Origin of the sequence: Neobacillus sp. GCM10023253 (genome assembly GCF_042653105.1) — a bacterium.
GTDB lineage: Bacteria > Bacillota > Bacilli > Bacillales > Cytobacillaceae > Neobacillus > Neobacillus citreus.
In genome coordinates this window covers 284,325-340,900 of the sequence record NZ_JBHSHV010000012.1, presented here as the reverse complement: position 1 = coordinate 340,900, position 56,576 = coordinate 284,325, and the positions used below count along the sequence as shown (strand labels likewise).

Annotated in this window: 62 protein-coding genes and 1 riboswitch; of the genes, 46 read left to right on the top strand and 16 right to left on the bottom strand. The window is 40.4% G+C overall.

The genetic code is table 11. The features are described 5' to 3' along the window. Together ACFPA1_RS15810 and ACFPA1_RS15805 are read left to right on the top strand one after the other, a co-directional pair. Positions 1–840, top strand: coding sequence for a metal ABC transporter permease (locus ACFPA1_RS15810; protein WP_213144835.1), 840 nt, complete (start codon positions 1–3; stop codon positions 838–840). Between the two features lie 16 nt (positions 841–856). Further along, entirely contained in the window at positions 857–1,267 is a 411-nt protein-coding gene (locus tag ACFPA1_RS15805) for a Fur family transcriptional regulator (protein WP_213145292.1), read from the top strand. 57 nt (positions 1,268–1,324) lie between these two features. Here the strand turns inward: ACFPA1_RS15805 and ACFPA1_RS15800 are convergent, their stop codons facing one another. Continuing rightward, positions 1,325–1,927 carry a 5' nucleotidase, NT5C type gene (locus ACFPA1_RS15800; RefSeq protein WP_378584070.1) on the bottom strand — a complete coding sequence of 201 codons (603 nt, stop codon included), beginning with the start codon at positions 1,925–1,927 and terminating at the stop codon, positions 1,325–1,327. 370 nt (positions 1,928–2,297) lie between these two features. Here ACFPA1_RS15800 and ACFPA1_RS15795 point away from each other — a divergent pair, with 370 nt between their 5' ends. Next, the gene (locus ACFPA1_RS15795) at positions 2,298–2,657 is read left to right on the top strand and encodes a DUF4190 domain-containing protein (RefSeq protein WP_213145293.1); all 360 of its coding nucleotides are present in this window, start codon (positions 2,298–2,300) and stop codon (positions 2,655–2,657) included. Positions 2,658–2,711: 54 nt separating this feature from the next. On the opposite strand, the gene ispG is transcribed toward ACFPA1_RS15795, so the two are convergent. The 4 genes from ispG to ACFPA1_RS15775 form a co-directional block, all read right to left on the bottom strand. Beyond that, complete coding sequence (ispG, locus tag ACFPA1_RS15790; protein ID WP_213145294.1) at positions 2,712–3,812, bottom strand: flavodoxin-dependent (E)-4-hydroxy-3-methylbut-2-enyl-diphosphate synthase; 1,101 nt, start codon at positions 3,810–3,812, stop codon at positions 2,712–2,714. 114 nt (positions 3,813–3,926) lie between these two features. Beyond that, positions 3,927–4,256 (bottom strand): hypothetical protein, encoded by a 330-nt coding sequence (locus ACFPA1_RS15785; RefSeq protein WP_213144837.1) that lies wholly within the window; start codon positions 4,254–4,256, stop codon positions 3,927–3,929. Positions 4,257–4,351: 95 nt separating this feature from the next. After that, complete coding sequence (locus tag ACFPA1_RS15780; RefSeq protein ID WP_213144838.1) at positions 4,352–5,125, bottom strand: DUF1189 domain-containing protein; 774 nt, start codon at positions 5,123–5,125, stop codon at positions 4,352–4,354. Between the two features lie 109 nt (positions 5,126–5,234). Further along, complete coding sequence (locus ACFPA1_RS15775; protein ID WP_213144839.1) at positions 5,235–5,930, bottom strand: Crp/Fnr family transcriptional regulator; 696 nt, start codon at positions 5,928–5,930, stop codon at positions 5,235–5,237. 370 nt (positions 5,931–6,300) lie between these two features. On the opposite strand from ACFPA1_RS15775, the gene ACFPA1_RS15770 reads away from it, so the two are divergent. The 21 genes from ACFPA1_RS15770 to ACFPA1_RS15670 all read left to right on the top strand — a co-directional run bounded on the left by ACFPA1_RS15770 (position 6,301) and on the right by ACFPA1_RS15670 (position 25,947). Further along, positions 6,301–6,909 (top strand): superoxide dismutase, encoded by a 609-nt coding sequence (locus tag ACFPA1_RS15770; protein WP_378584068.1) that lies wholly within the window; start codon positions 6,301–6,303, stop codon positions 6,907–6,909. A gap of 113 nt (positions 6,910–7,022) precedes the next feature. Continuing rightward, on the top strand, positions 7,023–8,240 hold the full coding sequence (locus ACFPA1_RS15765; RefSeq protein WP_213144841.1) for an MFS transporter: 1,218 nt from the start codon (positions 7,023–7,025) through the stop codon (positions 8,238–8,240). 173 nt (positions 8,241–8,413) lie between these two features. Next, positions 8,414–10,501 (top strand): peptidoglycan D,D-transpeptidase FtsI family protein, encoded by a 2,088-nt coding sequence (locus ACFPA1_RS15760; protein WP_213145295.1) that lies wholly within the window; start codon positions 8,414–8,416, stop codon positions 10,499–10,501. Positions 10,502–10,690: 189 nt separating this feature from the next. Continuing rightward, entirely contained in the window at positions 10,691–11,599 is a 909-nt protein-coding gene (locus ACFPA1_RS15755; RefSeq protein ID WP_213120166.1) for a phosphate ABC transporter substrate-binding protein, read from the top strand. A 94-nt stretch (positions 11,600–11,693) separates the two neighbouring features. Then, positions 11,694–12,617: a phosphate ABC transporter permease subunit PstC gene (pstC, locus tag ACFPA1_RS15750; protein WP_213144842.1), complete on the top strand. Its 924-nt coding sequence runs from the start codon at positions 11,694–11,696 to the stop codon at positions 12,615–12,617. Then, on the top strand, positions 12,614–13,501 hold the full coding sequence (gene pstA, locus ACFPA1_RS15745) for a phosphate ABC transporter permease PstA (RefSeq protein WP_213144843.1): 888 nt from the start codon (positions 12,614–12,616) through the stop codon (positions 13,499–13,501). The genes pstC and pstA overlap by 4 nt, the downstream gene beginning before the upstream one ends. Before the next feature lie 14 nt (positions 13,502–13,515). Then, entirely contained in the window at positions 13,516–14,337 is an 822-nt protein-coding gene (gene pstB / locus ACFPA1_RS15740; protein ID WP_241113854.1) for a phosphate ABC transporter ATP-binding protein PstB, read from the top strand. A gap of 12 nt (positions 14,338–14,349) precedes the next feature. Then, positions 14,350–15,123, top strand: a complete 774-nt coding sequence (pstB, locus tag ACFPA1_RS15735) for a phosphate ABC transporter ATP-binding protein PstB (protein ID WP_213144845.1) — start codon at positions 14,350–14,352, stop codon at positions 15,121–15,123. 13 nt (positions 15,124–15,136) lie between these two features. Next, entirely contained in the window at positions 15,137–15,796 is a 660-nt protein-coding gene (phoU, locus tag ACFPA1_RS15730; protein WP_213120170.1) for a phosphate signaling complex protein PhoU, read from the top strand. A gap of 327 nt (positions 15,797–16,123) precedes the next feature. Beyond that, a complete protein-coding gene (locus ACFPA1_RS15725; protein ID WP_213144846.1) occupies positions 16,124–16,810 on the top strand; it encodes a DUF4912 domain-containing protein in 687 nt (228 codons plus the stop codon). Next, positions 16,803–18,023: a glycosyltransferase family 4 protein gene (locus ACFPA1_RS15720; protein ID WP_378584063.1), complete on the top strand. Its 1,221-nt coding sequence runs from the start codon at positions 16,803–16,805 to the stop codon at positions 18,021–18,023. Before ACFPA1_RS15725 ends, ACFPA1_RS15720 begins: the two co-directional genes overlap by 8 nt. A gap of 36 nt (positions 18,024–18,059) precedes the next feature. Beyond that, positions 18,060–18,698: a hypothetical protein gene (locus tag ACFPA1_RS15715; RefSeq protein ID WP_213144847.1), complete on the top strand. Its 639-nt coding sequence runs from the start codon at positions 18,060–18,062 to the stop codon at positions 18,696–18,698. A 54-nt stretch (positions 18,699–18,752) separates the two neighbouring features. Then, a complete protein-coding gene (gene rpmG, locus ACFPA1_RS15710) occupies positions 18,753–18,902 on the top strand; it encodes a 50S ribosomal protein L33 (RefSeq protein ID WP_082692947.1) in 150 nt (49 codons plus the stop codon). Between the two features lie 56 nt (positions 18,903–18,958). Beyond that, on the top strand, positions 18,959–19,525 hold the full coding sequence (locus tag ACFPA1_RS15705) for a 5-formyltetrahydrofolate cyclo-ligase (RefSeq protein WP_378584061.1): 567 nt from the start codon (positions 18,959–18,961) through the stop codon (positions 19,523–19,525). Beyond that, complete coding sequence (locus ACFPA1_RS15700; RefSeq protein WP_378584059.1) at positions 19,522–20,307, top strand: DUF92 domain-containing protein; 786 nt, start codon at positions 19,522–19,524, stop codon at positions 20,305–20,307. Before ACFPA1_RS15705 ends, ACFPA1_RS15700 begins: the two co-directional genes overlap by 4 nt. Positions 20,308–20,334: 27 nt before the next feature. Then, a complete protein-coding gene (locus ACFPA1_RS15695; protein WP_213144850.1) occupies positions 20,335–21,291 on the top strand; it encodes an L-lactate dehydrogenase in 957 nt (318 codons plus the stop codon). A gap of 90 nt (positions 21,292–21,381) precedes the next feature. Then, positions 21,382–21,576: a hypothetical protein gene (locus ACFPA1_RS15690; protein WP_213144851.1), complete on the top strand. Its 195-nt coding sequence runs from the start codon at positions 21,382–21,384 to the stop codon at positions 21,574–21,576. 339 nt (positions 21,577–21,915) lie between these two features. Further along, positions 21,916–23,298, top strand: coding sequence for a rhomboid family protein (locus ACFPA1_RS15685; protein ID WP_241113856.1), 1,383 nt, complete (start codon positions 21,916–21,918; stop codon positions 23,296–23,298). Between the two features lie 67 nt (positions 23,299–23,365). Continuing rightward, entirely contained in the window at positions 23,366–23,563 is a 198-nt protein-coding gene (locus ACFPA1_RS15680) for a YqgQ family protein (RefSeq protein ID WP_213144852.1), read from the top strand. Between the two features lie 21 nt (positions 23,564–23,584). After that, entirely contained in the window at positions 23,585–24,553 is a 969-nt protein-coding gene (locus tag ACFPA1_RS15675) for an ROK family glucokinase (protein ID WP_213144853.1), read from the top strand. 257 nt (positions 24,554–24,810) lie between these two features. After that, positions 24,811–25,947: a hypothetical protein gene (locus ACFPA1_RS15670; protein WP_213144854.1), complete on the top strand. Its 1,137-nt coding sequence runs from the start codon at positions 24,811–24,813 to the stop codon at positions 25,945–25,947. 31 nt (positions 25,948–25,978) lie between these two features. Here ACFPA1_RS15670 and ACFPA1_RS15665 read toward each other — a convergent pair whose 3' ends face one another. Beyond that, positions 25,979–26,155, bottom strand: coding sequence for a DUF2759 domain-containing protein (locus tag ACFPA1_RS15665; RefSeq protein WP_213144855.1), 177 nt, complete (start codon positions 26,153–26,155; stop codon positions 25,979–25,981). 103 nt (positions 26,156–26,258) lie between these two features. Then, positions 26,259–26,735 (bottom strand): hypothetical protein, encoded by a 477-nt coding sequence (locus ACFPA1_RS15660; protein WP_213144856.1) that lies wholly within the window; start codon positions 26,733–26,735, stop codon positions 26,259–26,261. Positions 26,736–26,829: 94 nt separating this feature from the next. Between ACFPA1_RS15660 and ACFPA1_RS15655 the strand changes: the two genes are divergently transcribed. Together ACFPA1_RS15655 and ACFPA1_RS15650 are read left to right on the top strand one after the other, a co-directional pair. Next, positions 26,830–27,465, top strand: a complete 636-nt coding sequence (locus ACFPA1_RS15655) for an MBL fold metallo-hydrolase (RefSeq protein ID WP_213144857.1) — start codon at positions 26,830–26,832, stop codon at positions 27,463–27,465. A gap of 186 nt (positions 27,466–27,651) precedes the next feature. Beyond that, positions 27,652–28,749, top strand: a complete 1,098-nt coding sequence (locus ACFPA1_RS15650) for a class I SAM-dependent methyltransferase (RefSeq protein ID WP_378584056.1) — start codon at positions 27,652–27,654, stop codon at positions 28,747–28,749. A 33-nt stretch (positions 28,750–28,782) separates the two neighbouring features. On the opposite strand, the gene ACFPA1_RS15645 is transcribed toward ACFPA1_RS15650, so the two are convergent. Further along, positions 28,783–29,025: a DUF2626 domain-containing protein gene (locus ACFPA1_RS15645; protein ID WP_213120184.1), complete on the bottom strand. Its 243-nt coding sequence runs from the start codon at positions 29,023–29,025 to the stop codon at positions 28,783–28,785. A gap of 85 nt (positions 29,026–29,110) precedes the next feature. Further along, positions 29,111–29,809, bottom strand: coding sequence for a helix-turn-helix transcriptional regulator (locus tag ACFPA1_RS15640; RefSeq protein ID WP_213144859.1), 699 nt, complete (start codon positions 29,807–29,809; stop codon positions 29,111–29,113). Between the two features lie 258 nt (positions 29,810–30,067). Between ACFPA1_RS15640 and comGA the strand changes: the two genes are divergently transcribed. Genes comGA through ACFPA1_RS15600 form a run of 8 tightly spaced genes read left to right on the top strand, consistent with a single transcriptional unit; the run spans position 30,068 to position 34,323 of the window. After that, positions 30,068–31,120 (top strand): competence type IV pilus ATPase ComGA, encoded by a 1,053-nt coding sequence (gene comGA, locus ACFPA1_RS15635; protein WP_378584405.1) that lies wholly within the window; start codon positions 30,068–30,070, stop codon positions 31,118–31,120. Next, positions 31,104–32,138 (top strand): competence type IV pilus assembly protein ComGB, encoded by a 1,035-nt coding sequence (gene comGB, locus ACFPA1_RS15630; RefSeq protein ID WP_378584054.1) that lies wholly within the window; start codon positions 31,104–31,106, stop codon positions 32,136–32,138. The genes comGA and comGB overlap by 17 nt, the downstream gene beginning before the upstream one ends. 23 nt (positions 32,139–32,161) lie before the next feature. After that, positions 32,162–32,518 (top strand): competence type IV pilus major pilin ComGC, encoded by a 357-nt coding sequence (gene comGC, locus ACFPA1_RS15625; RefSeq protein WP_378584053.1) that lies wholly within the window; start codon positions 32,162–32,164, stop codon positions 32,516–32,518. Continuing rightward, positions 32,515–32,955 (top strand): competence type IV pilus minor pilin ComGD, encoded by a 441-nt coding sequence (comGD, locus tag ACFPA1_RS15620; RefSeq protein ID WP_378584052.1) that lies wholly within the window; start codon positions 32,515–32,517, stop codon positions 32,953–32,955. The genes comGC and comGD overlap by 4 nt, the downstream gene beginning before the upstream one ends. Further along, on the top strand, positions 32,939–33,271 hold the full coding sequence (gene comGE, locus ACFPA1_RS15615; RefSeq protein WP_378584050.1) for a competence type IV pilus minor pilin ComGE: 333 nt from the start codon (positions 32,939–32,941) through the stop codon (positions 33,269–33,271). The genes comGD and comGE overlap by 17 nt, the downstream gene beginning before the upstream one ends. Beyond that, positions 33,219–33,695 carry a competence type IV pilus minor pilin ComGF gene (comGF, locus tag ACFPA1_RS15610; protein WP_378584049.1) on the top strand — a complete coding sequence of 159 codons (477 nt, stop codon included), beginning with the start codon at positions 33,219–33,221 and terminating at the stop codon, positions 33,693–33,695. Before comGE ends, comGF begins: the two co-directional genes overlap by 53 nt. Further along, positions 33,692–34,072, top strand: a complete 381-nt coding sequence (gene comGG, locus ACFPA1_RS15605; protein ID WP_378584047.1) for a competence type IV pilus minor pilin ComGG — start codon at positions 33,692–33,694, stop codon at positions 34,070–34,072. The genes comGF and comGG overlap by 4 nt, the downstream gene beginning before the upstream one ends. 56 nt (positions 34,073–34,128) lie before the next feature. Further along, positions 34,129–34,323: a YqzE family protein gene (locus ACFPA1_RS15600; protein ID WP_213144863.1), complete on the top strand. Its 195-nt coding sequence runs from the start codon at positions 34,129–34,131 to the stop codon at positions 34,321–34,323. 269 nt (positions 34,324–34,592) lie between these two features. Here the strand turns inward: ACFPA1_RS15600 and ACFPA1_RS15595 are convergent, their stop codons facing one another. Both ACFPA1_RS15595 and ACFPA1_RS15590 read right to left on the bottom strand, forming a co-directional pair. Then, positions 34,593–35,384, bottom strand: a complete 792-nt coding sequence (locus tag ACFPA1_RS15595) for a YqhG family protein (protein WP_378584045.1) — start codon at positions 35,382–35,384, stop codon at positions 34,593–34,595. Beyond that, entirely contained in the window at positions 35,362–37,050 is a 1,689-nt protein-coding gene (locus tag ACFPA1_RS15590) for a DEAD/DEAH box helicase (RefSeq protein WP_213144865.1), read from the bottom strand. Before ACFPA1_RS15590 ends, ACFPA1_RS15595 begins: the two co-directional genes overlap by 23 nt. Before the next feature lie 159 nt (positions 37,051–37,209). Continuing rightward, a riboswitch (glycine riboswitch) is annotated at positions 37,210–37,299 on the top strand. Positions 37,300–37,530: 231 nt separating this feature from the next. On the opposite strand from ACFPA1_RS15590, the gene gcvT reads away from it, so the two are divergent. The 3 genes from gcvT to gcvPB are packed head-to-tail and all read left to right on the top strand — an operon-like array spanning position 37,531 to position 41,455. Next, positions 37,531–38,637 (top strand): glycine cleavage system aminomethyltransferase GcvT, encoded by a 1,107-nt coding sequence (gene gcvT, locus ACFPA1_RS15585; RefSeq protein WP_378584403.1) that lies wholly within the window; start codon positions 37,531–37,533, stop codon positions 38,635–38,637. Positions 38,638–38,655: 18 nt separating this feature from the next. Continuing rightward, positions 38,656–40,002, top strand: a complete 1,347-nt coding sequence (gene gcvPA / locus ACFPA1_RS15580) for an aminomethyl-transferring glycine dehydrogenase subunit GcvPA (protein ID WP_213144866.1) — start codon at positions 38,656–38,658, stop codon at positions 40,000–40,002. Beyond that, positions 39,995–41,455 carry an aminomethyl-transferring glycine dehydrogenase subunit GcvPB gene (gene gcvPB, locus ACFPA1_RS15575; RefSeq protein WP_213144867.1) on the top strand — a complete coding sequence of 487 codons (1,461 nt, stop codon included), beginning with the start codon at positions 39,995–39,997 and terminating at the stop codon, positions 41,453–41,455. The genes gcvPA and gcvPB overlap by 8 nt, the downstream gene beginning before the upstream one ends. Before the next feature lie 135 nt (positions 41,456–41,590). Here the strand turns inward: gcvPB and ACFPA1_RS15570 are convergent, their stop codons facing one another. Continuing rightward, the gene (locus ACFPA1_RS15570) at positions 41,591–41,974 is read right to left on the bottom strand and encodes a rhodanese-like domain-containing protein (RefSeq protein WP_213144868.1); all 384 of its coding nucleotides are present in this window, start codon (positions 41,972–41,974) and stop codon (positions 41,591–41,593) included. Between the two features lie 181 nt (positions 41,975–42,155). Between ACFPA1_RS15570 and ACFPA1_RS15565 the strand changes: the two genes are divergently transcribed. The 7 genes from ACFPA1_RS15565 (at position 42,156) to ACFPA1_RS15535 (ending at position 51,528) form a co-directional block, all read left to right on the top strand. Beyond that, complete coding sequence (locus tag ACFPA1_RS15565) at positions 42,156–42,992, top strand: lipoate--protein ligase family protein (protein WP_213144869.1); 837 nt, start codon at positions 42,156–42,158, stop codon at positions 42,990–42,992. A 329-nt stretch (positions 42,993–43,321) separates the two neighbouring features. Next, the gene (locus tag ACFPA1_RS15560) at positions 43,322–45,877 is read left to right on the top strand and encodes a vitamin B12-dependent ribonucleotide reductase (RefSeq protein ID WP_378584041.1); all 2,556 of its coding nucleotides are present in this window, start codon (positions 43,322–43,324) and stop codon (positions 45,875–45,877) included. Positions 45,878–45,965: 88 nt separating this feature from the next. After that, on the top strand, positions 45,966–46,196 hold the full coding sequence (locus ACFPA1_RS15555) for a C40 family peptidase (RefSeq protein ID WP_378584401.1): 231 nt from the start codon (positions 45,966–45,968) through the stop codon (positions 46,194–46,196). 505 nt (positions 46,197–46,701) lie between these two features. Next, entirely contained in the window at positions 46,702–46,908 is a 207-nt protein-coding gene (gene copZ / locus ACFPA1_RS15550; protein WP_213144871.1) for a copper chaperone CopZ, read from the top strand. A gap of 40 nt (positions 46,909–46,948) precedes the next feature. Continuing rightward, on the top strand, positions 46,949–49,363 hold the full coding sequence (locus ACFPA1_RS15545) for a heavy metal translocating P-type ATPase (RefSeq protein WP_378584039.1): 2,415 nt from the start codon (positions 46,949–46,951) through the stop codon (positions 49,361–49,363). A gap of 102 nt (positions 49,364–49,465) precedes the next feature. Then, positions 49,466–50,176 carry a response regulator transcription factor gene (locus ACFPA1_RS15540; RefSeq protein ID WP_378584037.1) on the top strand — a complete coding sequence of 237 codons (711 nt, stop codon included), beginning with the start codon at positions 49,466–49,468 and terminating at the stop codon, positions 50,174–50,176. Continuing rightward, entirely contained in the window at positions 50,152–51,528 is a 1,377-nt protein-coding gene (locus ACFPA1_RS15535; RefSeq protein ID WP_213144874.1) for a sensor histidine kinase, read from the top strand. Before ACFPA1_RS15540 ends, ACFPA1_RS15535 begins: the two co-directional genes overlap by 25 nt. 146 nt (positions 51,529–51,674) lie before the next feature. Here ACFPA1_RS15535 and efp read toward each other — a convergent pair whose 3' ends face one another. The 3 genes from efp to ACFPA1_RS15520 all read right to left on the bottom strand — a co-directional run bounded on the left by efp (position 51,675) and on the right by ACFPA1_RS15520 (position 53,891). Then, positions 51,675–52,232 (bottom strand): elongation factor P, encoded by a 558-nt coding sequence (gene efp, locus ACFPA1_RS15530; RefSeq protein WP_213144875.1) that lies wholly within the window; start codon positions 52,230–52,232, stop codon positions 51,675–51,677. A gap of 21 nt (positions 52,233–52,253) precedes the next feature. Then, positions 52,254–53,315: a M24 family metallopeptidase gene (locus ACFPA1_RS15525; RefSeq protein ID WP_378584035.1), complete on the bottom strand. Its 1,062-nt coding sequence runs from the start codon at positions 53,313–53,315 to the stop codon at positions 52,254–52,256. A gap of 78 nt (positions 53,316–53,393) precedes the next feature. Continuing rightward, positions 53,394–53,891 (bottom strand): YqhR family membrane protein, encoded by a 498-nt coding sequence (locus tag ACFPA1_RS15520; RefSeq protein WP_213144877.1) that lies wholly within the window; start codon positions 53,889–53,891, stop codon positions 53,394–53,396. A 238-nt stretch (positions 53,892–54,129) separates the two neighbouring features. Between ACFPA1_RS15520 and ACFPA1_RS15515 the strand changes: the two genes are divergently transcribed. Beyond that, positions 54,130–55,074 carry a DUF1385 domain-containing protein gene (locus ACFPA1_RS15515; protein ID WP_213144878.1) on the top strand — a complete coding sequence of 315 codons (945 nt, stop codon included), beginning with the start codon at positions 54,130–54,132 and terminating at the stop codon, positions 55,072–55,074. Between the two features lie 57 nt (positions 55,075–55,131). Next, on the top strand, positions 55,132–55,521 hold the full coding sequence (locus tag ACFPA1_RS15510) for an SA1362 family protein (RefSeq protein WP_338088288.1): 390 nt from the start codon (positions 55,132–55,134) through the stop codon (positions 55,519–55,521). A 32-nt stretch (positions 55,522–55,553) separates the two neighbouring features. Here ACFPA1_RS15510 and ACFPA1_RS15505 read toward each other — a convergent pair whose 3' ends face one another. Further along, positions 55,554–56,438: a patatin-like phospholipase family protein gene (locus ACFPA1_RS15505; protein ID WP_213144880.1), complete on the bottom strand. Its 885-nt coding sequence runs from the start codon at positions 56,436–56,438 to the stop codon at positions 55,554–55,556. Positions 56,439–56,576 lie beyond the last annotated feature (138 nt).

The following is a 56,576-nucleotide window of genomic DNA, read 5'->3' as shown; positions in this document are numbered from 1 at the left end:
ATGATTCAAGGGATTTTACATTATGAATTTTTACAAAACGCCTTCTTAACTGGAATGTTAATTGGCATTCTAGCTCCATTATTGGGAGTATTTATTGTGGTTAGAAGATTGTCTTTGATTGCCGATGCGCTTAGCCATGTAACTTTGGCAGGGATTGCGGCAAGTCTGTTGCTTGAGCGCTATGTTACCGCACTTACGGGCCTGAATCCATTGTATATGGGCATGGTTTTTTCGGTTGGCGGGGCCTTATTTATTGAAAAGCTAAGAGGAGTCTACAAGCACTATCAAGAGCTGGCGATTCCGATTATTCTTTCCGGAGGAATCGGGCTGGGGGTTATATTTATATCTCTTGCCAAAGGCTTTAATACAGATTTGTTCAGTTATTTATTTGGTAGTGTATCAGCCGTCAGCCGTACCGACCTTTGGGTGATTCTGGTAATCGGTATTGCAGTGGTACTGGCTGTGGTTCTCTTGTATAAAGAGCTGTTTTTATTGTCTTTTGATGAGGAATACGCCAAGGCTTCCGGTATTGCAGCAAAAAGCATCCATTTCATTTTCATTATTTTAGTGGCGCTGGTCATAGCAGCTTCAATGAGAATTGTTGGAATCCTGTTGGTTTCTTCGTTAATGACACTTCCTGTTGCAGCAAGTATCCGAATTGCCAAAGGGTTTAGGCAGGCTATTATTTTATCGGTTATCTTCGGTGAAGCTTCGGTGCTTGGCGGGCTGAGCCTTGCTTATTATTTGGACTTGGCTCCAGGTGGAACAATTGTCATGCTCTCTGTATTGATATTAATATTGGCGATATTTTATAAAAAAATCTTGGTGAATAAAGCATAAGCGAGGTGTGTAAATGATGAATGTACAAGAAGCACTTCAATTTTTAAAGGAAAATGGATTTAAGCAGACAGGAAAAAGGGAAGATATGCTTCAATTGTTTGCTGAAAGCGATAAATATTTAACAGCAAAAGATGTTTTAGATCTATTGAAGGATGATTACCCGGGCTTAAGTTTTGATACTATTTACCGTAACCTTTCCCTTTTTGTTAACATGGGGATACTAGAGATGACGGAGTTGTCAGGCGAAAAACATTTTCGTTTTTCCTGCTCGCACACCCATCATCACCATCATTTTATTTGCTTAAGCTGCGGCAAGTCGAAAGAAATTGAAACATGTCCGATGGAGGGCCTCAGTGCAAATTTAAAAGGCTACGACATCTCCGGGCATAAATTCGAAATATATGGCCGCTGTCCGGATTGTGTATAATAAAAAAGCTGACCCATGAGCGGAGTGACTGCTCATTTGGGACAGCTTTTTTTATTTTTATTTCATTGACCCAGCCATTTCTCGTATATTTTCCTGCTTCCTAAGCCAGTTCTCTACCCAAATGGCTGCTTCTGCCCAGTCATTGACCCGGATGACACCTTGTGGAATGGGCTCTTGATTATAGGGAGTATCAAATAAAATGACCGGAATTCCGCATTCTTCATGAAGGGCAACGGCGTTGTCGTGTTTATCCTCAAAAAAGAGATCCACTTTCAGATTTTTAGCCGTTTCTACCTTGTCATGAGAGCCAATCAGTTCGATGTGATGAAAGGTTAATCCATGCGCTGAAAACCAATTTTCGGTCACCTCGAGCAGATGCGGTCCTCGGGCACTGATAAAAAACAATTCATGTTCATTTTTCCATTTATTTAATATCGGCTTTACGCCTTTAGCAAGTGGAGAACCTTCATATATAATCGGCTCATTTTCTGAAAACCAATGGGCAAATACTTTTTCATCCACTTTCACAAAAGGAGTTAAATCGTATTGGGTGATGTCCTCATAAGCAATGTTCATCCCAAATGCCTTGTTTATAAAAGGCAATAACGATGTAGGGCAGGTAACTGTTCCATCAATATCAATTCCAAATCTTTTTTTCATTTTTAAATTCACCTTCTGTTGTTTCCTCAGTTCTATTTTTATTTTACCAAAGACCGTGAACTGTTTGGCATGAAATATTTTGCGGAATTGAAATAACTAACTAGTTAAGACAATCATTGTCATAGTAAAAAGGCTTTAATGACAAACAATAATAAATGCTCCTACATTGAAAGTGAGGGATTAAAGGATGGCAGATGAACGCGACACGAAGGTGCAAGAAGCTCTTCGTGGCCCAATTATCGGTGAAGATATACCAAATTCTCCATCGGATTATCGTGAGGCCACAACTTCCGAAATCGCAACACCTGTAACAACCCAAGCTTCCAAATATAATGAGGAAACTGCAGATGAATTTGGAGCGTCTGTCCCAATGAGGGTATCTTTAAAGAAAGATGATCCGCCAATTGGGGCATCCGTGCCAATCCGTTCTTCCTATAATGAAGAAACTGCTGCCGAAATCGCGGCCCCCGTACCTATTATAAGAGGCAGGGAAAAAGACGATATTGGTGATAATGGTCGAGGACGTGCGGTCGGCGGTGCCGGACTAGGGACTGTCGCACTGGTCCTTTCCATTTTATCCTTGTTCGTAATGCCAATCCTGTTTGGTGCAGCAGGAATTATTCTGGGATTTGTTGCTAGGCGCCGCGGCTCCGAAGGGCTTGGAGCGTGGGCTATTGGGATTGGAGCGGTATCGATTATCATCGGAATCTTTATTCTTCCGTTCTTTTAACATAGGAGCAAAGAAAAGAGGCTGTCTTTCGGGACGGCCTCTTGTGATGTTTACCTATTTGTTTACCTTTTCTTCTGCTTCCTTCTTGCGGAAATATTCTTCGGCAAGCTGGTCAATTTCCTTTTTGAGTTCTTCGACCATTTGTGATTCTGGCACCTTCCGGACAATCTCGCCTTTTCTAAACAATAGACCTTCACCACGGGCACCGGCAATTCCGATGTCTGCTTCACGAGCTTCACCAGGTCCATTTACCGCGCAGCCTAGAACTGAAACCTTGATAGGTGCTTTAATATGGGAGATATATTCCTCTACCTCATTGGCGATGCTGATCAGGTCTATTTCAATGCGCCCGCAGGTAGGGCAGGAAATTAAGGTAGCAGCATTGGAGGAAAGGTGGAATACCTTCAAAAGCTCACGAGCTACTTTAACCTCTTCAACTGGGTCTGCACTTAATGAAACCCTTACCGTATTACCAATACCTTTGCTGATAATTGCACCTAATCCGGCTGCACTTTTAATGGTTCCGGAGAAAAGTGTTCCGGATTCGGTTATCCCAAGATGCAATGGATAATCGAAGGTGCGGGCAGCTTTTTCATATGCTTCAATAGCCAAATTGACATCAGAAGCCTTCATTGAAACGATAATATCGTGGAAGTCCAAGTCCTCTAGAATTTTGATATGATGGAGGGCGCTTTCGACCATTCCATCAGCGGTTGGGTAGCCGTATTTATCAAGAATTCGTTTTTCCAATGACCCCGCATTTACACCGATCCGGATTGGAATTCCTTTTTCTTTAGCGGCTTTTACTACCGCTTCAACCTTTTCTTTTCTGCCGATATTTCCAGGATTGATCCTGATTTTATCAGCGCCGCCTTCAATCGCCTTTAGTGCCAATTTATAATCGAAGTGGATATCAACAACAAGTGGAATGTTGATTCTTTTTTTGATTTCAGGAATGGCATTTGCAGCCCTTTCATCTGGGCATGCGACCCGGACAATTTGGCAACCTGCTTCCTCAAGACGTTTGATTTCGGCAACAGTAGCCTCTACATCATGGGTTTTAGTGGTTGTCATACTTTGAATGATAATTTCATTATTGCCGCCGATGGTTAAATTGCCAACCTTGATCGGCCGTGTTTTCGTACGATGTATAATTTCACTCACGTGGAATTCGCTCCTTTAGCTGGATTCGAATATAGAATTAAAAACAATTCACCTTTTATTGTATCAGCCTGCATCTAATTTTGACAAGAATAAGGATTATCCTCATTAGTTTGAGTAATCCGGAAAATGATATGTAGAACCGATTTGTATTTTTTCTGGTGACTTTCCTGGATTTAATGCCTGAAAGTCTTCTATTAACTCAGAAATAGATACAGGAAGAGATTTTCCTAATTGGTGCTCGACAATGGAAATAACAGTTTGACCTGGTTTTACCTTTTCTGTAAAAGAAGGGATGCTGGTACTAGGTTTAGCGGTTTGATTAACATTTGCCTCTACCTGAATGTTTGCTGTAGAAGGCAAAGTGCCGACAGTTAAGTCGAAGTAAATCACATATATGACTAAAATGGCAATTAAAACACCAAACAATTTTTTCATTGGACAAGCCTCCAAACAAAAGTTTCTACAAACCTATGCTTGTCCACCTTTAAATAGAACTCATAAATGAAAAAAGCATCCATTCAATGGATGCTTTAACTACTTTTTTTCGGTTTTGGGATTTCATTTATCGCCAAATATAAAACAATGATAACGACAAACCAATTGATCCAAAAGCTGTTTGGTACGGCTGTTTTCAGTGCGGCCATTATCGTAAAAAATAATGTCGGCAATGTTTCACTGTATGCGGCCATTCTCCATAAATGGCGATAGGTAAGCTTTCTTCCGGCAAGATTTTTTAACACAAGTCCGATTAAAGCAAGAACAGAAACTTCAATGAAACTAGCGGCACTTGAAAACAAATAGATGAATAAGGAGACAATCGGGATAATAATGCCCTTTAGTCCACTAATCGAGTTAATAAAGTCAACGAGATCGTTCTTTGAAAGTTTCAGCCCTTCCATCATGGAATAGGGGTATGTATCGCTTTGGCCACCGGCTGTCATAACAAACTCATCTTTTAACAGGGCGAACGTATTTCCTTGATCGGCTGCATCTTGACTAGAAACGACGCCGGTAGGGTCCAAAATAATCGTAAAATTATCCTTATTAATCGTTACAGGGACCTTAGTATCTGCCTCTAATTGTCCATTCTTTATCGTAAAATCAGGAGCCTCCTTTTCCAGAAAGGTTTCGGCAGAATCCAATCCGGTTGTTAACGCTGTGCTGAAATAAACAATCGACGGAAGGACGGAAATAAAAGTCAATAAGAAAACAAAAAGAATTGTTTTTCCGATACCTTGGAAACGAAATAAAGCTATGTCCTTCGGCGAGTAGATACTTTTAAATAATTGCTTGAAAATATTCATAATAACCACCTCATATAGATTCACCATTCTATTGTAGCTTTTGAAGCTATGATAGACAAGAACAAGGTAGTTAACACTTTAAATAGAACCGCCATAGAGGCAAATTCAATCAGTTTAAGCCGCAAATTTCCGCAGAACAGTTTTGGCAATCCACGGTTTGCTTGAGGTAGTTGAGATTTCTTATCGTAAATTTTTGATTGTCATAGGAGATAATGTTTTGCTCTCGTAATTCCTTGAGGGCACGCTGAATCACTTCCCTAGTGCCAAAAGTCAAATTGGCCAATTCTTGGTGAGTCAAGGGTAAATCAATCAGGATCCCATCGGGTGTCATGACTCCATACGAATTACATAGACGGATAAGGATTGAGTATAGGCCGCCTTTTTTACCGTTCATGATTAAATCCTGGCATTTCATCTGCACCTTCAAATAGCTTGTTGATAGCCATGTGGCAAGTGCTTGCATGGCTTCCGGATCCGTTAACACGAAATTTTCAAAGTCCTCCCGTTTGATGGCAATCGCTTCACAATCCGTCAAAGTTTTGGCATAGAACTGATAGCGGGGATTTGTTTTAAAAAGCTGGTATTCAATTATTAATTCTTGGTCATTCACGATTTTTAAAATAAAATCCTTTCCTCTAACGTGCATTCGTCCTAAGGCAATACCGCCATTTAGGAGTAGGTATATAAATTCGGCCGGATCTTTCTCATGGAACAGCACACTACCTGCTGTTATCTTTTGTACCGGCTCAGTCTTTTTGAAAAAATAATGTACTATTTCATAAATAGAAAGGCTGTTTTTCTGCATGTCCTGCCACTCCTTAAAACCATGTATATGATGATTAAAAGGAATAAAATCCATCTAGTCAATATGCTGTTTTACAAAATATGTAAATAAAAATAACTGCTATGACATAAATCGTTGACAGCATGCCGATTGCATGATTCATGACAATTTTTCGAAAAGTGAATAGTTGTGAAATGTTAATGTGAAAAAACTGCATAAAAAGCTGAAAAGTGGATATTTTATATATGGTGGTTTAAGCAAATTATTTGATACTTGCCACTCAACTTTGGTAATCTAAAGTCACAAAGCTTTGGAAATATTTTAAAATTCTTTGCGATGAATTTTAGTGTGCCAAGGCCTTTAAAAAATAGTACATAGGGAGGAATTTTTCATGGCATTTGAATTACCAAAATTACCTTACTCGGAAGATGCACTTGAGCCACATTTCGATAAGGAAACTATGAACATTCACCACACAAGACATCACAACACTTATGTGACTAACCTAAACAACGCTTTAGCAGGCAACGAAGAATTGCTTTCTAAGTCAGTTGAAGAAGTTATCTCAAACTTGGATGCTGTTCCAGAAGCAGCACGCACTGCTGTTCGTAACAACGGCGGCGGTCATGCGAACCACTCTTTATTCTGGCAAATTCTTTCTCCAAATGGCGGCGGTGCTCCAAGTGGAGAACTTGCTGATGCAATCAACAGCAAATTTGGCAGCTTCGAAGCTTTCAAAGAAGAATTCGCAAAAGCAGCAACTACTCGCTTTGGCTCTGGCTGGGCATGGCTATCCGTTAATAACGGCGAATTAGAAGTATCCAGCACACCAAACCAAGACTCTCCATTGATGGAAGGCAAAACTCCAATCCTTGGCCTAGATGTTTGGGAGCATGCTTACTACTTAAAATTCCAAAACAAGCGTCCAGACTACATCGCTTCATTCTGGAACGTAGTAAACTGGGACGAAGTTTCCAAGCGTTACAGCGCAGCGAAATAATTAATAATTGTAAAAAAGGCAGCTCTTTGCAGCTGTCTTTTTTCATGCCCAAATTTGAATAATAACCTGCCGCTTGTTAAAGACTACCTCTTAAGACAAAGGGGAGTTTTTTTATGGCAAAAAAATTTAAGTTTTTAGGGGATGTTGAATTAACAAAGGATTTAACCCTTTTACTGATGATTGGCGGCTTATATTCTTTAAGCGTTGCCTTATCCAACACATTCGTAAATATTTATTTATGGAAGCAAACTGGCCAATACTCTGATCTCGCCTTATATAACCTTTCCATCGTCGTTTTGCAGCCACTCACATTTATCTTGGCGGGCCGATGGGCAAAGAAAATTGACCGCGTGATTGTTCTCCGAATAGGAGTTTCTTTTTTAGCGTTCTTCTATTTGGCCGTGTTGCTATCCGGGACTAAGGCTGCCACTTATTTGCTGCTCTTAGGGGGACTGTTAGGAGTAGGGTACGGTTTTTATTGGCTAGCCTACAATGTGCTGACGTTTGAAATCACCGAACCGGAAACAAGAGATTTTTTCAATGGTTTTTTGGGAATATTATCTTCCTTAGGCGGGATGATTGGTCCGATCGCAGCAGGGGTGATTATTACCCGATTCGAAAAGTTTACCGGCTATACGATTGTTTTTGGCTTGTCGTTAGGATTATTTGCCCTTGCGGTGCTGTTAAGCTTTTCTTTGAAACCTAGACCAGCGAAGGGGAGATATTGCTTCAAACGAATATTGGAAGAAAGAAAACAAAATGAAAATTGGCGTCTTATCACGAACGCCCATTTTTTTCAGGGGCTCCGAGAAGGGACGTTTTTATTTGTCATTTCTGTCTTTGTGTATATTTCAACAGGCAGCGAAATGGCTTTGGGGACCTTTGGACTGCTAAATTCGGGAATTTCGTTTGTAGCCTATTTTCTTGCTTCTAGGCTGATTAAAAAAAGTTATCGGAAAAAGGCCATACTCATTGGCGGACTTATGCTGTATGCCGCAGTCATTCTGATAGCCTGGGAAGTAAACTACGCAAAGCTGTTAATTTATGCTGCTATGATCGCGATTGCCTATCCGCTTTTGCTCGTTCCGTATATGTCAACAACGTATGATGTGATTGGATCGGGTTGGAAGGCAGCGGAAATGCGGATTGAATATATTGTAGTGAGGGAAATTTTCTTAAATGTTGGCCGTATTGTTTCCGTCCTTGCTTTCCTCGCAGCAGTCACCTTATTTAATGAAGAAAAAAGCATCCCATATTTATTATTGATTTTGGGTGCTGGGCATACATTGATTTATCTATTTATAAAAAGGGTCCGACTGCCTGCTGTATAAAGCGAATGAGTGAAGATTTGCTCATCGCTTTTTTATTTTGAAAAAATGGTAAGTCTTCTCCATAGAAAAAAACTACACTTTCTTATACAATTAATTAGGTTATTGACTTAGGGAGGTGCGTTTTGACCTTGAAGAAGAAAAAGAAGAAGCCGGCGGTTCCTTTTCGCTTAAACATGCTTTTCTTTGTCGTCTTTTTGCTTTTTTCCATCCTTGTTTTACGGCTTGGAGAATTACAAATTGTATTCGGAGAAGATTTTAAAAGGGAAATTGAACGAACAGACAATATTACGGTCTCAAATCCCGTGCCTAGAGGGAAAATGTATGACCGAAACGGGAACGTTATTGTAGATAATTCACCGCTAAATGCGATTACGTATACTAAATATCAAAATACAACACCGCAGGAAATGCTGGAAACAGCTAAAAAATTAGCAAAATTAATTACTATGGACACCTCAAAGGTCCGTGAACGTGATAAAAAGGATTTTTGGATCCTAATTCATCCGGACAAGGCAAAAGAAAAAATCACCGATAAAGAATGGACCGAATTTAAAAATAAAAAGCTGGATGATAAAGACATTTATAAACTACAGCTTAAGAGAATTACGGAAGAAGATTTGAACAGTCTAACCCCGGAAGAGGTAGAAACGCTGGCTATTTATCGGGAATTCAACAGCGGTTACGCTTTAACGCCGCAAATTGTCAAAAATAAAGATGTAACCCCAGAGGAATTTGCTGCAGTCAGCGAAAACCTGGAAAATCTCCCAGGGATTGATACCACCACAGATTGGGCCAGAAACTATGTTTTTGGAGATACCCTAAAATCTATTTTAGGGGATGTATCATCTTCTGATTCGGGGCTGCCAAAGGAACAATTGGACAAGTATCTTGCCAAAGATTACAGCCGAAACGATCGGGTCGGAAAGAGTTATCTGGAATTAAAATACGAAGATGTCCTTCGCGGGGAGAAGGCTAAAGTAAAAAATACAACCGATAAGTCAGGGAAAATTTTATCTTCAGAGGTCATATCGGAAGGCAATCGAGGAAAAGATCTTGTCTTAACCATTGACATGGACCTTCAGGCACAAGTAGATAAAATTATTGAAGAAGAGATTTGGAACGCAAAAAAGAGTCCGAATACTGGACTTATGGATAGGGCCTTTGCCGTTATGATGAACCCAAAAACGGGTGAAATCCTGGCATTGTCAGGTAAACAGCTTGTAAAGAATAAGGAAACAGGCAAACTGGAAATGCGGGATTATGCCCAAGGGACGTTTACAAGCTCATACAACATGGGGTCAGCTGTTAAAGGTGCGACTATTTTAACAGGCTATCAAACTGGTGCCATAAGACCGGGATCTGTCCTTCGGGATGAACCTCTAGTCATTAAAGGAACACCTGTTAAAAAATCTTGGAAAACCTTCGGCGACATTAACGATTTACGGGCGCTGCAGGTCTCCTCGAACGTGTACATGTGGAAAACGGTGATTGCTATGGCTGGCGGCCGTTATATTCCGAATGGACCGCTTGTATTGGATACGGACAAAGGTTTTAGTACAATGCGGAAATCCTTTAATCAATTTGGCCTTGGAATTCGTACAGGTATTGATCTTCCCAATGAAATGAGCGGTTTTCCAGGCTCTGACAAACGGTCAGGTCTGCTTCTTGACTTTGCCATCGGCCAGTACGATACGTATACACCTATTCAACTTGCGCAATACATTTCGACCATCGCAAACGGGGGCTACCGTATTCAGCCGCATGTTGTGAAGGAAATTCGTGAACCAGAATTGGATAACAATGAATTGGGTCCGATTGTGGCGGAAATTCAGCCGAAGGTATTAAATCGTGTTGAAATGAAGGATGAATGGATTAAACGCGTCCAAGAGGGATTCCGAATGGTTATGCAGGTTGGCGACGGTACCGGTACCGGCTTCTGGAGAAGTAAGCCATATAATCCGGCAGGCAAAACCGGTACAGCGGAAGCTTTTTATGATGGCTCTGATAAATCGAAACGTGGAACCGAAGTTTGGAATTTAAGTCTTGTCAGCTTTGCGCCGTACGATAATCCTGAAGTGGCCATTGCCGTAGTGGTGCCATGGGCTTATGAAGGAAACAGCGGCCCAAGTATTAACCACCTAATTGGCACAAGGGCAATGGATGCCTATTTTAACTTAAAAAATGCCCGCCAAAACGGAACAGCAGCTGCAGGGGAGGATAACACAGCGGCAAACCCACCCGCTGACCAACCACAACATTAATAAAAGTGACACCTGTCTCCAGGATGAGGCAGGTGTTTTTTTTTGCCAGATTGCTAGATTATGATTTACAAAAACTAAACATTCATTTACATAACCTTTACAAAACATTAAAACTCTATTTACAGTCATCCTTTATTCTTATGTTTGTAAGGCAGAACAAACAGCCAAACTCTTAGGGGGAATTAGTAAATGAAAAGTTTTAAAAAAATTAGCCTAATGATGTTAATTGCGGCTTTCATGATTATAGCAGCAGCATGTGGAAGTGATTCTTCTTCAGATAAAGATAGTGGTGGAGGGAAAGACTCTGGAGAACTATCAGGCTCAATTTCTGTTTCAGGATCATCAGCTATGCAACCGTTAATTGCTGCAGCTGCTGAAGAATTTATGGCTGAAAACCCAAAAGTTGATATACAAGTAAATGCCGGCGGCTCTGGGACAGGCTTATCACAGGTTGCTGAAGGATCAGTTCAAATCGGTAACTCAGACGTTTTCGCTGAAGAAAAAGAAGGAATTCCTGCTGATAAACTTGTTGACCACAAAGTGGCAGTGGTGGGGATGACAGCTGCTGTTAACCCTAAAGTAGGAATTGATGATATTAAAAAAGAAGATCTAATCAAAGTATTTACAGGAAAAATTACAAACTGGAAAGAGCTTGGCGGTAAAGACCAAAAGATTGTTCTTGTAAACCGTCCTGATTCATCCGGAACTCGTGCAGTATTCAATCACTTTGCTCTTGATGGTGCGACACCTGCTGAAGGAATTACCGAGGATTCTTCTAACACGGTTAAAAAGATTATAAACGAAACTGAAGGTGCAATTGGATACCTTGCATTCTCCTACTTCACTGATGATTCTGTAACTCCGCTTTCGATTGATGGTGTGAAACCGACTGCAGAAAATGTACAATCCGGAAAATTCCCGGTTTGGGCATACCAGCACTCTTATACTAAAGGTGAAGCAGAAGGTTTAACAAAAGCGTTCTTAGATTATTTAATGTCAGATGATATCCAAAACACTCTTTTAAAGGAACAAGGATATCTACCTGTTACAAAAATGAAAGTAGAACGCGATGCTGAGGGAAATCAAAAAAATATCTAATAGAAACATCTAGAATGAACTGTTGAAAAATAAAAGAGGGTAAATGCAGAGCGTTTACCCTATTATGACGTATTCAAGAGGAGTTTGGTTTAATATGGAGAAACTTCTTCCCGCAAAAGATAGATTGCTAAAATCAAAGAGAAGCAGTCTTGATGGGGAATTTAGAGGGAAATTAATTGTCATTTTGTGTGCCGTTATCATGATATCGGCTACGATTGCGATTACGATCTTCCTTGGAACAAAAGGAATGCAATCATTTACGAAGAACGGGATCAGCATCATCGAGTTTTTAACAAGCACTAACTGGAATCCTACAGATAAAGCAAGCCCGATGTATGGAGTTCTTCCGTTTATTTTCGGATCCTTTGCTGTTACCTTTCTTGCTGCACTTATTGCCGCGCCATTAGGAATTGGCGGAGCGATTTTTATGACAGAAATTGCTCCTTCTTGGGGAAGAAAAATTCTTCAGCCGATTGTGGAACTATTAGTAGGTATTCCATCAGTTGTGTATGGATTTATTGGTTTAACTGTGTTAGTTCCGTTTATCAGAGAAAATGTCGGCGGGCTTGGATTTAGTTTACTATCCGGGATGATTGTCCTTGCCGTCATGATCTTACCGACGATTACAACGATTGCAACTGATGCAATGAGTTCACTTCCGAACCATCTCCGGGAAGGATCTTATGCCTTAGGTGCAACTAGATGGCAGACGATTCGAAAAGTGTTGGTGCCGGCTGCAATGCCTTCTTTGCTTACAGCCATCATTCTTGGTATGGCGAGAGCATTTGGTGAAGCATTGGCAGTTCAGATGGTCATCGGAAACGTGAGAAATTTGCCATCAAGCATTTTGGATGCATCAGCAACATTAACGACCATTATTACATTAAATATGGGGCATACCACTTATGGCAGCGTGGAGAATAACACGCTTTGGTCAATGGGTCTTATTTTATTGATTATGTCGTTTGCCTTCATTCTCCTCATTCGTTATCTGTCATCAAGGAGGAAGTTACGATGAATAGTAAAGCAGCCGATCGAATTGCAACAGGGGTTTTTGTAGCTATTGCCATCACGATCGTAACGATTCTAGCAGGATTGTTTTTCTATATTTTCGTCAATGGATTTAAACATATTTCGCTTGAATTTTTAACAACCCCTTCTAGTAATGTCCGGGCTGGCGGAGGTATTCGCGACCAATTATTTAATTCATTTTATATTTTGTTCATCACGATGCTGATTACCGTTCCGATTGGAATTGGCGGCGGCGTCTATATGGCTGAGTATGCGAAACCGGGTAAAGTAACCGACTTAATCCGGACCTGTATTGAAGTGTTATCGTCATTGCCTTCCATAGTTATTGGTATGTTTGGATTATTGATTTTTGTCAACACAACCGGCTGGGGTTACACCATTTTAGGCGGTGCATTGGCACTGACAATCTTTAACCTTCCGACAATGGTACGTACGACCGAGGATGCCATCCGGGCAGTACCTCGTGATTTAAAAGAGGCCAGCCTCGCCTTGGGAGTTACCCATTGGCATACGATTAAAACGATTATTTTGCCAGCGGCATTCCCGTCCGTCTTAACTGGAGCCATTCTGGCTGCAGGAAGGGTTTTTGGTGAAGCGGCAGCATTATTATTTACAGCAGGTCTGTCAACGCCAAGACTGGATTATACAAACTGGAATCCTTTTTCAGAACAATCACCGTTGAATATTTTCCGCCCTGCTGAGACATTGGCGGTTCATATATGGTCTGTAAATACACAAGGATTAATTCCTGATGTCAATGAAGTTGCTAGCGGTTCTTCTGCGGTCCTCGTTCTTTCAGTCTTGATCTTTAATCTATTGGCGCGCTGGATCGGAAGTTTGATTCACAAACGGGCAACAGCAACTAAATAAAGAGGTGGAGTCGAATGTTGACAGCGATAAAGGAGAGAACGAATGTGGAATTACCTTTTCAAACAACAAGTGTATTCCAGCCTGAAACTATTTTAGCTGTGAAGAATTTAGAAATTTTTTATGGAGAAAAACGAGCGGTTAATGGGATTTCTTTGGATATTGAGAAGAATTCTGTGACTGCCCTAATCGGTCCGTCAGGCTGCGGGAAATCAACGTTTCTAAGGAGTATCAACCGCATGAATGACTTGATTCCCGGGGCAAAAGCAATCGGTGAGATTATCTATGAAGATCTCAATATTTTATCTGAAGATATCAATGTAGTTGCCTTAAGAAAGGAAATTGGCATGGTATTTCAAAAGCCTAACCCCTTTCCAAAATCCATTTATGAAAATATTACCCATGGCTTGAAATTTGCTGGGATTAAGAAAAAAAGCAAACTTGATGAAATTGTCGAAGAGAGTTTACGAAAAGCGGCTCTATGGGATGAGGTGAAGGATAGACTTCATAAATCAGCCCTCTCGCTTTCTGGCGGGCAGCAACAGCGCCTTTGCATTGCCAGAACGATTGCCATGAAACCGACCGTCATCCTGCTTGATGAGCCATCTTCAGCACTTGACCCAATCTCGAATGCCAAGGTTGAAGACCTAATTGTTGATTTAAAGAAGGAATACTCAATTATTATTGTTACTCATAATATGCAACAGGCTTCCCGGATTTCGGATAAAACGGCTTTCTTCTTAAGTGGTGATTTAATTGAATACGACAGCACGGAAACAATCTTTACTAATCCATCGGTTAAAAAGACAGAAGAATACATTTCCGGCCGATTCGGATAAGGGGGAAAACTCATGTCCACTCAGACATTAACAAGAGATATTTTCGATGTAAAAGATCTTAATTTATGGTACGGTGAGCACCATGCCTTAAAAGGCATCAACTTTCCTATCCAGAAAAAAGAAGTCACAGCCATGATTGGTCCTTCGGGCTGCGGGAAATCAACTTTTCTAAAGACGCTTAACTTGATGAATAAAATGATACCGAATGTAAAAATAACCGGAGAAGTGAACTTTGACGGTGAAAATATTTTAAATCCTAAAACGGACTTAGTAGAATTGCGTAAACATGTTGGCATGGTATTTCAAAAGGGAAATCCGTTTCCACAGTCCATTTATGATAATGTGGCATATGGGCCGAGAATTCATGGAATTAAGAAAAAAACGCATCTTGATGAAATTGTCACCAAAGCGTTAATCGATGTAGCTTTATGGGACGAAGTGAAGGATCGTTTGCACGCCCCTGCACTTGGACTGTCCGGCGGACAGCAGCAGCGCCTGTGTATCGCAAGGGCTCTTGCAACTAAGCCTGATGTTTTACTAATGGACGAACCAACCTCGGCGCTAGACCCGATTTCAACCCTGAAAATCGAGGAGTTAATCCTTGAGTTAAAAGAAAAGTATACCATTGTCATCGTCACTCACAATATGCAGCAGGCTGCTCGTGTTTCAGACAAAACGGCCTTCTTTCTTATGGGGGAATTAATTGAGGTAGATTTGACACCAAACATTTTTTCAATGCCAAAAGATTCAAGAACGGAAGACTATATCACTGGACGATTTGGATAATGGGGTGAACAGGATGAATACAAGGTCTAATTTTGATAACAATTTAAAACATTTAAAAGAAATGCTGCTTAAAATGGCCGGGATATCGGAACAGGCAATTAAAGACGCCATGCTTGCTTTGCTAAATCAAGATCTTGAATTAGCAAACCGTGTCATTAACGGTGATAATGCCATTGATGACTTGGAACAGGAAATACATGAAAAAGCACTAATGTTGATTGCTACAGAATCACCGGTAGCCAGGGACTTAAGAAGAATTAATGTCGCATTGAAGGTCTCATCCGAGGTTGAGCGGATGGGGGATATGGCCGTCAATATTGCCAAGTCAGTCGTCCATATTGGGGAGGAAAAGTATATTAAAGAAATTGTTGATATCCCGCAGATGATGGAAGCTGCCTTGGAGATGGTGACTGATTCTATAACCGCATTTTATACAGAGGATATCACGATTGCTCAAAAATGTGCGGAAAAGGACGATGCAGTCGACAATATGTTTGGAAACCTAGTTCATGAGCTTATGACCTATATCCCGCAAAATCCAAACTCTATGAACCAAATTATCCAATTGTCCTTTATTTGCCGGTTCATTGAAAGAATTGCCGACCACTCAACGAATATTGCAGAAAATGTAATTTACCAGGAAACTGGAAAAAGACTGAATTTAAACAAATAATATGATGAAGGATGGGGCTTTAGGCCTCATCCTATTTTGTTTGCTAATAAGAAAGTATAAATTCAACTAGCCTCTGTCTTCGTCCTAACGGACTCGCCAATCGGCGAGTTTTCATTTATGTTGTCGATTTTTAATTGAAATTCGCATAATTTATAAGTTAATAAAAATTTCCCGTCGTCAAACACGCTTTGCATATGGCTTAGGCAAAATACGACAAATTGCGTTCATTGTCTGACTCTCTTTCTGGTGTTACGATTAAATAAACGATTGATAGGAATAAATTGTTATTTAATGCATATATTGTTTGATTGCAGAATGGAGGAAACCATGATTAATGAAATTATCGAATTAAGAAGGCAGGGACTTTCCTTCCGTAAGATTGCCGTAGTACTTAATACTACCGTTGGGAAAGTCCAATACAGCTGGAATAAATGGATGGAAAGCGAGAACCAAGATAATAGTGAAAGTCTCCATGTTCAAAAGAACCTGAACCAGGAAAAATCTTCGGTTACATCTACTCCACAAACCTTTGTTCCTCTTAAGGGTGAACTTAAAGCCAAGCTTGTTACACCCCAAAAAATGTTTCTCTATTGGGATTTTTCAGAAACACCAAAAAAAATCGTTCGTTTATATTTTAATCAACCTTTTGAGGAGTTAGTTACTGTATTAAGGGTTTACGATGTGAAAGATATCATTTTTAATGGAAAAAATGCACACCATTATTATGAAATTACTGTTCCTTATCAGAACGGGTATTGGTTTGTTAAAGGATTAACAGGAAATAGAAGCTTTATAGCGGAGCTAGGTGTGCTTTTGCCGGGAACAGGATTTTTCCCTCTTTACAGGTCCAATTGTATTCAAACACCAGCGGCTGAAATACCAAGTGGGAATGAATTGCATCAAGATTTACTGCAATTTAAACGGTATGAGGATAGCCCTCCGAAGTGGCGAAGCCATGTCAGTACGTATAGTTATTATGAAAAATCAACCAATTTGGAGAATAAAAATGCCTAACATGCTTGTCCCTGAGGCTGACTTGAAGCAAAGTCGATTATCTGGAAGAAAGGTAAAATTGCTGATGCTTTGCTGGGAGTATCCGCCGAATGTCGTTGGGGGCTTAGCAAGACATGTATACGGATTGTCGGTTCATTTGGCGAAAATGGGATACGAGGTTCATGTCATCACTGCCGGAGAAAGGAAGCTTCCTGACCATGAAATCGTGAACCAAGTAAACATACACCGTGTTTTCCCCATCAATGAACTGGACGAAAACTTTCTGTCATGGATTGGCGGACTTAATTTAGCAATGGCTTTTCGGGCGGAAAAATTGGCAGAAGAAATCTCTTTTGACTTGATCCATGCCCATGATTGGCTTGTGGGTGCCGCCGCCATTACTTTGAAAGAGTTACTGGACATTCCGCTTTTAACGACCATTCATGCAACGGAGCATGGCCGGAATAATGGAATTTTTACAGGTATCCAAAGATTTATCCATGAAAAAGAAGAGCAATTAATGAGGGAATCAAATCAGCTTATTGTCTGCAGCAGCTACATGAAGGAGCACCTTGCTGGCGTTTTTCAGGCTGATGATAAAAAAGTAATCGTCATACCAAACGGGGTTGAAGAGCCGAGTTCAAATATGGGTGCCGGAGAGGTAATTCCTTGCTTGCAAGAAAAAAAATATATTTTTTCAATTGGCAGAATCGTAAAGGAAAAAGGGTTTGAAACGATTATTGAAGCAGCGGCAATTGCCAAGGTAAAGGGTTTGGATTACTTTTTTGTTGTTGCCGGGAAGGGGCCAATGCTCGAGACTTACCGCCTGCAAGTTCTGGAAATGCAATTGGCCGGCCAGATTGCTTTTGTCGGCTATATTACAGATGAACAGAGAAATGCGTTAATTGACAAGTGTTCAATGGCTGTTATTCCTAGTTTGTACGAGCCCTTTGGAATTGTTGCTTTGGAAGCAATGGCGCTTGGAAAACCAACTATTCTGTCCAATACGGGTGGCATGAAAGGGATCATCAAGCATTTGCAAACGGGCCTGTTGATGAATCCGGGGGATGCGGAAAGCATGCTTGAACAGATCAGCTATCTCGAGGAAAATCCAGCCATTGCCGAGGAGATCGGCTCTAAAGGCAAGGAAATTGTAAAAAGCTTATATGGCTGGAGCCGAATTGCTTTGGAGACTGGCAAAGTGATGGGAGATATGGCTCTACAGAAAAAGTAAACGAAACTATGAAAAAATAATAAGGTGAAAGGTGCAGTGATGAAGGAATTAATCGAGTCCCAAAAAAGTAAACAGAACACGATCCGCCATGGTTTAATGGAGCAGCTGCAAATAGTTCTCGGCATCTGGGTAAAAGGAAAATGCTACTTTCTGCATAATAGTGCCGAAAAGGTCATCTATGAAGAAGGCTTAATTCTAAGAATTAAACCGGAGCAGGTCCATTCTAAAATTCGCTTCTTCAGCGTTTATATTAGCAATCATAGCAATGTCAAGAAGGATATTAAAGTCATTGTCATGCATCATTTTTCTAATGTCAACACAGACAGCCTCACGTTTATTTCACCAGCAGAAAGCAAAATTTTTCACGCCCATGACCATAAGGTATTTCTCGTCAATGGGAATTTTAATGGGGCGGGATTAAGTGAGTATACAACCATTCCGCTTTGGAGTGCGTATACCGACCAAATTTGGAGTTCATTGGAGAATGGAGCCTTAAGATACCAGCCGATGGCAAAAGGGCCGGCAGCGAGCATTTTTACCGTTAAAATGTCCCTTGGTTCTCGGGAAACCCAAAAAATGAATGCCTGGGCGATTTCCGGCTCGAGTAAAAAGGAATTAATCTTAATGGAGCAAGCACTTTTAAAAAACCCACTAGCATTTCCAAACGAAAAATGATATTATAGAAAAGTCGTATGAACGAACAGCTTAATTGTTTGGAGGGAAATAGACATGCGTGTAAATATTACGTTAGCTTGCACTGAGTGTGGAGACCGTAACTATATTTCAAACAAAAATAAACGCAACAACCCAGATCGTCTTGAGCTTAAGAAATATTGCCCAAGAGAAAAGCGTACAACTGTACACCGCGAAACAAAATAAGCAGCAGGGCTTCCTGTTGCTTTTTTTGTTGCCTAAAAACAAGGGGGCGTTCTAAAATGCACGATAAAAATTCCATTCGTCAACAAATGAAAGAATCGCTGTCAAAGCTCACAAAACCTATTTATGAGGATTACTCTTATAAAATTGCCAGCAGGCTTTATCAAATGGAAGATTGGGAGCAAGCGCAAGTGATTGGCATTACCATCTCCAGGGTACCTGAAGTCGATACATATCAAATTATTAGAAAAGCATGGGAATCAGGCAAGCAAGTTGTTGTTCCAAAATGTTACCCAAAGGAGAAAAGGTTATCTTTTCGAAGCTTAACTGAGTTTTCTCAATTAGAATCAGTTTTCTATGGGTTGCTTGAGCCAAATGTAGAACAAACTACTGAAGTCAGTCCAGATAAAATTGACCTTCTCATTGTACCCGGGCTTGCCTACACTCGTTCGGGGTTTCGCCTGGGCTTTGGCGGCGGATACTACGACCGGTTTTTATCAGGGTACTCTGGGAACACCCTATCCCTTGCTTTCCAAGAGCAGTTGATTCCAGAATTTCCTGTTGAACAATATGATATCCCAGTAGCAAAAATTGTTACATCAAATGAGGTTATCAAAACTGTATGATTGTACCAATCCTTATCATTGTTATCCTCCTTGCAGGAGGTTTAGCTGGTTATCGGGAGAAATCGCTGACAGCCTCAGGTGCTATTGCAGCTGTTTTTGTCGGTCTTGCCATTTATGCTGGATTTGGAATTAAGGGGCTTGTTATATTAGGCGTGTTTTTTGTTTCCTCAAGTTTCTGGTCAAAATATAAAAGTTATGCCAAAAAGGAATTGGAAGAGAAATTAGCAAAAGGGTCTACAAGGGATTGGCGTCAGGTAATCGCCAATGGCGGCATGGCTGCATTATTTAGTATCTGCTATTATTTTCATCCAGGAGAAAGCTGGGTAATTGGCTTTATTGTTTCATTGGCTAGTTCCAATTCAGATACCTGGGCTTCGGAGATTGGCAGTTTAAGCAGGAAAGAGCCGATTTTCATTCGGACATTTAAGCGAGTAGAAAAGGGCACCTCCGGGGCAGTCAGTCTCCTTGGCAGTATGGCAGCACTACTAGGGTCACTGATTGTCGCATTGGTTAGTTTTTGGTTATTTCAGTTAAGTCTCGTTAATGTAATGTTGGTATTTTTATTTGGCTATATTGGGAATGTCATTGATACATTATTTGGCGCATTTTATCAACAGGCGTATGTCTGCAAGCAATGCGGTATAGAAACAGAAAAACGAAACCATTGTGGTCTGCCGACTTCCCGCATTAAGGGCATTTCTCTGGTAGATAATGATATGGTTAATTTTCTATCCGGTTTGTTGGCAGCGGCCTTAGCAATATTTGTCGCTCAAATGCTTTAATAATATTTTGTTAATGGGGGATTTAGTTTGTTGAATCGTGTGAATAGGGTGGTCGTAATCGGAGCAGGGTTTGTGGGTTCAAGCTACGCCTTTGCCCTCTTAAATCAAGGTATTACTGAAGAACTCGTTTTAATTGATTTAAATAAAGAAAAAGCCGAAGGAGATGCGATGGATTTAAATCACGGTCTCCCTTTTGCGCCGTCCCATACAAAGATCTGGTACGGGGACTATTCCGAATGTGGTGAAGCGGACATCGTAGTTATTACAGCCGGTGCTAACCAAAAGCCAGGTGAAACCCGCCTTGATTTGGTTGAAAAAAACACGAGAATTTTTAAAGGTATCGTTGAAGAAATAATGGCCAGCGGATTTAATGGGATTTTTCTCGTTGCTACTAATCCGGTAGACATCCTTACTTATGCTGTTTGGAAATTTTCCGGATTTCCAAAAGAACGTGTAATTGGTTCAGGGACTATTCTAGATACGGCCCGGTTCCGTTTCTTGCTTGGTGATTATTTCGATATTGATACACGTAATGTTCATGCTTATATTATTGGTGAACACGGGGATACTGAACTTCCTGTATGGAGTAATGCTGATATTGCCGGTACAGCTATCTCTAAATGGGCAGAAAGCAAGGACGGGTTCCGGCAGGAAGAACTTGATCAGATTTTTATGAATGTACGTGATGCCGCCTATCATATCATCGAGAAAAAAGGTGCCACTTATTACGGTATTGCTATGGGACTGGTGCGATTAACAAAGGCAATCTTGCAAAATGAAAATTCTGTTCTGACGGTTTCAGCTTATCTCGATGGAGAATATGGACAAAAAGATCTGTATATTGGCGTTCCTGCCGTCGTGAACAGGGATGGTGTAAGAGATATTGTAGAGCTTGAATTAAGTGAAGAGGAACAACAGAAATTTACTCATTCTGTCGATGTACTAAAGAAGACAATGAATTCAGTATTTCCTGCTGGTAAATAATTTTTCTTATTCGAGTAAATTTTTATTTTTTCTGGAACGTTTGGATAATCTTTCAATCAGAATCACAAAATAATGGCAGGAGGGATAAAAATGTCTCGAATGCTGACTTCTATTATAATGATTGGTTCGCTTGGTTATTTTGCTTATAGGTTTAGATACCGTATTATCAACACACTCCTTTCTTCCGGTTGGTTGCGGAGAATTGCGGTTAGCTCAATGATGAGTCTGCCCGGAATAAAACGAAGAATGATGCAATCAGTATTTGGAGGACCATCTGAATGGTGAAAACCACAGATGGTTTTTTATTTTTGACAAAAAATCAACATCTCATGTTTTTAGAGCCTTATAAAACGGTAAAGCCTTTAGTTTCGTTTATAATGAAAGAAACGCGGCAAAAATGAATACAAATATTTATAAAATAATTGTTATGAAAGAAAGCAGGGGAGAGCCATTAATCGAGAGAAATATATTTTTTGGAGGCTTGTCTTTTCTTTTATTTCTGAACAAGACTATCGAATTATTCAATTATTTGAGAACCAAAAGGAAATATGGCTGGAAAAATTAGAAAACAAAAAAGCCCCAATCATTAGAGTTCATCTTGAAAATCTTGATTGGAGCAATGTTATGCAAAGAGATATCGAGTTTGCGGCTGCCAATGGAGAAAAAATCCGCAAGCAGTTAGGGCGCCCTCATCTGGATATCGCTAATATTTATATTAGTGAATTTCCACCTGTCGATGAGTATGAATTTAGGCTGAGGAATCCCTACCTTTTTCCTGAAGGGAGTAAAACATCCGTCAGTTCTTTTCTATTAACGAAGGGAGAATGGGAAACAGGCTTGAAGGGTCTTGCAGAACGGCTGCAAAAAGACATCCATTTTGATATCCAAAACGATTATTCGGAAAATGAAGTGGAAGAGCTGAAAAGAGTAACCTTAGGGACGGCAGTAAATAAAGTAAAAAGGGAAAAGGCTGTCCTCACTTATAGCAAGCCTTTCTTTACTTATGTGTTTATGGTGATTCAGCTGGCCGTTTTTATATGGATGGAATTAAATGGGGGAAGCACAAATACTTCGACATTAATCAAATATGGGGCAAAGGTTAATCAGCTAATATATGAAGGAGAATACTGGAGATTCATAACACCTGTTTTTCTTCATATCGGTTTTTTGCATTTGGCGATGAATACCTTGGCATTATATTTTTTGGGCACGGCTGTCGAACAAATCTTCGGCAGAATCCGTTTTTTCCTTATTTATTTATTTGCTGGTGTAGCTGGCGTCATCGCGAGTCTTTTGTTTAGTACGCATTTATCTGCTGGAGCAAGCGGGGCCATCTTTGGGTGTTTCGGAGCTTTGCTTTATTTTGGCATGATGAACCCAAAATTATTTTTTCGAACGATGGGGCTAAATGTAATTGTCGTTCTCGCTATCAATCTTGTATTTGGATTTTCAGCATCTGGCATCGATAATGCCGGCCATTTAGGCGGTTTGGCCGGAGGATTTCTGGCTGCCGGTGTGGTCAATCTCCCGAAGAAGCCAAAGCTTCCGCTTCAGCTCATCTTTTTAATCATGAGTGCAGGTATTGTTTGGGGCTCCTTAAACTATGGATTTAGTGCTGCAGGGCAAAAACAGGATGAAGATTCGCAAATCCTGCTGGCGCAGGAGTATATCAAACAAAACAACTACGATAAGGCATACAGTGTTTTGAAAAGTTTTGAGGATCGTTCAAAGTCCGAAACAGAAAAAACCTATTTTCTTTTATCCTACGTTGAAATAAAAAAGCAAATGCTTACAGACGCCAAACTCCATTTGCAGAAAGCTATTCGGCTTGATCCGAATTTTCATCAAGCTTACTTTAATTTGGCGTTAATAAATCTTGAGGAAAATGATCTAAATGCGGCAAAACTCAATGCTGAAAAAGCAGTCAAATTAAACCCGAACCAAAAAGAATATACAAATTTGGTTGATGAAATTAATCAACAGATAAAAACATCAGGCAGTGAATAGATTTGCCTTGAGGACAATTTTGGCATAGGTTATACTTTTTGTTGACTAGGAATGAGGGAGACCCACGATGAAAACGGTTTATGAAATTCAACAATTTCTAAAAAGGTTTGGAACCATTATTTATATTGGCGACAGGGTAGCAGATCTTGAGCTGATGGAGGCTGAACTGAAAGAGCTGTATCAGTCTCAGCTTATGGAGCCTAAAGAATATCAAACGGCCCTGTTAATCTTAAGACATGAAATCCAATTTTTAAAAGAAAAATGACAAAAGAAATAGGTGAGAATATTGTCAGAAAAATGGATAGCGGGAGTTGACCTAGGGGGGACAACGACGAAAATAGCTTTTATCACATTGGATGGGGAAATTATTGATAAATGGGAAATCCCAACCGATAATTCTGATGAGGGCCAGTATATTACGAGTAATATTGCGAAATCGATAGAAGAAAAACTGCTTGAGCTTAATCAGCCGAAAAATATATTGGCGGGGGTTGGAATGGGTGCTCCAGGCCCTGTCGATTATGAAACAGGTGTGATATTAAATACAGTTAACCTGGGCTGGAAGGATAATTTTCCGCTAAAGGATAGTCTGGAGAACGCAACATCACTTCCTGCTGCTGTTGAAAATGACGCAAACTGCGCTGCCTTGGGAGAAATGTGGAAGGGTGCCGGCAATGGTGCGAAGAATCTGGTTTGTGTCACGCTGGGGACTGGAGTAGGCGGCGGTGTGATTTCAAACGGAAACATTGTTCAGGGAGTAAACGGGGCCGCGGGAGAAATTGGTCATATCACTGCTATTCCGTTCGGAGGGGCACCTTGTAATTGCGGAAAAACGGGCTGCCTTGAGACTGTTGCTTCAGCAACAGGAATTGTGCGGCAGGCGCTTGCAGAAATTCACAAGGATGGAGTTAAAGGTCCGTTAGCGGATGTTTATGCAAAAAATGGGAAGATAACTGCAAAGGATGTTTTTGATACAGCAAGAACGGGTGATGAACTGGCGCTTACTATCCTTCAGGAGGTTGCCTTTCATCTAGGGCTTGCTTTGGCCAATATTGCTAATCTGCTAAATCCTGAGAAAATCGTTTTGGGCGGTGGTGTATCCAAAGCAGGTGAGATTCTGTTAGAGCCTGTAATCGAGAATTTTGGGCGGTTTGCTTTTACACCTGTCAGAAACTCCACCAAACTGGCAATCGCGAATTTAGGAAATGACGCTGGAGTGCTAGGAGCAGCCTGGCTTATTAGAAATAAATTGTAAATAATTAGGATGCTTTTAATTTTTGAAAAAAGCCGAAATTTCTGCGGCTTTTTTCGCTAATAAGAAAGTATAAAATTCTCTGAAATTTTATACTTTCTTAACGCATAAATTCAACTACGCCTCTGTCTTCGTCCTAACGGACTCGCCAATCGGCGAGTTTTCATTTACTGTTTTTGTAAGAAAGTTAATATTATTGAAACAAAATAGGCTGTTTTTTCGTACTAAATATAGAGAGGAAATTGGAGGGGAGGGGAAAAGTGATTCAAATAAAGGAAAGTGCTCCAAAAGGTTTAGCCATAACCATGTTTTTAATCGTTTTAGCCCTCCTGCTCGGTGCGTGTTCTGACAATAAGCAGATAAAGTCTAAAGGCTCTGCTGGAACGGAGAAGCCGAAAGCACCGAATACAGAGAAAAGTAATGAGCAGGTGCTTCCCATTTCCATTCCGGATGGTGAATTTTATAAAAGCATTGGCTGGCTGGCAGATCAGGAAATAGTTTATATCACCAATGTCGGGCAATCTTCTAATGTATATCGTTATCATCTCTTGACGGGGAAAAGCGAGTTAATCTACAAAAGTGAATTTCCGATTGTCACCGCGCAAATTAGTCCTTCCAAAAGTTTTATTTTAATTCATTCTTCGCCATCTTCCTACGAGGGTTTAGTAACAATAATCGATACGAAGGGAAATGAAAAACTTAAGCAGTCGTTTCCATCCTACGAGTTATCCTTTGAGTGGAATCCGTATGATAACTCAAAAGTGCTTGTATCAACTTTCAGTGAAGATTGGGATTTTAACGTTTTCCTATTGGATTTTAAGTCTGGTGAGACAAAGGAATTGTCACTCCCGCAGCCATTTAATAAATGGATGGGTGCAAATGAACTTGCTTTTCTAAATTGGGATCAAGAACATCCTTCTTTATTTGCTCCGCTGATTAAGAAAGGGTTAAATAATGGGATGGAAAAAACGTTATTTCCAACTGTTTTACAATTTTCAACATTTAAAGATCTTCTTGTCAAGATTGAGATAAATGACCAAAACCAATTAGCGCGTTATTCTTTCTTGGATAAAGATTTGCAGGAAATCTATTCTTTTTCAAACCCACTGCTGACGAAATATTCTGATTGGCTCGTCCCTTATTTTGATTATAACGAGAAGGAGAAGGAATTTATTACTTTAAATGCAGTAAAAGATGGGGAAGCTGATGTGTACACAGAAGGTTTTAATCTTGTTGCTTATGATTTGAAAAAAGACAGCAGCCAAAAAATTTTAACCGGCCTTAAAAATGCTCCAATAATGATTTCACCATCAGGAAAAACGATTCTATATGGAGAGCGGTTTGAAAAAATCATTGATTTGAATACCAAGAAAATTTTCGATTTGGTCAAGGAATAATCATAAAAAAGACTGCCAAGGGCAGTCTTTTTTAGTGGGTTCCTGTAGGGTAACCTGAGTTGATAAGAGTCATAACGGTGAACCAGCCGAAAACTAGAAAGGAAGCGATTCCCCAAAATGCACCTAATAAATTTTTTTTCTTTAGTGAACGAAATCCACCGAGTGCTGCTAAAATGGTTACTAACGCGAAAATGATGACCAATCCCATGAATAATCCCCCTTTTCCAATAAAATTAGGTAGTTACCTGCATGATTAGAAAATTATGTAACAATATTATATACATTCGCTTCTTATTTTATATTTTTTTCTTTCATTTGTCGATAGTAAATGAAAGAACAGTTTTATATGCCTTAGCAATATTCTGAATCAGTTCATTATTATGTGTCTCTGAAAAAAATAAAGCTGTCTCATTATGGATGGTTTCAAACACCAAATGCTCTTCTACCTGATATTTGGCCATCTGAATATCATTTGGGTTTCCTGCAGTAAATGAGAAATAAAGTAAATCTGCTTTAAACAAACAATAGCAATCGTCTAATAACTGAATGCCAAAATCCTCGAAATACGGTCCTGCTATTCCGTTATTAGTAAGGATGACTTGATGCAGTTCCTCAAACAATTCTGCAGCCGTTAAAATTTCTTTTGCATAATCCGCATCATCGGCACGTAGATAAATAAACATGTTATCTTTTTGGAAGGCTATGTTTGTCTCCTTTAATATTAACTCTTTAATCTCAGGCAGAAATTCTATTTCTCCCTTAGCTTCAACCGCAAAGGCCGATTTCATTCTCATTCCCCCTTGTATTTAATTCATTTCTTTCTCCAAGACATGAATATAGTGTAAAATAATTCTAATGCAAATCCAAATTGGAGGTAAAGTAATGAAGTGGCAGCAAATTCCCTTAGGGAGCATTCAAACAAATTGTTACATTGTTGAAAACAAAGATAAAACATGCTTAATTGTCGACCCTGGCGGTGATGGAAAAAAGCTGTTGAATCTTTTAAACACAAGAGGATTAAAACCGCTGGCCGTGCTATTGACACATGCGCATTTTGATCATATTGGGGCAGTTGAAGACGTCCGAAACGCTTATCAAATCCCGGTTTATATTCATAAACAAGAAGAAAAGTGGTTAGGGGATCCAGCTCTAAACGGATCACAGTTTTTCCCGTTAATTGAACCTATTAAAGCCAATGCAGCTGATCATCTAATCAAGGATGAAGGAGAAATGAACATCGGTGAATTTACATTCCACGTTTATCATACTCCTGGGCACTCACCAGGAAGTGTGTCTTATTATTTTGCAAAGGAAGGGTTTGTGATTTCTGGTGATGCCTTATTTCAAGGCAGTATTGGACGTACTGACCTACAAGGGGGTAATCATACCCAGCTTTTAAAAAGCATCCATGATAAGCTGTTAATATTACCAGAAGAAACGTATGTATTGTCAGGTCACGGAGCTGTTACCACCATCGCAGACGAAATGGACAGCAATCCTTTTTTAAATGGATTTTAATAAGAAAAGCGGTGCGAGCCTGGAGCAGGACATCGGAAATAAATAGAAAGACCCTTTTCCATTTAGGAAAGGGTCTTTCGGGGGATGTTCTATTCATATAATGGGAGGGGATATTGTTAAGCTACTAACTTTACAATATACCAAAGTTAACACCGTGTCAATAGTGTTAATTCAAAAGGAGAAAATATGATTTCGTACATAAAGAGCTTTATTCAACACTCACCTAACCAATTGATTACCTATGCAGATTATATAAGTGCTGCCCTTTACCATCCGGAATATGGGTACTACATGCGAGACCAGCAGAAAATCGGGCGGCAGGGTGATTTTATTACAACCAGCAATATTTCAGATATATATGGCAGGCTGGCGGCAAAATGGTTTGCTTATGTTTGCGAAAAAACGGGACTTCCTAATGCCTTTTGCGAAATTGGCGCAGGAAACGGACGCTTTGCCCATGCCTTTTTGCAGGAGTGGCAGGAATCCATAAAAAGACCTTTACAATATGTCATTGTCGAAACAAGCCCCTACCATCGGAGACTGCAACAAAATTTATTAGATCAATATCCTTCAGTTATTCAGGTAGAGGATATAACGGCTATAAAGGACTTCGAAGGAATGATTTTTTCAAATGAGCTTTTCGATGCCCTCCCTGTTCATGTCATTGAAAAAATAAATGGTGAATTGCTTGAGGTTATGATAGGCATTCAAAACGAAGGATTTGTTGAGCAAGGGGTTCCATTGACCAATCCAGCTATTTTGCAATTTTTGCAGGAAAGCGGGCTGGAATTAAAAGAGAAGCAACGGATTGAAGTGCCATTAGCGATGAAGAAGATGTTAGGTTCCATCGCGACTGCCATCAAAAAAGGGCTGATTGTAACGGCTGATTATGGCTATACCAACGAGGAATGGATGCATCCAGCAAGGTCGACCGGAAGTCTGAGAGGATTTTTTCAGCATCGAATGTTTGATAATATTTTAGAAAATCCTGGAGCGATGGATGTCACCACGCATATCCATTTCGACTACCTGATTGAAAGAGGGAGACAGTTAGCGTTAGAATTTGTCACCATGCTGCGTCAGGATGAGTTTCTGTTGAAGGCAGGAATCCTTCAGGAGCTTGAGAACCATTATGACCCTAATCCATTTTCTGAGGTCAGCAAAAGAAATCGGGCCATCCGCAGTTTAATTATGCCGGGTGGGATGAGTTCTTATTTTCATATTGTTATTCAGGAAAAAGGAATGGTAACGCGGGATATAAATTTATTTCAAAATCAAAAATAAAAACGCCGTATCGAAACGGCGTTTTTATTTTTCTTAGTGGCCTCCACCAAGCGGCATCATGAACGTAGTCCAATATGTAAAGCCAGCAAAGAAAATAGTTAGATATGCTCCGAACACATACATATACATACGTTCAGACAATTTAAGATAACTAAGTAGAACGAAGAATCCTGTTTGGGCTAGGAAAAGCAATGCTGTTTTGTTTAAATCGCCAAGATATAACATCACAGTAAAAATGCCCGTCCAGAAACCACATACTCTGAACATGCGGTCCATATGTATCCCCTCCTTTTACCCTTTCGATACCATCATTACAATATTATAAGTAAAAGAAGGAATAATGTAAATAATGGTTTCAGAATTAGTTTGTTACAAATGCTTGATAAGAGCAAGTTTCACAGCCAGCAATCATATTTTCCTTTTCAATCAGGTCAACTGAATCGAACAGAGCTTCAAACATTCCCTTTAAAAATTCATGATGCATATTGCAGACAGCTTCGGTATGTTCTTCCGCTATTTCTTTGAATGGGCAATTGAAAATCGAGAAATAAATTTTCGTTTCATCTCCATTTGCTTCAAATTCCGGATAGAAGCCTGCCAGCGTGGCTGCATTTTTTAATATGCTTAGCTTTTCATCAAAATTTAATTCATCGCCAAGAGCTTTTTTTGCTTTTTCCTGTTCAATCACTTCAACCCCAAAACGCTTCCCTGTTAAATAAAGTGCATCTCTTCCAGCCTCGCCAAGGGAAATCATCGTTTGAATGGCCACTTTTGATAAAAGCATATAATCGCGGAATGGGAAGTGGAGCTGGATTACATCCTCTGACAAACGATATAATCTGCTTGGCCGTCCGCCTTTCCCTGTTTTCTTTGTTTCCGAAACCAGCATGTTCACATCTTCGAGCTTAGAAAGATGCAATCTCGCCACATTCGGGTGGATGTTGAAATTATCCGCGATCTCCTGAACGGTTACTTCCTTGTGGCGTTTCGTAATGTATTGATAAATGTAATATCTAGTTGGATCTGACAACACGTTAGTAATTTTTAACGTTTGTTCCATCTCGTTTCACCTCGGACCCCCATGATTTATTCCATTATAATACAGCGATACTAAAGTGGGAATGAGGTTAACAAGGTAAACACTATATGTTTAGAAAATGTTCACAATTATTGACGATAAATTGTAACAATATTAGAAATATACTCCTTTTCTTTACAAAAAAACTTTTTTAAAATAAAGAAGGAAGGGTAAGAAGACTGTCGAAATATCAGAAAAGAAAATTTAAAGGCGGTGATTCCCATTGTTAGTTCAATTGAAATGTTAGCTGACAGAATTATTCGTGACGCTGCAAGAAACCAAGCAACTGACATTCACATAATTCCCAGGCAGAATGACACACTCGTTCAAATCCGGTTAACCAACAAACTCATTCCTCGATTATCCCTTCCAAAAGATGAATGCGACAAATTGATCTCCCATTTTAAATTTAAAGCGAATATGGATATCGGCGAAAGAAGACGTCCGCAAAGCGGTGCAATTTTTTGTGAGGTTAACGGACAATTAATGGGGCTTAGGCTATCTACCCTGCCATCCAATACACGCGAAAGCCTTGTCATCAGGCTATTACCCCAGCAGGAGCAAATCCCTTTTCATCAACTTTCCTTATTCCCGGCAATGACCAGAAAACTTCTAGCTTTATTAAAACATGCTCACGGTTTAATCATTTTTACCGGGCCGACTGGCTCAGGGAAAACAACTACCTTATATTCCCTTTTAAATGAAACCGCCCACCTATTCCATCGCAATGTTATAACACTCGAAGATCCGATTGAAAAAAATTACGATTCCGTTCTGCAGGTACAAGTGAATGAAAAAGCTGGTGTCACTTATGCGGCCGGCCTCAAAGCCATCTTAAGGCATGACCCGGACATCATAATGGTCGGGGAAATAAGGGACGCAGAAACAGCTAGGATTGCTGTACGCGCAGCCTTAACCGGGCATTTAGTGCTTTCAACAATGCACACTAGAGATGCGAAGGGAGCGGTGTTCCGCCTGCACGAATTTGGAGTGAATTGGCTGGAGGTTGAACAGACCTTAATTGCGGTGACTGCCCAAAGACTTGTTGAATTAACCTGTCCATTTTGCGAGGGTGAATGCACTCCATTTTGTTATTCGTATGGAAGGTGGAAGAGGGCGAGTGTGTTTGAGCTTTTGGCGGGGAAAAGTTTGAATAGCGCCATGAAAGCTGCAAAGGGTGAGAAGGTTGAAACCCGTTATCGGACAATCCGGGATGTCATTAAAAAGGGGATTGCCTTAGGATTTATTCAGGAATCTGAATACGACAGGCTGGTTTATGATGAAGAATTATAAATGGTCTGTAACTGAGCAAGCCAACTTCTTAAAACAAATTGGCGAGCTGTTGGCACGGGGATATCCAATTGCCGAAGCAATTGATTCCATAGCATTGTACTTGCCTCAGAAGAGAAAGGAGGAGTTATATCAATCATTAACAGTTTTAAAAAACGGGCTGCCGTTTCATGAGGTCCTTGAAAGGCTTGGCTTTCACAAGGATTTAACCGGTTTTGTTTACTTTGCTGAGCAGCATGGGAATTTTGCCGAAGCGCTGCTTGAGGGCAGCCGTCTCGCATTGTTAAAGGAGAAGGATCTGCATAAGCTTTTAAAATTGTTTCAATATCCAGTATTGCTGCTTTTTATTACCGGGATTCTCTTCGTTTTTCTAGAGAATACATTGCTGCCAAGGTTTACAGAACTTTTTTCATCGCTTGGTTTGGAGGAGAATTTTTTTTCAAAGGTCATCTATGCTTTCGATGAAATTTTCCCAATCGTCATTGGTGCTTTGCTTGCATTCTTATTGGCAACAGCAATTTATTATTATTTTATCTTCCGAAACTATCCCATTTTAAAGCAGCGAATGCTGCTCGTGCGTCTGCCCTTTATCGGCAGAATCCTCAAATTGCTGTTTACTCATTATTTCTCCATTCAATTAAGCTTCCTTTTATCTGGCGGAATTTCAGTTTCAGAGAGCTTGGGTCTCTTTGAGGAAAACAAAAGACAGCCTTTTTACAGTGAACTTGGTAAAGAAATTAAGGCCAAGCTTGTAACGGGCGAAAAATTAGAAACCATATTGGCTTCGATGATTTTTTTTGACAAGGGTTTTCCGATGATTATTAAACACGGCCAGGAAAATGGCAAATTGGAACAGGAATTGCTCTTTTTCAGCAAGCATTGTGTGATGAACCTGGAAGTACTAATTGAAAAAAGCCTACGGACGATTCAGCCCATTCTTTATCTGTTTATCGGTTTATTAGTTGTTTCCATGTATTTAGCGATCCTTTTACCCATGTTTCATATGCTCGATGGAATTTAAAAAAAATATGGAGGTTTAGGAAAATGAAAAATATTAAAAGAGATAAACAAGCTGGTTTCACACTGATCGAAATGATGATTGTTATGCTCGTGATTTCTGTAATTTTAATTATTACAATTCCAAACGTCGCTAAACATAACTCAAATATAAAGACTAAGGGCTGTGAAGGCTTTCAGAAAATGGTCGAGGCTCAGGTACAAGCCTATGAAATGGAAAAAAATGAACCAGCAACAATGGAAAAACTAATAAGTGCAGGATATATAAATAAAGATGCCAAGGGCTGCCCAGGAAAAGAAGTTGTGATTGGGTCGGATGGTTCTGTTACGTTGGAAGATGCCATTGATACAAAAACTGCATCTGATACCACCACTAACCAATGAAACATAACCAGCAAGGCTTCACTTTAGCCGAGTCATTAGTAGTCCTATCCATTTTCATGATTTTGTCTTCGGTAACCGTTTTTTCATTAAAACCACAGCATACGATGGTTGAGGATGAAGCCTTATTAACCCAATTAAAAGCGGATTTATTTTATGCCCAGTCCTATGCGATGTCCCACCAGCAGGAAGTGTCGGTCGTCATTTTGCCTAACGAATCAAAATACTCGCTTGTTTTGCGCTCTGACCAGCCGCATCTGCTCGACAGAACTTACTCCTTAAGTTTTCATATCATCGAAGGTTCGATGCCCTTATATTTCAAATTTCAGCCTGATGGAAATGTAAATAAATTTGGTTCTTTCTTCATAGAAACTGAGAAGAAGACTTATCGAATGACCATTTTAATTGGAAAAGGCCGGTTTTATGTTACAGAACAATAAAGGGTTCTTTTTATTAGAATTACTGTTGTCCTTATCAGCTATGTTTTTGATTTGTTTGGTTTTCATTCCGTCGGTCACGGATTTAAGAAAGCAATCCGTAAATTTCCAGATTGAGAAAAAGATGAGGCAGATCATGTATGAGGAACTGGAGGCAAAATTAATTGATAATCGGACATTTGCCAATTATACATTGGTACAAAATGAGATTCGTTATCAAATTACTTGGAAGGACTCCTTCGGGCAAAAGGAGGTTTGCGTTAAAGTTGAAAAAACGCCCTTACATTTGGAAAATGAAATCTGTGGCAGTCTCGAATGAAAAAGGTTTTACGCTCATTGAGGTAATGTTTTCGTTGGTAATTCTTTCAATTATCGTTTTTTATATGACACCTATCTTTCAACTTATTCTTGACAATAAGGAGAATCAAGCGAGTATTCAGGCAATGGAATGGGAGGTTTTCTGCAGCCAAATAAAAAAAGAAATCCGCTGGTCGACCAAGGCAGAGGTAGTTTCCAATCGGCTGATCCTAACAAAAGACGGAGAAACCATTTATTATGAAATTTACGGCAGCAATTTAAGAAGACGGGTTAACTCGACGGGGCATGAAATTATCCTGCAGAATGTTTCACAGCATTCGTTTGCTTTGGTGAATAATGCCGTAAAGGTAACGGTAAAGGATTTAAAAGGAATAGAGTATTCTGTTACCGCCTATTCTTTAATTGATTGGAATAAGAGCACATGAAAAATAGCCAAAAAGGCTTCACTTATCCCCTTACATTATGTCTGTTGATCATTTTTCTGCTGTTTTTTTCAATGGAGGTGGAGAAGCTTCTGTCGGAGAGAAAGCTAGCGCACGAATCAGCCGTTATTTTGCAGCAAGAGTATTATTTCTTGTCATCGGTAAAGAAATTCGAAACTCAGGCTCAGGTGTCAGGAACAATCCCGTCTAAAGGAACGTTTGGATTTCAGAAGGGGAATATGGATTTTCTCGCCGATCCCCCGTCAGGATATGTCCAAAGAGTTTCCTTTACACTCCGGCTTCAGTCGGGAGAATTGGTAAACGGGAAAGGATATTTTGACACGAGGTCAAAAAAGCTAATGAAATGGATTACTTATTGATTTGAAAGGATAAACCTTGGACATACTTGTAATGTAAGTTAAAGGCAGGTGTGTACATGAAAACGAATGATTATGTAAAATATATGACGCAAACAATTGTCAAATATGCGGACCAGCCGAAAGACGAACGAAAACGTCAGCGCCTCGAGCGAAAACAGACCAAAGCATCCTTCTGGTATCGCTGGTTTGGCATCCTTCCCTATATTGTGTATTCAGAGGTTAAGAGACGGAAAATAAGAGACGGAAAATGAAAGACAGTGGACTTTAAAAAGTAACCCCCAAGCATAATTTTACGACTTGGGGGTTTTCTTATGGTCTAGGAAATTATAGATTAACTCATAGTGGATAACTTGTTACTAGTATAGACACGTCCAGCTCCAGCGCCCTAGCGGCTAGTGTCCTTCGCTCTCCGCCCTACGATAAGTCAACATCGAATCGCTTACGCTCTTCGTGTTTCCTTTATCTCAGTTGGAGAGCTCCAGGCCATACGCCGCTGAACAGGGCGCTTGCGCTTTTGTTCTTAAATTGCTTTTTCTGTTAAGTAAAACAGCCCGCCATTGATAAAGGAAATGTGAATTCGCGGCTCATATTGATCCTTGAGAGCCTGTTTTTCTGTCTCATAGCTTTCGTTTTCATCTTCAATGTCCTCATAAAAATGATTCAGCAGTTCTAAATCCTTCTCCCAGCGTATCTTTGCTTCATCGGCCCAGGTATGGTCATCATTTTCAATTACTGATTTTAAATAATTTTCAATTCGAACCATTCCGCTTTTTGGTTTAACCAGTGGTGATAATGTAAACGAGTAATCAGGGATTTTGGGCGTTAACGAAATTTTAAGCAGGTAATTATGAAAATCCTCCACCATTTTACCGTTAATAAGCTGAAGGCCGATTGATTTAAAAATATCGCGTTTACGGTCACATTGATAGGAGATTTTTACATTCATGCACAGCCATGGCAGCAAGGGAGTCTGGACGGCGGAGTTGCCGTGATTTTCATAAAGCCTTATATATCTAGCTAAATTTTTTGTAGACTCAAAAATTTGATGCAGGCGGGGGGAACCAAAATGGATGGTTTCCCCTTTGAGATTTTCAGGTGCTGCTTTTTGGTTGGTGATAAGGGTCAATCTCATTGGATTTGGTATTCCGCCAGTTTTCTCTAAATAATGCCAGTAAAAGGGCCGATTCATTAGTTCCTTATCCATTTCAATTGTTAGTTGGACATCTAAGTATCCAGGGTGATTAGTGACAATGGGACATTCATTTGCCATAAAATAATTTAAAAGAAACTTATGAATTTCCAGCTGCTGCATGTGATTCTCCTTTTTTCATATTTTGTGCAAATTCAATCATTGAAGATAAATTCTCCATTTTAATCCGCATTTCCCCTTCTGAGCAGGAGTCGCCAAAGATATCCATTATATGATCTTCAATATTTCCGAATTCTAGTTTTGTTAAAATATCATCAAGTTCTCCGATGACTCTTTCAAATAAATCAATCTTTTCGTATAAAAGCTTTAAAATATGCTCTTCCACCGTATCTTTGATGGCAAAATTATAAATCATGACATCTTTTTCCTGACCGAGGCGGTGAATCCTTCCGATGCGCTGCTCTAGTCTCATCGGGTTCCAAGGCAGATCAAAATTGATAATGTGGTTGCAAAATTGCAGGTTAATCCCTTCCCCGCCCGCTTCAGTGGCAATCAGCACCTGGGCATGCTTTTGGAACAACTCGCGCATCCAGTCCTTTTTCCCGCGCTTGAAACCGCCGCGGAAAGGAACGGAGGAAATTCCGTGCTGCTTTAAATACCACTGTAAATATAATTGGGTAGCCCGGTATTCCGTAAAAATAATCACTTTATCATTTATTTTCTGAATTAATTCAAGGGCTTTTACTGCCTTGGAATTTTGCTCGACGGTCTCTACCTTTTTAATTAAAAAGTTGATTTGTTCTTGATAGGCCTGCGTTGGGTTTTCCTTTTTAAGAAGCATGTTTTTTAAGGTATAGAAAACGGCCTCGCGGCTTGAGCATGCTTCACGCTGCAGAGTCATCACAGAAAAACTGCTCGTTTGAACCCAGTCTCCCTCATTTTTAAGCTCTAAGATGGAGTCATACAGGTCGCGTTCCGATTTTGTAAATTCAATCGGAATTGTCTCCACATGCCGTTTCGTCCATTCGATCCCTGTATCGGCACGGCGGTTACGGATCATGACTTTATTGACTAGCTCTTTTAGATGCTGGTCATCATTTAAGGAACGGGAATCACGTTTATATTTTTCGTAAAAGACAGTTTCATTCCCTAAGTGACCAGGCTTTAATAGGGATACGAGGTTAAAAATCTCCTCAATCCTGTTTTGAATCGGTGTTGCCGTCAGCAATAAACAAAACTTCTTTTTTAAGTTTTGAACAAATTCGTAGTTTTTGGTTTTATTATTTTTTAATTTATGGGCTTCATCGATAATGATGAGGTCATAGTCTTGCTTGTAAATGATCTCCCGATGCGGATTTCGTTTCGCCGTATCGATGGAGGAAACAACGACATCACATTGTTCCCAAACATAGCTTTTTCTTTGAGTGACAGCTGGTATATAAAATTTGCTATTTAATTCCTGTGCCCACTGGGTGACTAAGGAGGCGGGAACAAGAATTAACACTTTTTTCACTAATCCGCGAATCATGTATTCTTTTAAAATTAACCCTGCCTCGATAGTCTTTCCGAGACCCACTTCATCCGCAAGGATGGCCTTTCCGTTCATGTTTTCAACCACCTGCTTGGCTGTTTCAAGCTGATGAGGGAGAGGCGTCAAATTTGGCAGATGCTTTGGGGCCTGCAGGCCTTCGAATTCCGGGACCACCAAGTGTTTTTCAATATCGATGGCCAATTTAAAAAGCTCCCAATTCCCCCAAGGTCCATCATGATCAATTTTATGTAAAAAATCATCCTGCCAGGAGGAATCAAATTCCATTTCGACATTCATCCGTTTCAGCTCCTTTTTTCGATAAATTGTTATTGCCCGATATGTTGTTTTAATGGTAGGATGATAATAGCTTTGAAAGTTTCAAATATTTAAATAAGGTAATCTATTTTTTAAGTATAATTAGTATAACCAAATTGGAAAAAAATATTATAAGTGCGAATGAAAACAAGGGGAGAGACTACTTTTTGTAGCGCCGAAGGAGCAAGCAGCTTATGTGAATCTCTCAGGCAAAAGAACTCTTGTTGGACGCAGCTCTGGAGAGTGCTGGATGATACCAGCCACCAAAGGGGACAGCCGATTTAGGTAAACTTTCAGGTGCAAGGACAGAGACCTTCTTTATTGGTAAAGGGAGGTTTCTGTCCTTTTTTGCACCTTTTTGTTGTTTTTAGGAAAACGGCAAGGAGTTTTCCTATTTTTGTTAATTGGCAATAATTCATTTTTACAAATAATGAACATGTAGTAAATGAAGGGGGATTTATGATGACGGAATTAAAACGCACTCCGCTGTTTGAAGTTTACAAGGAATACGGCGGAAAAACCATCGATTTTGGCGGCTGGGAGTTGCCTGTCCAGTTTTCAAGCATCAAGGATGAGCATGAAGCTGTCCGCACGAAAGCCGGTTTATTCGATGTATCCCATATGGGCGAAGTTGAAGTAAAGGGCCCAGACAGCCTCAACTATTTACAAAAATTGATGACAAATGACATTTCAAAAGTGAAAGACGGCGGGGCACAATATACTGCGATGTGCTATGAAAACGGTGGAACTATTGACGACCTGCTTGTTTACAAGGTTGAAGACAATCATTATTTGCTTGTTGTCAACGCATCGAATATTGAAAAGGACTACAACTGGCTGGAGAAGCATCTTGAAGGCGATGTAACAATCGAAAACTTGTCTGAAACAATGGCGCAGCTTGCGCTTCAAGGCCCTCTTGCTGAAAAGGTATTACAGAAGCTTGCTTCAGAGACGGATTTAAGTCAAATCGGCTTTTTCAAATTCCAGCAGGAAGTTGTTTTAAATGGGAAAAAAGCACTTGTATCTAGAACTGGTTATACAGGGGAAGACGGCTTTGAAGTATATTGTGATGCCGGTGATGTCGTCGAACTCTGGACAGCCATTCTTGAAGCCGGAAAAGACGAGGGAGTTATTCCTTGCGGCCTCGGTGCACGCGACACACTTCGTTTTGAAGCAAACTTAGCGCTTTACGGCCAGGAATTATCACCGGAAATTTCCCCGCTTGAGGCAGGAATTGGCTTTGCAGTGAAATTGAATAAAGAGGCTGATTTTATTGGAAAAGAAGCTCTCGTGAAACAAAAGGAAGCAGGTTTGTCCCGGAAGCTTGTTGGGGTTGAGATGGTTGACCGGGGAATTCCGCGACACGGCTATCCAGTTTACAAAGGGGAAGCGCTAATTGGTGAAGTTACCACCGGTACACAGTCCCCAACCTTAAAGAAAAACATCGGTCTTGCCCTCATTTCTTCCGAACATGCAGGACTCGATACCGAAGTGGAAGTTGAAATTCGCGGCAAACGTTTAAAAGCGAAAGTGGTTCCTACACCTTTTTATAAAAGAGAAAAGAAATAGCAGAAGGGAGCAAGGTTTATGAAACATCGCTATTTACCCATGACTGAACAAGATAAGCAGGCAATGCTGGAGACAATTGGCGTTTCCACTGTCGATGAACTATTCAGTGATATTCCTGAAAAAGTACGATTTAAAGGTGAATACAATATTAAACCGGCAAAATCAGAAACAGCTTTGATGAAAGAACTTTTTCAGTTAGCAAGCCGAAATGCTGATTTAAAATCGAATGTGTCTTTCTTAGGTGCCGGAGTTTATGACCACTATATGCCAGTTATCGTTGACCATGTCATTTCAAGATCAGAGTTCTACACAGCCTATACACCTTACCAACCGGAGATCTCCCAAGGGGAACTGCAGGCGATTTTTGAATTCCAAACAATGATTTGTGAATTAACAGGAATGGATGTGGCTAACTCCTCGATGTATGACGGCGGTACCGCACTTGCTGAAGCAGCAATGCTAAGTGCTGGTCACACTAAACGGAAAACCATCCTGGTTTCCGGTGCTGTCCACCCTGAATCCCGTGAGGTTCTGGAAACTTACGCAAAGGGTCAATACCTTGATGTGATTGAGGTTCCTGTGAAGGATGGCATTACTGATGTTGAAGCCCTAAAAGGATTGCTAAATGCTGACGTAGCCGCGGTTGTCGTTCAATATCCAAACTTTTTAGGTCGAATTGAACCTTTAAAAGAGCTTGAAGAGATTATTCACGAAAATAAAGCAATGTTTGTTGTTTCCAGCAATCCATTATCACTTGGAATTTTGACACCTCCAGGAAAATTTGGTGCAGATATTGTTATCGGCGATGCCCAGCCGTTCGGAATCCCGACTGCCTTTGGAGGTCCGCACTGTGGCTATTTTGCGGTTACGACCAAGCTAATGCGTAAAGTTCCCGGACGTCTTGTCGGCCAGACAACAGATGACCAAGGCCGCCGCGGATTTGTTTTAACACTGCAGGCACGTGAGCAGCATATCCGCCGCGATAAGGCGACTTCTAATATTTGCTCCAACCAAGCCTTAAATGCCCTTGCTGCATCTGTTGCGATGACTGCCCTTGGAAAAAAAGGTGTCCGCGAAATCGCAACAGCCAATTTACAAAAGGCTCATTATGCGAAAATCGCTTTTAAACAAGCAGGATTTGAAGTAGTTAATGATGGTCACTCCTTTAACGAGTTTGTTGTCAATTTAAATAAACCGGTAAAAGAGGTTAATCAGCAGCTGCTCCAAAAAGGAATCATTGGCGGTTATGATTTGGGCCGTGACTATCCTGAGCTTGCAGGTCATATGCTGGTCTGCGTGACAGAGCAAAGAACGAAGGAAGAGATTGATACATTAGTGAAAGAATTGGGGGATTTGCATGCATAATCAAGACCAGAAGCTGATTTTTGAAGTGAGTACACCAGGCCGGGTCGGATACAGCCTTCCGGAAATGGATGTTCCTGAAGCAGATGTTGCTGCGCTCCTTCCAGAAGGATATTTAAGGGAAGAAGAACCTCTGCTCCCTGAAGTTTCAGAACTGGATATCATGCGCCATTATACGTCCCTCTCCAGACGGAATCACGGTGTAGACTCCGGTTTTTATCCATTAGGGTCTTGTACGATGAAATACAATCCTAAGATTAATGAGAATGTAGCCCGCTACAATGGGTTTGCACATATTCACCCGCTCCAGGATGAAAGTTCCGTTCAAGGTGCGCTTGAGCTTTTATATGACCTTCAGCAGCATTTAAAAGAAATTACCGGTATGGATGAAGTGACCTTACAGCCGGCAGCAGGTGCCCACGGGGAATGGACCGGATTGATGATGATTCGTGCATACCATGAGGCAAATGGCAACCTAAAACGGACCAAGGTTATCGTACCTGACTCCGCTCACGGTACCAACCCAGCTTCTGCAACAGTTGCAGGACTTGAGACGGTTACAGTAAAGTCGAATGAAAATGGTCTTGTAGACTTAGAAGACTTAAGAAGAGTGGTGGGTGAAGATACAGCTGCGTTAATGTTGACGAACCCGAATACACTTGGCCTTTTTGAAGAACATATTGTCGAAATTGCTGACATCGTCCACGAAGCTGGCGGTAAGGTTTATTACGACGGGGCGAACCTAAACGCAGTTCTATCAAAAGCCCGCCCGGGTGATATGGGCTTTGACGTAGTTCACTTGAATCTTCACAAAACGTTTACTGGCCCGCACGGAGGCGGCGGTCCTGGTTCCGGTCCTGTCGGTGTGAAGTCAGATTTAATTCCGTTCCTGCCAAGACCGGTTATTGCCAAACGAGGCGACGAATATGTCTTAGATTATGATCGTCCGCAATCAATTGGCCGCGTTAAGCCATACTACGGAAACTTTGGCATTAACGTCCGCGCTTATACCTATATTCGGTCTATGGGGCCAGACGGCTTAAAAGCAGTGACTGAATATGCTGTTTTAAATGCTAACTATATGATGAGAAGATTGGCGGAGTATTATGATCTGCCGTTTGACAGACATTGTAAGCATGAGTTTGTATTAAGCGGAAGACGCCAGAAGAAATTAGGCGTCCGCACATTGGATATTGCGAAGCGACTGCTTGATTTCGGCTTCCATCCACCAACCATTTACTTCCCATTAAATGTGGAAGAATGTATCATGATTGAGCCGACAGAAACAGAATCTAAGGAAACGTTAGATTCCTTTATCGACATCATGATCCAAATCGCCAAGGAAGCCGAGGAAAATCCGGAAATCGTCCAGGAGGCTCCGCACACAACCGTGGTAGGCCGCTTAGATGAAACGACAGCTGCGCGTAAGCCGGTTTTACGATATCAGAATGCATAAAAAGATTAACAGGCTCTGGATTGCTCCGGAGCCTGCTTTTTTAGCTTTTATATCAATTCGCCAATAGACGTTGTGATTTTTCATAAAAATCAATATAAAAGGCCCCAGAAAGGTTCTGGAGCCCATTAATTACGATTATTTCTTGGCTTTCACTTTACCTGACCACTTTTTGAACCCGCCTTGAAGCTGGGTTAGATCCTTGTAGCCTTTTTTGTGTAAAAATTGAGCTGCACGAGCACTGCGCATGCCGCTTTGGCAATATAAATAAACAGGCATGTCCGGTCTGATTTCTTTCATGCGCATTCTAATTTGTGACATTGGAATATTACGTGCTCCTAAAATATGTCCGCCTTCAAATTCATTTGGTTCACGAACATCAATCAGCTGTGCCTTTCTGTATCCTGCACGGAATTCCTCTTCTGTTACTGTTTTTACAATCCTTTTTTGATAAAAAAAAGTAAAAACAGAGTAGATGATAACCGCTACGACAATGATTAATAAAACATAAAGTGAATTCAACTTCTATTTGCCCCCTTCTAGCTTGTTGCACTAGTATATATTATATTAGTCATTTTCTTAAAGATAAAGAAGAATGGACAAAAATCTTCTTAAAAAATTATACCAAAAACATCTCATTTTGAAATTCCCCCTCATTTTGATAGACTAGTAAAAGGAAATTATAAATAAAAGAGGTTTTTCTATGGAAAAGGAAATATGGCGGTTTATCGATTCTGGTAATAGTACTCCTGCTTTTAACATGGCATTGGATGAAGCCTTGTTAGATTGGCACAGCGAAGGAAAGATTCCACCGGTGATCCGATTTTACGGCTGGAACCCGCCGACGCTGTCCGTTGGTTACTTTCAAAAGGTTGAAAAAGAAATTGATATGGAAGCGGTAAAAACACACGGGCTTGGCTTTGTCAGAAGACCAACTGGAGGCAGAGGCGTTCTCCATGAGCATGAACTGACATACAGCGTCATTGTTTCAGAGGAGCATCCAGCAATGCCCAAAACAGTTACTGAAGCTTATCGTGTTATTTCTGAAGGGATTTTAAAAGGATTTCATCAACTGGGACTAGAAGCATATTTTGCTGTTCCGAAAACAGCAGAGGAACGGGATGCCTTAAAAAATCCTAGGTCCGCGGTTTGCTTTGATGCCCCCAGCTGGTATGAGTTGGTGGTGGAAGGGCGCAAGGTCGCAGGAAGTGCTCAAACACGGCAGAAGGGTGTCATTCTCCAGCATGGCTCGATTCTTTTGGATCTGGATGAAGAAAAGCTTTTTAGCTTATTCAAATACCCGAATGACCGGGTGAAGGAGCGGATGAAAAAAGCATTCAAGGATAAGGCTGTTGCCATTAATGCGATTAGTCCGCGAAGGATTACTCTCGATGAGGCCAAGGAAGCTTTTTATAAAGGATTCGCAGAAGGTTTAAATATTGAGCTTGAATCCTATCAGTTGACAGATGAAGAGCTTGCCTATGTTAATAAGCTCGCAAAAGAACGGTATGAAAATGATGAGTGGAATTTTAAGAGATGACTTGCTAAAGCGGCTTTGCCGCTTTTTTCCTATTTCATTGGAGGCAACCGGCGAAAATTGTTAAAATTTCTCGTTTTATAGCGAAAATTGCACTATATCTTTTATTTTCTCGTGAATCTATTTATTTTAAAGTTTGACAAAATAATTGTTTTTTGCATGACATACAATATATAGGGGTGTCGAAAATATTTTCGGTACTATATATTGATTTTTTGTTGCCATGCTATGTTCATATATGGTAACTTAAATTTATTAAATCAACTAGATAAGCAAAAGCTTACTAGATTCTTACACAAGATAGAGAATATATAGATAAAGGAGTTGTATTCATGTCTGTAGTTTTTAGACAAGAATTGAATATTGATTTTGGGAGGTTGAATGAGGATATCCGCCTATTTCCACAGGTGCACCCGGTCACCCCTGATATGAAAATAACTCACAAGGGTGTTTCGCGTTTAGTCATGTTAGACCGCTACACCTTCAAAGATACTGAAAAAATCACCCTCACAAATGGCGACTTTGTTGTTCTTACGATTAAAGAAGATCCAAAATTCCCGGCACGCGGCTTAGGATACATTCAGGAAATCGATTGGGAGAAGAAGAAAGCTAAGGTTTTAGTAGAAGAGGAATTTAGAGGTGTCCTCGATGGTGAAGCAGCAGAAACTGGAGTTATTTTTAGTTCGCTCGATGTCATTGAGAAGCCGTTAGAGCTTTTCTATGAGCAGATTGCTAAACGTGTTGCGACTGGCATTGCTGCTGTAGAAGAGACGGAAGAGAAGCGCATCGAATGGACAGAAAAGTTCTATCAAGAGCTAGTGAGCTTGAACTTCATTCCGGCCGGCCGTGTTCTTTATGGCGCGGGATCTGGCACTGAGGTAACTTATTTCAACTGCTATGTAATGCCGTTCGTAGCGGATTCCCGTGAAGGAATCTCTGACCACCGCAAGCAGGTAATGGAAATCATGAGCCGCGGCGGCGGTGTTGGAACCAATGGTTCGACATTACGGCCAAGGAATACCTTGGCAAGAGGCGTAAACGGCAAATCGTCTGGTTCGGTTTCTTGGTTAGATGATATTGCGAAGTTGACTCACCTTGTTGAGCAGGGTGGCTCGCGCAGGGGCGCCCAGATGATCATGCTGGCGGACTGGCATCCTGACATCATTGAATTCATTATTTCTAAGATGCAAAATCCTAGAATCCTTAGATTCTTAATTGAAAATACATCTGATGAAACAATCAAAAAGCTTGCTAAAGAAAAGCTGAAATTTAAACCATTCACCCTTCAAGAAGAAGCGATGTACCAAGGAATTGTAAATTATAAAAACATTCCTGGTTATGGTGGTTTCAGCGAATCAATTATTGCAGATGCTGAGGAAAAACTCGCAACTGGCGGTACTTATTCAGTTCATAATCCAGAGTTCCTCACTGGAGCAAACATCTCTGTTTGCTTGACGAAGGAATTTATGGAAGCTGTTGAAAATGATGGTGAATATGAACTTCGTTTCCCTTACGTAGAAAACTACGACCAAGAGGAAATGAAAATCTATAATGAAAAATGGCATGAAGTTGGAGATGTTCGTGAGTGGGAAAGACTGGGCCATAAAGTTCGTGTGTACAAAAAAATTAAGGCAAAAGAACTTTGGAACTTAGTTAATATTTGTGCGACTTACTCTGCAGAACCTGGTATCTTCTTCATTGATAATGCAAATGACATGACAAATGCTAAAGCATATGGTCAGCAGGTAGTAGCAACGAATCCATGTGGTGAGCAGCCTCTTGCACCATTTTCCGTCTGTAACCTTGCTGCAGTAAACCTTGCAGAAATGGCGGATAAGGAAACTAAGACAGTTGACTTTGAAAAGTTAAAAAATACAGTAGCAGTCGGTGTCCGTATGCAGGACAACGTCATCAATGCTACTCCATACTTCTTAGACGAAAACAAAAAGCAAGCACTTGGTGAACGCCGCGTCGGTCTTGGGGTAATGGGTCTGCACGACCTGCTTATCTACTGCGAAACTGAGTACGGTTCACCTGAAGGAAATAACCTGGTCGATCAAGTTTTCGAAACAATTGCAACTACAGCTTACAAAGAATCTGTTGAATTGGCGAAAGAAAAGGGAAGCTTCCCATTCTTAACTGGTGAAACACTTGAGGAAACAAACCGCTTGCGCCAAGCATTCATTAATACCGGATTTATGAAGAAAATGCCTGAAGAAATCCGTGAATCTATTGTGGAAAACGGAATAAGGAATTCCCATTTGCTAACTGTTGCTCCAACGGGTTCCACTGGTACCATGGTTGGCGTTTCAACTGGATTAGAGCCTTATTTCTCATTCTCATATTTCCGCAGCGGACGCCTTGGTAAATTTATCGAAGTAAAAGCAGACATCGTTCAAGAGTATTTAGACCGTAACCCAGAAGCAGATTCAAATAACCTGCCAAACTGGTTTGTGACTGCGATGAATCTTGCTCCTGAGGCACACGCAGATGTCCAATGTGTCATCCAGCGCTGGATTGACAGTTCCATCAGTAAAACAGTTAATGCACCAAAAGGATACAGCGTTGAGCAGGTTGAAAAGGTATACGAGCGTTTATATCGCGGCGGTGCAAAAGGTGGTACTGTCTATGTGGACGGTTCACGTGATTCTCAGGTTTTAACATTGAAAGCTGAAGAAAACACAAATGAACAATTATCTATCTTTGAAAAAGAAGAAAAGCAGCATGTAGTCTTAGTCGAAACCATCACTGACCTTCGTTCAACAGACGTAACGATTGGTTCTGAAGTCGGCAACACATGCCCGGTATGCCGCAAAGGAAAAGTTAAAGAAATTGGCGGCTGTAATACATGCACAAACTGTGGCGCACAATTAAAGTGTGGTCTATAAAATGCTTTTGAGAGAGGATGGAGATTTACTCCATTCTCTTATTTTTTATATTTATCCATGAAAATTATATCAATATAATTTTGTATAACTGCCACGAACAGCGGCTGATATGTTCTATAATCGAGGTTATCGTGTCGGCAGTCTTCAGCCCGGCGATTTAATGTTCTTCGCCCCAACAAAAGCAAGCAGACCAACCCACGTGGCTATGTATATTGGAGCAGGCAAAATGATTATGGCATCATCTTCTAAAGGAATTATGATCACTTATACAAGCAATACCTATTGGAAGCCAAAATACATTGGGGCAAAGCGTAAATAAAATGATTCAGAACATCGGTTAACATCGGTGTTCTTTTTTATTATATTTATTTATACTTGCACGAAAAAACGTTAAGAGAAAATACTTAACGGAAGGCAATCAATCTTGCCCAAGGCATCACTTAGGAGGCACCGAGGGTAAAAATAGAGCAGTTATATTGCCCGAGGAACCGTTTCAAGAAGCCCAACGGTAAAAATAGAGCAGTTATATTGCCCGAGGAACCGTTTCAAGAAGCACAAAGGTAAAAATATCCCCAGTTTTTTGCCCAAACACGTGCCCTTCAAAACAATAAGGGGCATATTAAATTTGACCGTTTCATGACACATAAAAAACTACATACGGTCTTTATATTGTTTTGCTAGATTAAAAACATAAACAAAGCTACAGCAGCATATGTGGACATTTTGTGAAACCCAGACAAAACACTTTACATAGGGTAGGGGGGTATAGTAACATAAAATTAGAAATCAAAAATAACAAATACATTTTTGAAAGGATGATTAACATGGAAAAAGTAACATTAAACGTAAAAGGAATGTCTTGTGGACATTGTGTAAAGGCGGTTGAAGGAAGCGTTGGGACCCTGGATGGTGTCACTGCCGTTAAGGTGAATTTAGACGCAGCAACGGTTGATGTCGAGTTCAACCCGCAAACCGTCAGCCTCGATCAAATCAAAGAAACAATTGATGATCAAGGCTATGATGTAGTTTAAAAAGACAATTTCAACTCACTATATGAGGAGTTGACTTACTATGAGTCAAACTATAAAAGAAACAAGCCTGCAAATTTCCGGTATGACCTGTGCAGCCTGTGCGGCCAGAATTGAAAAGGGTCTGAAAAAACTAACCGGAGTAGAAACAGCAACTGTCAATCTTGCATTAGAAAAATCGGCAATTAAGTACGATCCTTCCCAGATAAAACTGGAAGAAATCGAACAGAAGATTAAAGATTTAGGCTATGATGTCGTAACCGAAAAAGTGGAATTTGATATTACAGGAATGACTTGCGCAGCCTGCTCGGCACGGATTGAAAAGGGCTTAAATAAGCTAGATGGCATCACAAAGGCAAACGTTAACCTGGCACTTGAAAAAGCAACTGTAGAATACAACGGTTCCGCCCTGACAACTGCAGACATCATAAAAAAGGTTGAAAATCTTGGCTACGGGGCAAGACTCAAAGAGGAAACAAAAGATCAAGTAGACCATCGCCAAAAGGAAATCCAAAAGCAATCAAAAAAATTTATCTTCTCGGCAATTTTGTCTTTTCCGCTTTTATGGGCAATGGCAGGGCATTTTTCGTTTACATCTTTTATTTGGGTACCGGATATGTTCATGAATCCATGGTTTCAACTGCTCCTCGCTACACCGGTTCAATTCTTAATTGGCGGCCAGTTTTACATCGGTGCCTATAAAGCCTTAAAAAATAAAAGTGCCAACATGGATGTACTTGTTGCATTGGGAACATCGGCCGCTTATTTTTACAGTTTATATTTGTCGATCACCACGATTGGCAAAGGTGTTCATATGGTGGAACTCTATTATGAAACCAGTGCTGTTTTAATCACCTTAATCATATTAGGCAAGCTTTTTGAAGCAAGAGCAAAGGGACGATCCTCAGAGGCAATCAAAAAATTGATGGGGCTCCAAGCCAAAACGGCTACTGTAAACCGCGATGGCCGCGAAATGGAAATCCCGATTGAAGAAGTCATTGTCGGCGATATCCTTTACATCAAGCCAGGCGAAAAAATTCCTGTTGACGGCAGAATTGTAGAGGGCCAATCTGCTATCGATGAGTCAATGCTGACCGGTGAAAGTGTTCCGGTTGATAAAAAAATTGGCGATGAAGTCATCGGAGCCACGCTGAACAAAAATGGTTTTCTAAAAGTTGAAGCAACAAAGGTTGGCCGGGATACCGCTTTAGCACAAATTATTAAAGTGGTTGAAGAGGCGCAGGGCTCCAAAGCCCCTATCCAACGGCTTGCCGACAAAATATCCGGAGTTTTTGTTCCAGTTGTCGTGACCATTGCTGTAATAACCTTTATGATCTGGTATTTGTGGGTAGAACCCGGTAATTTCGCTGAAGGCTTAGAAAAAATGATTGCTGTATTAGTGATCGCCTGTCCGTGTGCTTTAGGATTGGCGACACCTACCTCAATCATGGCCGGTTCCGGTCGTTCCGCTGAATATGGAATTCTTTTTAAAGGCGGCGAACATTTGGAAATGACCCACCGCATCACAACGGTGGTTTTGGATAAAACGGGTACAGTAACAAATGGGACACCGGTGTTAACTGATGTCCGCCACACCAATTCAATTACTGAGGAAGAATTTTTAAGCTTGGTTGGTTCGGCTGAAAAGCAATCAGAACATCCGCTTGCCCAGGCCATTGTGCAGGGAATTAAAGACAAGGGTGTATTATTAAAGGAGCCAACCGATTTTGAAGCCATCCCCGGTTTTGGAATAAAAGCGTCACTGGAAGGAAAGCAATTAATAATTGGTACAAGAAAGCTTATGACGAAATTTAATGTGGAAATTGAAGCTGTACTTCCTCAAATGGAAGAACTCGAAAGAGCCGGGAAAACTGCAATGTTAGCGGCTATCGACGGGCAATATGCAGGGATTGTGGCGGTCGCTGATACAATTAAAGCAACCTCCAAAACAGCCATCAGCCGCCTCAAAAAGATGGGTCTTGAGGTTATCATGATTACTGGTGATAATCAGCAGACAGCAAAGGCCATAGCAGGCCAAGCAGGAATTGACACCGTCATCGCGGAGGTTTTGCCTGAAGGAAAAGCAGCAGAAATTAAAAAGCTGCAAGCGGAAGGCAAGAAAGTGGCAATGGTCGGGGACGGCATTAATGATGCACCTGCTCTTGCCGTGGCAGATATTGGAATGGCCATTGGGACAGGCACCGATGTCGCCATGGAAGCGGCTGATATCACGCTCATTCGCGGTGACTTAAACAGCATTGCAGATGCTATCTTCATGAGCAAAAAAACAATCACAAACATAAAGCAGAACTTATTCTGGGCGATGGCCTACAATTCCCTGGGCATTCCGATTGCAGCCCTTGGGTTCCTAGCTCCTTGGCTAGCTGGGGCAGCAATGGCGTTCAGTTCGGTGTCTGTTGTTCTGAACGCACTTAGATTACAAAAAGTTAAAATATAAATTTTTAAAAGGCTGACACACAATTGTCAGCCTTTTCCTGCGTTTTCACCATTGCCAGCAAGTATACTTTACTTATCAAAAAAAGCAATCAGGTGATTTCAAATGAACCAAATTTTATTGATTGAGGATGAACGAAGCGTATCAGATGTAATCAAAGCTTATTTAGAGAAGAACGGCTACAAAGTCTACTGGGCTGGCAATGGATCAAAAGGATTAGAAATCTTTAAATCAACGAATATAGCCCTTGTTATTCTCGACCTGATGCTCCCCGATATGGCTGGAGAGGATGTTTGCAAAATGATGCGGGAAACATCAGATGTCCATATTTTTATGCTGACAGCAAAAGGTTCTCTAAATGACCGTGTTGAAGGATTAAATATTGGCGCCGATGAATATCTAGTTAAACCCTTCAGTCCAAGGGAATTGACAGCAAGGGTCAATGCTCTTTTCCGCAGATTAAACGGCACAAACTCATCAGTCTGGATGATTTTTGATGATGGGAACTTATCCATTCATTTTGAAAAAAGGCTGGTTACCGTGAGGGGAGAAGAAATCCCGTTCACACCGAATGAATTTGATATTCTCTGGGCATTAGCGGCTAGTAAGGGCAAGGTATTATCAAGAGAGCAGCTAATTGGGAAGGTATATGGTGAAAATTTTGATGGCTTTGATCGGACTATTGATGTCCATATCAAAAATATCCGCAAGAAAATTGAAATGGATACGAGAAACCCAAAATATATTATCACGGTCCTGAAAGCAGGCTATAAATTTGGCGGTGAGCTAAAATGCATTCCATTAGCCGCAGATTAAGTTTATTTTTTATTGCTTGCACCATTGCCTCTATCCTGCTTGTGACATTGACTGTAAATCTTACAGTTACCAATAAATTTAATCAATACATGATGGACATTCAAAACAAGAGGTACGAAAGAATTATTGCCTATTTTGAAGATGCCTATAAAAAAGATGGCAGATTAACAGAAAATACCGGAATTGAACTCATGCATGAGGCCTATATGGGCAATTATTGCATTACGTTAAGGGACCAGCATGAGCAAACGATTTGGGGAATGGACCCGAAGGAAATCAAAAACCAATTAAACATGGGGACAATGCCAGTCCAGCAAAAAGGAGTTTATACCACAAAGACATTTAAGCTTAATGAGGAAGATAAAGTAGTTGGCTATGTGGATATCGGCCAGTATTCTTCTGTCCTCTTAACGGAGGAAGATCAAAACTTTAAATCGTCCATAAATAAAAGCATAATTGCCAGCGGACTGTTGACCCTCCTCATCATAACTGGTTTAGGTCTCTATTTTTCGAAGCAATTTTCGAGTCCTATTAAGGAAGTAGCCAAGCTTTCTGTTGACTTGTCCAAGGGAAATTTTAACAGTAAATCCGTTGTGAAAAGCAACATTCACGAGCTAGAGGACTTGCGAAAAAGTGTAAACATATTGGCTGGTAAATTACAGTTTCAGGATATGCTCAGACAGAGATTAATCTCAGATATTTCACATGAAATAAGGACACCGTTAAATGTCCTGCAAAACAATCTAGAAGCCATGATTGACGGGGTATATCCAGTTACGCAAGAAAAGCTTCATTATCTAAATGAGGAGGTAATCAGGTTTGGCAGACTGATTAACAACTTAAATGTCTTAAAGGAATTTGAGTCTGAAAGCACCAAGCTTAGTTATGAAATCATCGAACTTGATCAATTGCTACTGGAGCTTTGTCGTGATTTTCATGCACCTTCTGAAAAGAAAAAACTTAAAATCGATCTCGCCATTCAACCGGATAAAAAGTTTTCAATTACCGGAGACAAAGATAAAATCAAGCAGGTATTTGTTAACCTGCTGGCAAATGCCATTAAATTCACTACTGCAGGCGGCAGGATTCTTGTCCAATTATATGAAAAGAATGATGATATTATTGTGGAAGTAGTTGATACTGGCATTGGTATTAACAAAGAGGACCTCCCTTTTATTTTCGAAAGATTGTACAGGGGAGATAAAAGCAGGCAGGAAATTGAGGGAAATGGAATTGGCCTGACCATTGTTAAAAACATCTTACAACTGCACGATGCCTCCATTGAAGCAGAGAGTGAAGAAGGAATAGGTAGTAAATTTACCATCTGTTTTCCGAAAATAAAAAAGCCTTAAGCGCCCAAATAGGGTCTTAAGGCTCTTTTAGCTAATAAGAAAGTATAAAATTTTCCCAAATTTTATACTTTCTTAACGCATAAATTCAACTACGCCTCTGTCATCGTCCTTACGGACTCACCAATCGGCGAGTTTTCATTTAACAATTAAGCTCTGGATACGTAAGTACCTTCAGCTGTGTTGATGATCAAGCGGTCACCTTGGTTAATGAAGAAAGGAACCTGAACAACAAGACCGGTTTCCATCGTAGCCGGCTTGGAGCCGCCTGATGCAGTGTCACCTTTAATGCCAGGCTCAGTTTCAGTTACTTCAAGTTCAACCGTGTTTGGCAGTTCAACTCCAAGTGTTTCGGTTTGGAACATCATGATATGAACTTCCATGTTTTCCTTTAAAAACTTTAATTCATATTCAATGCTTGCAGCAGGCAGTTCAACCTGCTCATAGGAATCCATGTCCATAAACACGTGTTGGTCGCCGCTTGCATACAGATACTGCATTTTACGGTTATCAATTTGTGCTTTTTCTACTTTTTCGCCAGCACGGAATGTTTTTTCCTGCATGGCTCCGGTACGCAGGTTACGCAATTTAGAGCGGACAAACGCTGCTCCTTTACCAGGTTTTACGTGCTGGAAGTCCATGACGCGCCATAAGCCGCCATCCACTTCAATGGTTAATCCAGTACGGAAGTCGTTAACAGAAATCATTGGCAAATCCTCCTAAAATAGTTACAAAATAATTAAGTCTTTTGTAGAATGTGTGAGCCTTTCGTTATGATCCTTCGTAATAAGCGTATCGTCTTCAATTCTAACGCCGCCAAGTCCAGGAATATAAATGCCCGGTTCACAAGTTACAACCATACCTGGTTCTAAGATAATGTCAGATTTTAATGAAAGAGCAGGTCCCTCGTGAACCTCAAGCCCAATCCCATGTCCGGTGGAATGTCCAAAGTACTCTCCGTACCCTTGCTCTGTTATGTAGTCCCGAGTTAAAGCATCCGCTTCTTTTCCTGTCATTCCAGGTCTAAAACCATCGATGCCGCGTAATTGAGCGTCGAGGACAATCTGATAAATTCCCTTCAGCTTGGCGTCAGGCTCGCCGACAGCAACAGTCCTTGTAATGTCGGAAACATACCCTTTATAATAGGCACCAAAATCAAGGGTGACCATATCCCCTTTTTCAATGACCTTATCAGAGGCAACACCATGCGGAAGGGCCGAGCGATACCCTGAAGCGACGATGGTATCAAAGGAAGAAGATACTGCTCCGGCTTTTCTCATAAAGAATTCCAGCTCATTCGATACTTCCAGCTCCGTTTTTCCCGGCCGAAGGAAGTCTAAAATATGTTTAAATGCGGCATCAGCTATATCCGCTGCTTCCTTTAATATCTTAATCTCTGAATCGGTCTTTATCAAGCGTAACTTTTCGATTAATCCCGAAACAGGGACAAGTTCAGCTTCTACCTCTTTTTCATATACTTTAAAGGAAGAGTATGTTAAATAGTCCTCTTCAAAACCTAATTTTTGGATCCCTATTTTTTTCGCCTGTTCAGCGACTTCTTTAGGAAGCGTATCTGAAAATTTAATGATTTCAAACCCTTCACATTGCTTTTGGGCTTGTTCAACATAACGAAAATCTGTAATAAATAGAGCTTTATCAGCACTGATTAAAACAATGCCTGCTGTACCTGTGAAATTTGATATGTAACGGCGGTTATAGGGGCTTGTAATAAGTATGCCATCGATTCCCTCTGCTGAAAAACTTGACCTTAATTTTTCTAATTTCTCCATCGTGTCCACTCTCCTTTTCCAATCCGTTAACGGACACAATTATTTTATCATAACCACACAAATACGACTAATAACAGTTTAAGTGGCTGGTTCGTTTTTTTGTACTTCTTGATTTTGATATTCATAGCTGATCGAGTAACCAACGAAAATCCCATACAGAATATAGAGACAAAGGGAAGACAGGATGGTATCTCTGCTTAAATCGAATATTGGTTTCATCCCAGGAAAAAGAGGATTCAGAACAACAAAAACAATTAAAAATAAAATGATTCCATATCCTAAGCCAATCCACATACCTTTCAGCTTTTTTAATAACGCATAATATAGGTAGGCTGCACCAACTGATAGCACGCCCATGATGAGAATGGACAAAATCGTTCCTTTCCAGCCATATTTCCAGTTCCCCAGCATCCATGGTTCAAGGATTATATTTGGACGAATTTCCGTTAAACTAAAGTAGCTTGCAAAAAAACCAATCGTTCCCCAAAAAACACCTCCAAATAAACCAGTCCAAAAGACCATTACCGGCAAGGACATCGGCTTAGGATATTTTCCCGCTTTTTTTTCAGAAGCCATTACAACAACCTCCATAACTTTTTGATACAAATTATTGATTCGTACCTTAATAAATACCAATTTTATTATGCCCCTGTAACAACAATCCTTGCATAAAAAAATTTTTTTCTAATTTAAATGGAAAATGTATGTCATTTCCTAGAGGTTTTTTCGTTTTTCTAGTAGAATACATTTAAGTACATACAGATTTATCATTTCTGCTATCGTGCTACTTTTGCATAGGTTGGTGTTCTAGCTAATGTCTGATACACAAAAGAATGTTTATGGCGGTCAAGCCGTGGTTGAAGGAGTTATGTTCGGCGGTAAACATCATTATGTTACCGCAATAAGGAGAAAGGACCATTCGGTCGAATATTTCCATCTGCCACGTAAAACGAATCCTTATTTAACGAAAATTAAAAAAATTCCGTTTATTCGTGGAATCGTTGCTATAATAGAAGCAAGTGCCAATGGTTCTAAACATTTAAATTTTTCAACTGAAAGATTTGATTTAGACCCAAAGGAGGATGACACCTTAAAGGAAAAAGAAGTTTCTAAAATGACGATGTACCTGGGTGTGGCGGTAATCGGGGTTATTTCATTTTTATTTGGTAAATTTGCCTTCACGCTTATTCCTGTTTTCTTAGCGGAATTGACAAAGCCCATTTTTTCATCGGATTTTTCCCAGGTCATGATTGAAGGTTTCTTCAAGCTTATCCTTCTCCTTTCCTATATTTATTTTGTTTCCTTAACTCCGTTGATTAAAAGGGTGTTTCAATATCATGGTGCTGAGCATAAAGTAATAAATACCTACGAGTCCGGAGCTGAGCTGACAGTAGCTAACGTTCAGGCCCATTCAAGGCTTCATTACCGCTGTGGAAGTAGTTTTATCCTATTTACTGTCTTTGTCGGTGTTTTTGTATATTTGATGGTACCGACCTCGCCGTTGTGGTTGAGGATTGTTGACCGCCTTTTATTAATACCGGTAGTGTTGGGGATTTCCTTCGAAATTCTCCAATTTACAAATAAACTAAGAGACGTTCCTGTCTTAAAATATCTAGGTCTGCCAGGTCTTTGGCTTCAGCTTCTTACAACCAAGGAGCCAAATGATGAACAGGTGGAAGTAGCCATACTCTCCTTTAAGGAATTGTTAAGAAGGGAAGAGGAAACAGACAGATTCGTCAAACAAGAAGAAATTGTCTAAATCGTTGTTAGGAAGTGTTTAAAAGGATAAAAAAATGCTTATGATGCTCTTAGGGAGGTGGCTTTCTTGAAAAATCGGACATCCGCATATATTGTGGGGGTACTAATTATCCTTGCTTTACTTGGGCTTTATGGTTCTTTTACGGCTGACCCGGCTGCATTTTTGCAAAAAATAGCTGTCTTCGTTTTAATTGGTTTGGTCATATATTTTGTTGTTCGCAAGTTTTCAAATTCGAGCCCTCAGAAAAAAGAGCAGCGGGCATTTCTTAAAGCAGCAAGAAGGTCTAAAAAACGCTTGCAGCATCGAAGTGGAGAGACAAATGTAAAAGGTTCCACTTTAGGTACATTGACGACATTAAAGAAAGGCAAGGCCAAAAAGAAATCTCCTGCCCATCTTACCGTCATTGATGGAAAAAAAGGAAAAAAGAAAAATCGGGCGTCTTTTTAAACGCTCGATTTTTCTTTTTTCTAACTGCTTTATTAAAAACTCCATTTATTCAAAAATCTCTTCGCCCGTTCCCTGCCTAAGTTTACAAGCTCCTGTTTCTTTTCCTCGGTTAAATGAAATTCAATGGTCATTATCCCTTCTGTAGGGATAAATATAATATTTTCGGCATGTTTTTTGGAAATATATCTGGAATCGTGAGCATCCTTCATGGTTTCAAACAATGCCCCGAAAAGCTCAATCGCGTTGTTTATTTTATGCTTTTCATGTTCGTATTCACTTGGACTTAATTTGATGCCGAGGACAGGTCTTGTTTTTTTTATATTCTCCTGGTCAAAAAGCCACATTGGAAAATTGCTTAATACCCCTCCGTCCACTAAAACATTAGTCCCGTCCTTTGTCCGTAATCTTACAGGTTCAAAGAAATATGGGATGCTGCAGCTCATGCGGATGGCCTTGGCAATTGGAAAAGAGCCCGGTGAAATTCCGTATTTCGGTAAATCATCAGGAATAACAACCATTTGTCCGGTAGAAAGGTCTGAAGCGATAATCCTTAACGTTTGAGGCGGTAAATCGGAAAATGTTCTCAGTCCTTTGGCCTCTAATTTTATCCTAAGCCACTTTTCCAATTCGTTCCCTTTGTAGAGCCCTAATCTCCAATAAAGTAACAGCCATTTGGCGAGTTTAAAAGGTATGATGGTTTTGCGGGTATCAAGCAGTTTAGTTAGATTCACTTCGTCAATGAGCTGATAGATTTCTTTGCTTGTATAACCAGCGGCAATTAAAGCGGCTATTATGGAGCCAGCACTGGTTCCAGCGACCCTGACAAATTTAAAACCTCGTTCTTCAATTTCTTCACACGCCCCGATAAGCGCAAATCCCTTTATTCCTCCTCCGGAAAAAACTCCATCAATATTCATGGCAGCCACTCCCAATGATGTACTCATTGTTACATCTTTAAGCGGCTGTTTTACAAAATAGTACGGGAGACAAGATAAATATTTTAGTGGATAACCCCCTATGGGCAGCTTGAAGGTTGTTCAAGAATTAGAAAAATT

Excerpts from the sequence above, each read along its gene's own strand:
- ACFPA1_RS15810 (WP_213144835.1), top strand. The coding sequence starts at position 1 with ATGATTCAAGGGATTTTACATTATGAATTTTTACAAAACGCCTTCTTA.
- ACFPA1_RS15805 (WP_213145292.1), top strand. The coding sequence starts at position 857 with ATGAATGTACAAGAAGCACTTCAATTTTTAAAGGAAAATGGATTTAAG.
- ACFPA1_RS15800 (WP_378584070.1), bottom strand. The coding sequence starts at position 1,927 with ATGAAAAAAAGATTTGGAATTGATATTGATGGAACAGTTACCTGCCCT.
- ACFPA1_RS15795 (WP_213145293.1), top strand. The coding sequence starts at position 2,298 with ATGAGGGTATCTTTAAAGAAAGATGATCCGCCAATTGGGGCATCCGTG.
- ACFPA1_RS15785 (WP_213144837.1), bottom strand. The coding sequence starts at position 4,256 with ATGAAAAAATTGTTTGGTGTTTTAATTGCCATTTTAGTCATATATGTG.
- ACFPA1_RS15780 (WP_213144838.1), bottom strand. The coding sequence starts at position 5,125 with ATGAATATTTTCAAGCAATTATTTAAAAGTATCTACTCGCCGAAGGAC.
- ACFPA1_RS15775 (WP_213144839.1), bottom strand. The coding sequence starts at position 5,930 with ATGCAGAAAAACAGCCTTTCTATTTATGAAATAGTACATTATTTTTTC.
- ACFPA1_RS15770 (WP_378584068.1), top strand. The coding sequence starts at position 6,301 with ATGGCATTTGAATTACCAAAATTACCTTACTCGGAAGATGCACTTGAG.
- ACFPA1_RS15765 (WP_213144841.1), top strand. The coding sequence starts at position 7,023 with ATGGCAAAAAAATTTAAGTTTTTAGGGGATGTTGAATTAACAAAGGAT.
- ACFPA1_RS15760 (WP_213145295.1), top strand. The coding sequence starts at position 8,414 with ATGCTTTTCTTTGTCGTCTTTTTGCTTTTTTCCATCCTTGTTTTACGG.
- ACFPA1_RS15755 (WP_213120166.1), top strand. The coding sequence starts at position 10,691 with ATGAAAAGTTTTAAAAAAATTAGCCTAATGATGTTAATTGCGGCTTTC.
- pstC (WP_213144842.1), top strand. The coding sequence starts at position 11,694 with ATGGAGAAACTTCTTCCCGCAAAAGATAGATTGCTAAAATCAAAGAGA.
- pstA (WP_213144843.1), top strand. The coding sequence starts at position 12,614 with ATGAATAGTAAAGCAGCCGATCGAATTGCAACAGGGGTTTTTGTAGCT.
- pstB (WP_241113854.1), top strand. The coding sequence starts at position 13,516 with ATGTTGACAGCGATAAAGGAGAGAACGAATGTGGAATTACCTTTTCAA.
- pstB (WP_213144845.1), top strand. The coding sequence starts at position 14,350 with ATGTCCACTCAGACATTAACAAGAGATATTTTCGATGTAAAAGATCTT.
- phoU (WP_213120170.1), top strand. The coding sequence starts at position 15,137 with ATGAATACAAGGTCTAATTTTGATAACAATTTAAAACATTTAAAAGAA.
- ACFPA1_RS15725 (WP_213144846.1), top strand. The coding sequence starts at position 16,124 with ATGATTAATGAAATTATCGAATTAAGAAGGCAGGGACTTTCCTTCCGT.
- ACFPA1_RS15720 (WP_378584063.1), top strand. The coding sequence starts at position 16,803 with ATGCCTAACATGCTTGTCCCTGAGGCTGACTTGAAGCAAAGTCGATTA.
- rpmG (WP_082692947.1), top strand. The coding sequence starts at position 18,753 with ATGCGTGTAAATATTACGTTAGCTTGCACTGAGTGTGGAGACCGTAAC.
- ACFPA1_RS15705 (WP_378584061.1), top strand. The coding sequence starts at position 18,959 with ATGCACGATAAAAATTCCATTCGTCAACAAATGAAAGAATCGCTGTCA.
- ACFPA1_RS15700 (WP_378584059.1), top strand. The coding sequence starts at position 19,522 with ATGATTGTACCAATCCTTATCATTGTTATCCTCCTTGCAGGAGGTTTA.
- ACFPA1_RS15690 (WP_213144851.1), top strand. The coding sequence starts at position 21,382 with ATGTCTCGAATGCTGACTTCTATTATAATGATTGGTTCGCTTGGTTAT.
- ACFPA1_RS15685 (WP_241113856.1), top strand. The coding sequence starts at position 21,916 with ATGCAAAGAGATATCGAGTTTGCGGCTGCCAATGGAGAAAAAATCCGC.
- ACFPA1_RS15680 (WP_213144852.1), top strand. The coding sequence starts at position 23,366 with ATGAAAACGGTTTATGAAATTCAACAATTTCTAAAAAGGTTTGGAACC.
- ACFPA1_RS15665 (WP_213144855.1), bottom strand. The coding sequence starts at position 26,155 with ATGGGATTGGTCATCATTTTCGCGTTAGTAACCATTTTAGCAGCACTC.
- ACFPA1_RS15660 (WP_213144856.1), bottom strand. The coding sequence starts at position 26,735 with ATGAAATCGGCCTTTGCGGTTGAAGCTAAGGGAGAAATAGAATTTCTG.
- ACFPA1_RS15655 (WP_213144857.1), top strand. The coding sequence starts at position 26,830 with ATGAAGTGGCAGCAAATTCCCTTAGGGAGCATTCAAACAAATTGTTAC.
- ACFPA1_RS15650 (WP_378584056.1), top strand. The coding sequence starts at position 27,652 with ATGATTTCGTACATAAAGAGCTTTATTCAACACTCACCTAACCAATTG.
- ACFPA1_RS15645 (WP_213120184.1), bottom strand. The coding sequence starts at position 29,025 with ATGGACCGCATGTTCAGAGTATGTGGTTTCTGGACGGGCATTTTTACT.
- ACFPA1_RS15640 (WP_213144859.1), bottom strand. The coding sequence starts at position 29,809 with ATGGAACAAACGTTAAAAATTACTAACGTGTTGTCAGATCCAACTAGA.
- comGA (WP_378584405.1), top strand. The coding sequence starts at position 30,068 with ATGTTAGCTGACAGAATTATTCGTGACGCTGCAAGAAACCAAGCAACT.
- comGB (WP_378584054.1), top strand. The coding sequence starts at position 31,104 with ATGATGAAGAATTATAAATGGTCTGTAACTGAGCAAGCCAACTTCTTA.
- comGC (WP_378584053.1), top strand. The coding sequence starts at position 32,162 with ATGAAAAATATTAAAAGAGATAAACAAGCTGGTTTCACACTGATCGAA.
- comGD (WP_378584052.1), top strand. The coding sequence starts at position 32,515 with ATGAAACATAACCAGCAAGGCTTCACTTTAGCCGAGTCATTAGTAGTC.
- comGE (WP_378584050.1), top strand. The coding sequence starts at position 32,939 with ATGTTACAGAACAATAAAGGGTTCTTTTTATTAGAATTACTGTTGTCC.
- comGG (WP_378584047.1), top strand. The coding sequence starts at position 33,692 with ATGAAAAATAGCCAAAAAGGCTTCACTTATCCCCTTACATTATGTCTG.
- ACFPA1_RS15600 (WP_213144863.1), top strand. The coding sequence starts at position 34,129 with ATGAAAACGAATGATTATGTAAAATATATGACGCAAACAATTGTCAAA.
- ACFPA1_RS15595 (WP_378584045.1), bottom strand. The coding sequence starts at position 35,384 with ATGCAGCAGCTGGAAATTCATAAGTTTCTTTTAAATTATTTTATGGCA.
- ACFPA1_RS15590 (WP_213144865.1), bottom strand. The coding sequence starts at position 37,050 with ATGAATGTCGAAATGGAATTTGATTCCTCCTGGCAGGATGATTTTTTA.
- gcvT (WP_378584403.1), top strand. The coding sequence starts at position 37,531 with ATGACGGAATTAAAACGCACTCCGCTGTTTGAAGTTTACAAGGAATAC.
- gcvPA (WP_213144866.1), top strand. The coding sequence starts at position 38,656 with ATGAAACATCGCTATTTACCCATGACTGAACAAGATAAGCAGGCAATG.
- gcvPB (WP_213144867.1), top strand. The coding sequence starts at position 39,995 with ATGCATAATCAAGACCAGAAGCTGATTTTTGAAGTGAGTACACCAGGC.
- ACFPA1_RS15565 (WP_213144869.1), top strand. The coding sequence starts at position 42,156 with ATGGAAAAGGAAATATGGCGGTTTATCGATTCTGGTAATAGTACTCCT.
- ACFPA1_RS15560 (WP_378584041.1), top strand. The coding sequence starts at position 43,322 with ATGTCTGTAGTTTTTAGACAAGAATTGAATATTGATTTTGGGAGGTTG.
- copZ (WP_213144871.1), top strand. The coding sequence starts at position 46,702 with ATGGAAAAAGTAACATTAAACGTAAAAGGAATGTCTTGTGGACATTGT.
- ACFPA1_RS15545 (WP_378584039.1), top strand. The coding sequence starts at position 46,949 with ATGAGTCAAACTATAAAAGAAACAAGCCTGCAAATTTCCGGTATGACC.
- ACFPA1_RS15540 (WP_378584037.1), top strand. The coding sequence starts at position 49,466 with ATGAACCAAATTTTATTGATTGAGGATGAACGAAGCGTATCAGATGTA.
- ACFPA1_RS15535 (WP_213144874.1), top strand. The coding sequence starts at position 50,152 with ATGCATTCCATTAGCCGCAGATTAAGTTTATTTTTTATTGCTTGCACC.
- efp (WP_213144875.1), bottom strand. The coding sequence starts at position 52,232 with ATGATTTCTGTTAACGACTTCCGTACTGGATTAACCATTGAAGTGGAT.
- ACFPA1_RS15525 (WP_378584035.1), bottom strand. The coding sequence starts at position 53,315 with ATGGAGAAATTAGAAAAATTAAGGTCAAGTTTTTCAGCAGAGGGAATC.
- ACFPA1_RS15520 (WP_213144877.1), bottom strand. The coding sequence starts at position 53,891 with ATGGCTTCTGAAAAAAAAGCGGGAAAATATCCTAAGCCGATGTCCTTG.
- ACFPA1_RS15515 (WP_213144878.1), top strand. The coding sequence starts at position 54,130 with ATGTCTGATACACAAAAGAATGTTTATGGCGGTCAAGCCGTGGTTGAA.
- ACFPA1_RS15505 (WP_213144880.1), bottom strand. The coding sequence starts at position 56,438 with ATGAATATTGATGGAGTTTTTTCCGGAGGAGGAATAAAGGGATTTGCG.